At 67.6% G+C, this 56979-nt stretch carries 57 protein-coding genes (1 of these 57 only partly in view); 39 read left to right on the top strand and 18 right to left on the bottom strand.

The window, feature by feature from the left end; all coding sequences use genetic code 11:
- The 4 genes from ctpC to CYU59_RS01580 all read right to left on the bottom strand — a co-directional run.
- On the bottom strand, positions 1-1414 hold the 5' portion of the coding sequence (ctpC, locus tag CYU59_RS01595; RefSeq protein WP_292975306.1) for a manganese-exporting P-type ATPase CtpC. 695 nt of this gene lie to the left of the window's left edge; the window shows 1414 of its 2109 coding nt (coding positions 1-1414); the start codon lies at positions 1412-1414; its stop codon lies beyond the left edge, outside the window.
- A 109-nt stretch (positions 1415-1523) separates the two neighbouring features.
- Positions 1524-1808, bottom strand: coding sequence for a DUF1490 family protein (locus CYU59_RS01590; protein WP_292975099.1), 285 nt, complete (start codon positions 1806-1808; stop codon positions 1524-1526).
- Between the two features lie 189 nt (positions 1809-1997).
- Positions 1998-2714 (bottom strand): TIGR03089 family protein, encoded by a 717-nt coding sequence (locus CYU59_RS01585; protein WP_292975097.1) that lies wholly within the window; start codon positions 2712-2714, stop codon positions 1998-2000.
- Between the two features lie 71 nt (positions 2715-2785).
- A complete protein-coding gene (locus CYU59_RS01580; RefSeq protein ID WP_292975095.1) occupies positions 2786-4249 on the bottom strand; it encodes an LCP family protein in 1464 nt (487 codons plus the stop codon).
- A 69-nt stretch (positions 4250-4318) separates the two neighbouring features.
- On the opposite strand from CYU59_RS01580, the gene rfbD reads away from it, so the two are divergent.
- Genes rfbD through CYU59_RS01565 form a run of 3 tightly spaced genes read left to right on the top strand, consistent with a single transcriptional unit; the run spans position 4319 to position 7212 of the window.
- Positions 4319-5176: a dTDP-4-dehydrorhamnose reductase gene (gene rfbD, locus CYU59_RS01575; RefSeq protein WP_292975093.1), complete on the top strand. Its 858-nt coding sequence runs from the start codon at positions 4319-4321 to the stop codon at positions 5174-5176.
- Positions 5177-5229: 53 nt separating this feature from the next.
- Complete coding sequence (locus CYU59_RS01570) at positions 5230-6087, top strand: glycosyltransferase family 2 protein (RefSeq protein WP_292975304.1); 858 nt, start codon at positions 5230-5232, stop codon at positions 6085-6087.
- Between the two features lie 54 nt (positions 6088-6141).
- A complete protein-coding gene (locus CYU59_RS01565) occupies positions 6142-7212 on the top strand; it encodes an NDP-sugar synthase (protein ID WP_292975091.1) in 1071 nt (356 codons plus the stop codon).
- Positions 7213-7216: 4 nt separating this feature from the next.
- On the opposite strand, the gene CYU59_RS01560 is transcribed toward CYU59_RS01565, so the two are convergent.
- The 3 genes from CYU59_RS01560 to cofD are packed head-to-tail and all read right to left on the bottom strand — an operon-like array spanning position 7217 to position 10097.
- A complete protein-coding gene (locus CYU59_RS01560) occupies positions 7217-7762 on the bottom strand; it encodes an NUDIX hydrolase (RefSeq protein ID WP_292975089.1) in 546 nt (181 codons plus the stop codon).
- A complete protein-coding gene (locus CYU59_RS01555; RefSeq protein ID WP_292975087.1) occupies positions 7759-9108 on the bottom strand; it encodes a coenzyme F420-0:L-glutamate ligase in 1350 nt (449 codons plus the stop codon). The genes CYU59_RS01560 and CYU59_RS01555 overlap by 4 nt, the downstream gene beginning before the upstream one ends.
- On the bottom strand, positions 9105-10097 hold the full coding sequence (gene cofD, locus CYU59_RS01550; protein ID WP_292975085.1) for a 2-phospho-L-lactate transferase: 993 nt from the start codon (positions 10095-10097) through the stop codon (positions 9105-9107). The genes CYU59_RS01555 and cofD overlap by 4 nt, the downstream gene beginning before the upstream one ends.
- Positions 10098-10467: 370 nt before the next feature.
- On the opposite strand from cofD, the gene CYU59_RS01545 reads away from it, so the two are divergent.
- Positions 10468-10803 carry a WhiB family transcriptional regulator gene (locus tag CYU59_RS01545; protein ID WP_292975300.1) on the top strand — a complete coding sequence of 112 codons (336 nt, stop codon included), beginning with the start codon at positions 10468-10470 and terminating at the stop codon, positions 10801-10803.
- 67 nt (positions 10804-10870) lie between these two features.
- Here the strand turns inward: CYU59_RS01545 and CYU59_RS01540 are convergent, their stop codons facing one another.
- Positions 10871-11293, bottom strand: coding sequence for a metallopeptidase family protein (locus CYU59_RS01540; protein ID WP_292975297.1), 423 nt, complete (start codon positions 11291-11293; stop codon positions 10871-10873).
- A 161-nt stretch (positions 11294-11454) separates the two neighbouring features.
- Between CYU59_RS01540 and CYU59_RS01535 the strand changes: the two genes are divergently transcribed.
- The 4 genes from CYU59_RS01535 (at position 11455) to manA (ending at position 15915) form a co-directional block, all read left to right on the top strand.
- Positions 11455-11892 (top strand): DUF3499 domain-containing protein, encoded by a 438-nt coding sequence (locus CYU59_RS01535; RefSeq protein WP_292975083.1) that lies wholly within the window; start codon positions 11455-11457, stop codon positions 11890-11892.
- Between the two features lie 292 nt (positions 11893-12184).
- Positions 12185-13582 carry a phosphomannomutase/phosphoglucomutase gene (locus CYU59_RS01530; RefSeq protein WP_292975081.1) on the top strand — a complete coding sequence of 466 codons (1398 nt, stop codon included), beginning with the start codon at positions 12185-12187 and terminating at the stop codon, positions 13580-13582.
- Positions 13579-14667 carry a TobH protein gene (locus CYU59_RS01525; RefSeq protein ID WP_292975079.1) on the top strand — a complete coding sequence of 363 codons (1089 nt, stop codon included), beginning with the start codon at positions 13579-13581 and terminating at the stop codon, positions 14665-14667. The genes CYU59_RS01530 and CYU59_RS01525 overlap by 4 nt, the downstream gene beginning before the upstream one ends.
- A gap of 21 nt (positions 14668-14688) precedes the next feature.
- A complete protein-coding gene (gene manA, locus CYU59_RS01520) occupies positions 14689-15915 on the top strand; it encodes a mannose-6-phosphate isomerase, class I (protein WP_292975077.1) in 1227 nt (408 codons plus the stop codon).
- A 12-nt stretch (positions 15916-15927) separates the two neighbouring features.
- Here the strand turns inward: manA and CYU59_RS01515 are convergent, their stop codons facing one another.
- On the bottom strand, positions 15928-17331 hold the full coding sequence (locus CYU59_RS01515) for an oxidoreductase (RefSeq protein ID WP_292975075.1): 1404 nt from the start codon (positions 17329-17331) through the stop codon (positions 15928-15930).
- A 31-nt stretch (positions 17332-17362) separates the two neighbouring features.
- Here CYU59_RS01515 and CYU59_RS01510 point away from each other — a divergent pair, with 31 nt between their 5' ends.
- From CYU59_RS01510 to CYU59_RS01435, 16 genes are all read left to right on the top strand, one after another.
- Entirely contained in the window at positions 17363-18865 is a 1503-nt protein-coding gene (locus tag CYU59_RS01510; RefSeq protein ID WP_292975073.1) for an amino acid permease, read from the top strand.
- Between the two features lie 103 nt (positions 18866-18968).
- A complete protein-coding gene (locus CYU59_RS01505) occupies positions 18969-20192 on the top strand; it encodes an alkane 1-monooxygenase (RefSeq protein ID WP_292975071.1) in 1224 nt (407 codons plus the stop codon).
- A 209-nt stretch (positions 20193-20401) separates the two neighbouring features.
- The gene (locus CYU59_RS01500; protein ID WP_292975069.1) at positions 20402-21625 is read left to right on the top strand and encodes an alkane 1-monooxygenase; all 1224 of its coding nucleotides are present in this window, start codon (positions 20402-20404) and stop codon (positions 21623-21625) included.
- On the top strand, positions 21625-21801 hold the full coding sequence (locus CYU59_RS01495) for a rubredoxin (RefSeq protein WP_292975067.1): 177 nt from the start codon (positions 21625-21627) through the stop codon (positions 21799-21801). The genes CYU59_RS01500 and CYU59_RS01495 overlap by 1 nt, the downstream gene beginning before the upstream one ends.
- A complete protein-coding gene (locus CYU59_RS01490) occupies positions 21798-21980 on the top strand; it encodes a rubredoxin (RefSeq protein WP_292975065.1) in 183 nt (60 codons plus the stop codon). Before CYU59_RS01495 ends, CYU59_RS01490 begins: the two co-directional genes overlap by 4 nt.
- Before the next feature lie 68 nt (positions 21981-22048).
- Positions 22049-22708 carry a TetR family transcriptional regulator gene (locus CYU59_RS01485; protein WP_292975063.1) on the top strand — a complete coding sequence of 220 codons (660 nt, stop codon included), beginning with the start codon at positions 22049-22051 and terminating at the stop codon, positions 22706-22708.
- Between the two features lie 97 nt (positions 22709-22805).
- Positions 22806-24278: an adenosylhomocysteinase gene (gene ahcY / locus CYU59_RS01480; RefSeq protein WP_292975061.1), complete on the top strand. Its 1473-nt coding sequence runs from the start codon at positions 22806-22808 to the stop codon at positions 24276-24278.
- Between the two features lie 149 nt (positions 24279-24427).
- Positions 24428-25057 (top strand): dTMP kinase, encoded by a 630-nt coding sequence (locus tag CYU59_RS01475; RefSeq protein WP_292975059.1) that lies wholly within the window; start codon positions 24428-24430, stop codon positions 25055-25057.
- Between the two features lie 85 nt (positions 25058-25142).
- Positions 25143-25829: a two-component system response regulator MtrA gene (mtrA, locus tag CYU59_RS01470; RefSeq protein ID WP_292975057.1), complete on the top strand. Its 687-nt coding sequence runs from the start codon at positions 25143-25145 to the stop codon at positions 25827-25829.
- 196 nt (positions 25830-26025) lie between these two features.
- Entirely contained in the window at positions 26026-27684 is a 1659-nt protein-coding gene (gene mtrB, locus CYU59_RS01465) for an MtrAB system histidine kinase MtrB (protein ID WP_292975055.1), read from the top strand.
- Positions 27684-29444 carry an MtrAB system accessory lipoprotein LpqB gene (gene lpqB / locus CYU59_RS01460; RefSeq protein ID WP_292975053.1) on the top strand — a complete coding sequence of 587 codons (1761 nt, stop codon included), beginning with the start codon at positions 27684-27686 and terminating at the stop codon, positions 29442-29444. Before mtrB ends, lpqB begins: the two co-directional genes overlap by 1 nt.
- A 47-nt stretch (positions 29445-29491) precedes the next feature.
- Positions 29492-30127 (top strand): ComF family protein, encoded by a 636-nt coding sequence (locus CYU59_RS01455; protein ID WP_292975051.1) that lies wholly within the window; start codon positions 29492-29494, stop codon positions 30125-30127.
- Between the two features lie 332 nt (positions 30128-30459).
- The gene (raiA, locus tag CYU59_RS01450; protein ID WP_292975295.1) at positions 30460-31077 is read left to right on the top strand and encodes a ribosome-associated translation inhibitor RaiA; all 618 of its coding nucleotides are present in this window, start codon (positions 30460-30462) and stop codon (positions 31075-31077) included.
- Between the two features lie 133 nt (positions 31078-31210).
- Positions 31211-34009, top strand: coding sequence for a preprotein translocase subunit SecA (gene secA / locus CYU59_RS01445; protein ID WP_292975049.1), 2799 nt, complete (start codon positions 31211-31213; stop codon positions 34007-34009).
- Positions 34010-34013: 4 nt separating this feature from the next.
- A complete protein-coding gene (locus CYU59_RS01440; protein ID WP_292975047.1) occupies positions 34014-34496 on the top strand; it encodes a cation:proton antiporter regulatory subunit in 483 nt (160 codons plus the stop codon).
- Between the two features lie 4 nt (positions 34497-34500).
- Entirely contained in the window at positions 34501-35658 is a 1158-nt protein-coding gene (locus CYU59_RS01435; RefSeq protein WP_292975045.1) for a cation:proton antiporter, read from the top strand.
- A 73-nt stretch (positions 35659-35731) separates the two neighbouring features.
- On the opposite strand, the gene CYU59_RS01430 is transcribed toward CYU59_RS01435, so the two are convergent.
- A complete protein-coding gene (locus tag CYU59_RS01430) occupies positions 35732-36151 on the bottom strand; it encodes an Rv3235 family protein (protein WP_292975292.1) in 420 nt (139 codons plus the stop codon).
- A 260-nt stretch (positions 36152-36411) separates the two neighbouring features.
- On the opposite strand from CYU59_RS01430, the gene CYU59_RS01425 reads away from it, so the two are divergent.
- From CYU59_RS01425 to CYU59_RS01400, 6 genes are all read left to right on the top strand, one after another.
- Complete coding sequence (locus CYU59_RS01425) at positions 36412-37812, top strand: wax ester/triacylglycerol synthase family O-acyltransferase (protein WP_292975043.1); 1401 nt, start codon at positions 36412-36414, stop codon at positions 37810-37812.
- Positions 37813-37824: 12 nt separating this feature from the next.
- Positions 37825-38655: a polyphosphate kinase 2 gene (ppk2, locus tag CYU59_RS01420; protein ID WP_292975041.1), complete on the top strand. Its 831-nt coding sequence runs from the start codon at positions 37825-37827 to the stop codon at positions 38653-38655.
- Positions 38652-39173 (top strand): hypothetical protein, encoded by a 522-nt coding sequence (locus CYU59_RS01415; protein WP_292975290.1) that lies wholly within the window; start codon positions 38652-38654, stop codon positions 39171-39173. The genes ppk2 and CYU59_RS01415 overlap by 4 nt, the downstream gene beginning before the upstream one ends.
- 95 nt (positions 39174-39268) lie before the next feature.
- On the top strand, positions 39269-40420 hold the full coding sequence (locus tag CYU59_RS01410) for a ferredoxin reductase (RefSeq protein ID WP_292975039.1): 1152 nt from the start codon (positions 39269-39271) through the stop codon (positions 40418-40420).
- An 84-nt stretch (positions 40421-40504) separates the two neighbouring features.
- Positions 40505-41788, top strand: coding sequence for a fatty acid desaturase (locus CYU59_RS01405; protein WP_292975037.1), 1284 nt, complete (start codon positions 40505-40507; stop codon positions 41786-41788).
- A gap of 10 nt (positions 41789-41798) precedes the next feature.
- Complete coding sequence (locus CYU59_RS01400; RefSeq protein WP_292975035.1) at positions 41799-42323, top strand: hypothetical protein; 525 nt, start codon at positions 41799-41801, stop codon at positions 42321-42323.
- A 61-nt stretch (positions 42324-42384) separates the two neighbouring features.
- Here the strand turns inward: CYU59_RS01400 and CYU59_RS01395 are convergent, their stop codons facing one another.
- Positions 42385-43419: an LLM class flavin-dependent oxidoreductase gene (locus CYU59_RS01395; protein ID WP_292975033.1), complete on the bottom strand. Its 1035-nt coding sequence runs from the start codon at positions 43417-43419 to the stop codon at positions 42385-42387.
- Between CYU59_RS01395 and CYU59_RS01390 the strand changes: the two genes are divergently transcribed.
- Positions 43418-43930 carry an SRPBCC family protein gene (locus CYU59_RS01390; RefSeq protein ID WP_363113684.1) on the top strand — a complete coding sequence of 171 codons (513 nt, stop codon included), beginning with the start codon at positions 43418-43420 and terminating at the stop codon, positions 43928-43930. The genes CYU59_RS01395 and CYU59_RS01390 overlap by 2 nt on opposite strands.
- Here the strand turns inward: CYU59_RS01390 and rsgA are convergent.
- Together rsgA and aroA are read right to left on the bottom strand one after the other, a co-directional pair.
- Positions 43927-44907 carry a ribosome small subunit-dependent GTPase A gene (gene rsgA, locus CYU59_RS01385; RefSeq protein WP_292975031.1) on the bottom strand — a complete coding sequence of 327 codons (981 nt, stop codon included), beginning with the start codon at positions 44905-44907 and terminating at the stop codon, positions 43927-43929. The two genes, CYU59_RS01390 and rsgA, sit on opposite strands and share 4 nt — an antisense overlap.
- Positions 44904-46196, bottom strand: coding sequence for a 3-phosphoshikimate 1-carboxyvinyltransferase (gene aroA / locus CYU59_RS01380; protein ID WP_292975029.1), 1293 nt, complete (start codon positions 46194-46196; stop codon positions 44904-44906). The genes rsgA and aroA overlap by 4 nt, the downstream gene beginning before the upstream one ends.
- Positions 46197-46333: 137 nt before the next feature.
- Here aroA and CYU59_RS01375 point away from each other — a divergent pair, with 137 nt between their 5' ends.
- A complete protein-coding gene (locus CYU59_RS01375; protein ID WP_292975027.1) occupies positions 46334-47098 on the top strand; it encodes an SOS response-associated peptidase in 765 nt (254 codons plus the stop codon).
- Position 47099: 1 nt separating this feature from the next.
- Here CYU59_RS01375 and CYU59_RS01370 read toward each other — a convergent pair whose 3' ends face one another.
- The gene (locus CYU59_RS01370; protein ID WP_292975025.1) at positions 47100-48464 is read right to left on the bottom strand and encodes an HNH endonuclease signature motif containing protein; all 1365 of its coding nucleotides are present in this window, start codon (positions 48462-48464) and stop codon (positions 47100-47102) included.
- Between the two features lie 99 nt (positions 48465-48563).
- On the opposite strand from CYU59_RS01370, the gene CYU59_RS01365 reads away from it, so the two are divergent.
- On the top strand, positions 48564-49430 hold the full coding sequence (locus tag CYU59_RS01365) for a 3-hydroxyacyl-CoA dehydrogenase family protein (protein WP_292975023.1): 867 nt from the start codon (positions 48564-48566) through the stop codon (positions 49428-49430).
- Here CYU59_RS01365 and CYU59_RS01360 read toward each other — a convergent pair.
- Entirely contained in the window at positions 49399-50838 is a 1440-nt protein-coding gene (locus CYU59_RS01360; RefSeq protein WP_292975022.1) for an NAD(P)/FAD-dependent oxidoreductase, read from the bottom strand. The two genes, CYU59_RS01365 and CYU59_RS01360, sit on opposite strands and share 32 nt — an antisense overlap.
- Positions 50839-50947: 109 nt before the next feature.
- Here CYU59_RS01360 and CYU59_RS01355 point away from each other — a divergent pair, with 109 nt between their 5' ends.
- Positions 50948-51502: a TetR/AcrR family transcriptional regulator gene (locus tag CYU59_RS01355; protein WP_292975020.1), complete on the top strand. Its 555-nt coding sequence runs from the start codon at positions 50948-50950 to the stop codon at positions 51500-51502.
- A complete protein-coding gene (locus CYU59_RS01350) occupies positions 51495-52334 on the top strand; it encodes an enoyl-CoA hydratase/isomerase family protein (RefSeq protein ID WP_292975018.1) in 840 nt (279 codons plus the stop codon). Before CYU59_RS01355 ends, CYU59_RS01350 begins: the two co-directional genes overlap by 8 nt.
- On the opposite strand, the gene CYU59_RS01345 is transcribed toward CYU59_RS01350, so the two are convergent.
- Both CYU59_RS01345 and CYU59_RS01340 read right to left on the bottom strand, forming a co-directional pair.
- Complete coding sequence (locus tag CYU59_RS01345) at positions 52325-52807, bottom strand: aminoacyl-tRNA deacylase (RefSeq protein ID WP_292975016.1); 483 nt, start codon at positions 52805-52807, stop codon at positions 52325-52327. The two genes, CYU59_RS01350 and CYU59_RS01345, sit on opposite strands and share 10 nt — an antisense overlap.
- A gap of 4 nt (positions 52808-52811) precedes the next feature.
- Complete coding sequence (locus CYU59_RS01340) at positions 52812-53660, bottom strand: NAD(P)-dependent oxidoreductase (RefSeq protein WP_292975014.1); 849 nt, start codon at positions 53658-53660, stop codon at positions 52812-52814.
- Between the two features lie 131 nt (positions 53661-53791).
- Here CYU59_RS01340 and CYU59_RS01335 point away from each other — a divergent pair, with 131 nt between their 5' ends.
- Positions 53792-54583, top strand: a complete 792-nt coding sequence (locus CYU59_RS01335; protein ID WP_292975012.1) for a sigma-70 family RNA polymerase sigma factor — start codon at positions 53792-53794, stop codon at positions 54581-54583.
- Positions 54580-54846, top strand: coding sequence for a mycothiol system anti-sigma-R factor (gene rsrA, locus CYU59_RS01330; protein WP_292975010.1), 267 nt, complete (start codon positions 54580-54582; stop codon positions 54844-54846). The genes CYU59_RS01335 and rsrA overlap by 4 nt, the downstream gene beginning before the upstream one ends.
- Positions 54847-55063: 217 nt before the next feature.
- Here rsrA and CYU59_RS01325 read toward each other — a convergent pair whose 3' ends face one another.
- Entirely contained in the window at positions 55064-55774 is a 711-nt protein-coding gene (locus tag CYU59_RS01325) for a hypothetical protein (RefSeq protein ID WP_292975008.1), read from the bottom strand.
- 316 nt (positions 55775-56090) lie between these two features.
- On the opposite strand from CYU59_RS01325, the gene CYU59_RS01320 reads away from it, so the two are divergent.
- The gene (locus CYU59_RS01320; RefSeq protein WP_292975006.1) at positions 56091-56306 is read left to right on the top strand and encodes a biotin/lipoyl-binding carrier protein; all 216 of its coding nucleotides are present in this window, start codon (positions 56091-56093) and stop codon (positions 56304-56306) included.
- A gap of 29 nt (positions 56307-56335) precedes the next feature.
- On the top strand, positions 56336-56979 hold a 644-nt coding region (locus CYU59_RS01315; RefSeq protein ID WP_292975004.1), incomplete at its 3' end, for a histidine kinase N-terminal domain-containing protein.

The raw sequence follows: 56979 nt of genomic DNA, 5'->3' as shown, positions 1-56979 counted from the left end.
TCCGGCCGTCGGCCCAGGTCCGCATGCCCAGCCCGACCAGCACCTCGCACTCCTCGTGCGGCGGGATGGTGATGCGGCGCTCTTCGGTGGAGCGGATCACCGCCTCGGCCAGCGGGTGCCGGGAGTGCAGCTCTGAGCTTGCCGCGTAGGCCAATACTTGCTCGGGCTGCCAATCATCGTGCAGGGCAATGATGTTCGTGACGACAGGGCGGCCCACCGTCAGCGTCCCGGTCTTGTCGAAGACGATCGCGTCGACCCGGCCGGCCTGCTCGAGGTGCGAGCCACCTTTGATCAGGATGCCGCGGCGGGCGCCGTTACCGATCGCGGCGCTGATCACCGTCGGGGTGGACAGCCCGACCGCGCACGGGCAGGCGATCAGCAGCATGGTCATCGCGCGCCGGACATCCCCGGTGAGTGCGAGTGTCACCGCGGAGACGATGAAGGAGATCGGCACGAAGCGGCGGGAGAAGTTCTCCCCGACGGTCTGGATGGGCGCCCGGTCGTGCTGGGCCTCCTCGACACGGGAGATGATGCGCCCGATCGTCGTCTGGTTGCCCACCGCGCGGGCGCGGATGACCAGCCTCCCGCGCAGCACCACCGATCCGGCGTGCACGGCGGAGCCGGCGACGATGCTGACCGGCAGGGTCTCACCGGTGATCGCAGACTGGTCGACCACTGCCTCGCCGTCGACCACTTCGCCGTCGACCGGGATCGCGACGTGGTCGTACACCACGACGTCATCGCCGATCTGCAACGTGTCGACGGGTACCTGGACCTCGGTGCCCTGCTGTTCGCCGTCGGCGATCAGCACCCACGCTGTGTCCGCGGTGCCCCGCAACAGATCCGAGATGGCCCGCCGGGTCCGGCGCAGGGTCAGATCTTGCAGGTACTCACCGATGTTCAGCAGCCACAGCACGGTGAGGGCGACGACGTTCTCGCGCAGCACCAGGCTGGCGACGGTTGCGGCGGTCACCAGCGCATCGGTACCCGCGCGGCCCGACCGCAGCGAGCGCAGTGCGCCGCGCAGGAACGGGTAGCCCATGAACAGCGTCGCGCCGGTCGCGACCAGTTGGCCCGATGGGCCCAGCAGCGGGGGACGGTTGAAGGCGTAGCGGCGAATGCCCAGCAGGGCCAGCGCGGCGCCACCGATGACCATCCGCAGCACCTCGGTGTTGCGGATATCCGAGGAGCGCGGTGTCCGCGCCGGAATGAGTTCCGCGCCAACGTGTTCGGCCTCGGCGATGGCCGCCAACACGTCCTGGCGCTCGCAGCGCTTGGGCGAATACCAGACGACGACGGAGCCGGTGTGCGGATAGGCGTGCACGGCCCGGACGCCGTGCTGGCGGTCTACGGCCTCTTCGACCGCGACCGCGCGCCGCGTATTGCCGCGCACCCACGGCACTTTGACCCGCATGCGCCCGGCGGCGTCGGACACGATTTGTAGATCGGTCGTCAACTCCGCAGACGACGCAGACGGCACGGCGCGATGGGGAGAAGGCGGAGCATCGAGCACAGCGGGCCGATCAGTGGTCGTGGTCGTGATCGTGATCGCCGATGGCGGGAGGCTGGGCCTCTTCGCCGATGCGCTCGCGGGCCTCGGCCACCACGTCGGCCAGCTTCAGCCGGGCGGACTCGGCGGCTTCCTCGGCTCGTCGGGTGCCGCGCAGGCTCCACTCCGTCGCGGAGACGGCAGCTTCGTGCAGTGGGGCCTTGGCCAGGGCTTTACGCAGGAGTTCGTAGGCGCTCACGCCCACGACGCCGGTTACCACCGTCCCCGCTGCTTTTCCGAATAGGCCTGACACCACCATCGCGAACGTCCTCCCGTTGTTTTCAGAGCGTGAGTTTATGCCCTGCCGACGACCGTAGCATCGTCATATAGCGATATCAACATGTATCGGCGGCGTGGCGGGTGGGCCGCGGCCGGCCGCGGTTCCGAGTGCCCGGCCAGCCGGGCGCTAGGTGGTGGACGCCCGGCTGGACGGGCGCTCGAGGCACACCTAGAGACTCCGGGTGACCTTCTCGGTCTCGGTCTTGCGGGCCAGCGCCGCCGGGTCGGGGTTGGCGACGTAGACCAGCGATCCGCCGACCGACAGCACGGTGAGCAGCCCGTCGACCACGTCGTCGGGCGTCTCCCAGGACGCCGTCGACAGCACCCGATCGCTGCCCGTCAAACCCTGTGCGGCCACGGCCTTTTGGCAGGCATCCAGCACCTGGTCGGCCGATCTGCCGTCGAACGCCGGCCCCGGGTTCGGCTCGGGGATGATCTGATCGCCGTGCACCCGTACCGCGGTCGCGTAGTCGGTCACGCCGATCGGCAGATCAGGCACCGATCGGCCGAAGGCGTCGAGCGACAGCACTGCGACCTCGCCGGCGCCGGTGGTGTCGGCCTCGTCGAGTCGGTCGGCGGTGCACAACGCGATATCGGCCTCGACGGCCGAGCCGAGCAGCACTTCCGCACCGATCCACCACGCCCCGAACAGCACCGCCGCCGTCTGCCAGTGCGCCGGCAGCAGCACCGCCACGCGACTCGACGGACCGGCGCCGAACTCGTCGCGCAACAGGTTGCCGGTCTTGGCCGCCCAGTTGAACAGCGTGACGGCGGACAACTCGATGCGCTCGCCGGTGGCGTCGTCGTAGTAGGTGATCCGCGGGCCGACCGGGTCGGCGCGCATCAACGGATCCAGGATCGCTGCGCTGAGGTTGGTGGATGGCACACCTCAGTACATCAGCTAGGTGCCACTCCTCCTCATCGCGCTGCGCGCTCTCCATCGTCGCCGGCACGAGATCAGTTGACGCACTCCGGGTGATCGGAACCGGCCGTCAGGATCGGCGACGGCGGGGGAGTGTCGGACCCCGCGGAGTCGGGGTGCGATGCCGCCGCCAGCTTGGGGCCGCCGTCGCTGAGGCCCGAACCCGGGCCGGTGTAGTCGCTGCTGAGCACCACCCGGACCGACCCCTGCGGGACCGAGGTGTTCGCGACGACGGGCAGACCGCCGAGTTCCTTCGCGATGGCCTGGGCGCCCATGTCATCGGCGCTCGCGGCCTGCACCTGGGTGTTCTTCACGTGTGCGGCGTCGTTGTTGCCGACCTTGCCGGTGCCGAAACCCTTGGTGCTCAACACTTGTGACACCGAGGAGGCGAGGCCGTTGATGTCGGTGTCGTTCAGCACGCTGGCGCTGGTCTTGTCCGGGGCGTAGGTGAGCTGCTCGGTCTTGCCCTTGGCCTGACCTTCCAGAAGTCCGGCGACCCAGCTCTGCACCTGATGCGGGTCGACCCGCACCACGCTGTGCATGCCGTCGTCACTCCAACCGGATTCGTCGAGCACCGGGATGGTGGCGAACGCGATCCGGCCGGCGGCCAGCTTCTGCAGCTGGTTCACGAAATCCATGATGTCCCAGCCGGAGGAGAGCACCACCGAGCGCTGGATGGCGGCCTGCAGCCGATTCATCGTCGCCGGGCTGGACAGCGTCTTACCGGAGATCACCTGGTGGGCCAGAGACGACATCACCACCTGCTGACGCACCACCCGGTCGAGATCGCCGCGGGGGAGTTCGTGACGCTGCCGGACGAAGCTCAGCGCCTGGGGGCCGTTGAGTTTCTGCGGGCCGGCCGGAAAGTCGGCCCCCGACATCGGTTCGAAGACAGGCTCTTTGAGGCAGACGTTGACGCCGCCGAGGGCGTCGGTGATCAGCGAGAAGCCGAGCAACCCGATCTCTGCGTAGTGGTCGACGGTGACGCCGGTGAGGTCGGCAACGGTCTTGATCAGGGCTTCGCGGCCCGCCTCGGTCCCTTCGCGTTCGGCCTCGTCCGGCGCGGCGCCCGATTCGACCAGGCTGACCCGCTTCTCTTCTTTGGTCTGGCCGTAGACGCCGTTGATCTTGGTCTTGCCCAGGCTGGGTGCGGAGACGTAGGTGTCGCGCGGAATCGAGATCGCAGTCGCGGACTTCCCGTTGTCGGGGATGCGGATCAGGATGATCGTGTCGGTGTTGCTGGCCACCTCGTCGCCCGCGCGCAGCGATGCGAGTTCCTCTTGGCTGAGCGGGTTGCCGTGGGCGTCGGTACGGCTGTCCATGCCGACCAGCAGGATGTCGAGCGCGCCGTCGTCGCCGCCGTGGCCCAGCGAGGGTGCGAAGACGTGGTAGATCCCGTCCTCGAAGGAGCGGACTTTGCTCCACGCCACCCCCGTCACGAGCACGACCAACACGGCCGTCACGGTCGCAATCACACGGGTCACCCGTTGCTCAGGCATCACAACAGATTACTTGCGTAACAGCCGTAACTCGGGTAGCCGGACGTCGGCGTGCCAGACTCGTAGCTCGTGGGGAACAGAATTGTGATCGCCGGCGCCGGAGGTCAGGTCGGGACCTTCCTGGCGGCCGAAGCGACCCGGCAGGGACGCGAGGTTCTGGCGCTGACGTCGTCGCAGTGGGATATCACCGATCCACAGCGCCCCGGCAAGATCGTGCAGGCCGGCGACGTGGTGATCAACTGTGCGGCGTACACCGCCGTCGACGACGCCGAACGCGACCCGGACCGGGCCTATGCGATCAACGCGGCCGGCCCCGGATATATCGCGCAAGCCTGCGACCGGGCCGGAGCTCAGCTGGTGCACATCTCTACCGACTACGTCTTCGACGGCTCGGCGTCACGCCCCTACGAGCCGGACGATGCGACCCGGCCGCTGAGTGTCTACGGGCAGACCAAGTTGTCGGGCGAACGGGCCGTGCTCGACGCGCTGCCGGGAGCCTTCGTGGTCCGCACCGCGTGGGTGTACACCGGCGGTGACGGCAAGGACTTCGTCGCCGCGATGCGCCGGCTGGCGGTTGGTGACGGCGTGGTCGACATGGTCGACGACCAGACCGGCTCGCCCACCTACACCGGAGACCTGGTCGGCGCGTTGCTCGAGGTGGCCGACGGGCGGGTGGACGCCCCCAACGGCATCGTCCACGCCGCCAATCAGGGTGAGGTGACCCGCTACGGGCAGGCCCGGGCGGTGTTCGAGATCCTCGGCGCCGACCCCGAGCGGGTGCGGCCGGTGAGCAGCGACCACAACCCCCGACCGGCGCCGCGGCCGGTGTATTCGGCGCTGTCCGGTCGGCAGTCGCACGACGCCGGCCTGTCGGCGCTGCGGCCGTGGCGGGATGCGCTCGCCCACGCGCTCTCCGTTCCCTCCTGAAGAGCCTGCCCAACCTCGACCGTTACCCTCAACCCGTGAGTGACGTCCTGCCCGTGGTCACGGTGACCTATTCGCCGGGCGTGCACCTGGACCGTTTCCTGGCCTCGCTGTCGCACGCGACCGAGCGGCCTGTCAGCGTCCTGATGGCCGACAACGGGTCCACCGACGGGACACCCCAGGCCGCAGTGGAGCGTTACCCGGGGGTGCGGCTGTACTCCACCGGCTCCAACTTGGGCTACGGCACCGCGGTCAATCGCGCGATCGCGCTGCTCGACGAGCACGAGGGAGTCGCCGACGAGTGGATCATCGTGGCCAACCCGGACGTGCAGTGGGGCCCGGGCAGCATCGACGCGCTGCTTGCCGCCGCGGCCCGCTGGCCCCGCGCGGGCGCTCTTGGCCCGCTGATCCACGACCCCGACGGGTCGGTTTACCCGTCGGCGCGCCAGCTGCCCAGCCTGATCCGCGGCGGAATGCACGCGGTCCTGGGCCAGCTGTGGAAGAAGAACCCCTGGTCGGTGGCCTACCGGCAGGAAAGGCTGGAGCCCAGCGAGCGACCGGTCGGTTGGCTCTCCGGGTCATGCCTGCTGGTGCGACGTGCCGCTTTCGAGCAGATCGGCGGCTTCGACGAGCGCTACTTCATGTACATGGAAGACGTCGACCTCGGCGACCGACTGAGCCGCGCCGGTTGGCTGAACGTCTACGTGCCGACCGCCGAGGTGCTGCACCACAAGGGACACGCGACCGCGCGCGAGTCGTCGCGCAATCTGGCCGCGCATCACAAAAGCACCTATATCTACCTCGCCGACCGGCATTCTGGACCGTGGCGAGCGCCGCTGCGTTGGGGCTTTCGGGCCGGCCTGGCGGTGCGGTCGCGGTTGATGGTGCGTAACTCGGCGGATCGGCGGCGATGATGAGCAAAGCGCCGGCGACGATGCAGAGCGCGGCGATGAGGAGGAGCGGCGCCGATGAGTAAGCAGGTTGACGCGGTCGTCCTGGTCGGCGGCAAAGGCACCCGGCTGCGCCCGCTGACATTGTCCGCGCCCAAGCCGATGCTGCCGACCGCCGGGCTGCCGTTCCTCACCCATCTGCTGTCGAGGATCGCCGCGGCCGGCATCGAGCACGTGATACTCGGAACATCGTACAAACCAACAGTTTTCGAGGCAGAGTTCGGCGACGGATCGAAACTCGGACTGCAAATCGACTACGTGACCGAGCAGAGCCCGCTGGGCACCGGCGGCGGAATCGCCAATGTCGTAGACCGCTTGCGGCATGACACGGTGATGGTGTTCAACGGTGACGTGTTGTCCGGGGCCGATCTGGGCCAGATGCTGGATTACCACCACGAGCAGCAGGCCGACCTGACGCTGCACCTGGTCCGGGTCGGCGACCCGCGGGCGTTCGGGTGCGTCCCGACCGAAAATGGCCGCGTCACAGCATTTTTGGAGAAGACGGCGGATCCGCCGACCGATCAGATCAACGCCGGTTGTTACGTGTTCTCCCGCGAGACGATCGACCGGATCCCGCGCGGGCGCGAGGTGTCGGTCGAGCGGGAGGTGTTTCCCGCGCTGCTGGCCGACGGGGTCAACGTGTGCGGCTACGTCGACACCAGCTATTGGCGTGACATGGGCACCCCGGAGGACTTTGTCCGCGGCTCGGCCGACTTGGTGCGCGGCATCGCGCCGTCGCCGGCGCTGGGCGGACATCGTGGTGAGCAGCTGGTGCACGACGGCGCCGCGGTTTCACCGGGTGCGCTGCTGATCGGCGGCACTGTCGTCGGGCGTGGTGCCGAGATCGGCCCTGGCGCAAGGCTTGACGGCGCGGTCGTCTTCGACGGCGTGCGGATCGAGGCGGGCAGCGTGATCGAGCGGTCGATCATCGGGTTCGGTGCGCGCATCGGCCCGCGAGCGTTGATACGCGACGGTGTGATCGGCGACGGCGCCGATATCGGAGCGCGCTGCGAACTGTTGCGTGGGGCGCGGGTATGGCCCGGCGTCCAGATCCCCGACGGTGGGATCCGCTACTCCAGCGACGTCTGAACCGCTAGCCCCGGCTTCGGCCGGCGGCCCGCTGCACCAGGTAGCCCAGACCTTCGTCGACGCCCTCGGGCAACGCGCCGATCGGCCACCACCGCAGATCATCGGACTCCTCGCTGATCTCGATCTGCGCTCCGGCAGGGGCGTGGGCCACGAACTGCAGGTCGAGGTGTCGGGTGGGCACCCCCAGCGAGCAGGTGAGCGCGTGGACATTGATGGCGACCAGGTCGGGGGAGAGTCGCAGATCGTCCACGCCGGATTCCTCGGTGGCCTCGCGCATCGCCGCAGCGAAGATGTCGGCGTCGTAATCCTCGCAATGCCCGCCCAATTGGACCCAACGGCCAAGCCGGGGATGCAACGTCAGCAAGACACGGCCACCGGTGTCGTCGAGCACCAGCGTCGACGCGGTGATGTGCCCGGGTACGCAGTCCCGCCGGCACGCGTCTTCGCGGGCGTCCAGAAACGCCAGCACCGCGTTGCGCAACGAATCCTGTGAGCGATCCGGTGGCTGCCACCCGGACAGCAATGAAATCGCCGACGTACGAACGCTCACTTGCGTACCAGCAGATCGCTGGCCGGCACCGGGTCGCGCGGCTCCGATTGCTCGAGCGGGTAGCCGATCGCGATGGCGCCCAACGGTTCCCAGTCCGCAGGCAGATCCAGTTCGGCGCGAACCAGATCCGCGACGAAGATCGTCGATCCGATCCAGCAGCTGCCCACCTCGCGGACCGCGAGCGCCACGAGCAGCGCCTGCACGGCGGCGCCGACGGCCACGGTGAACATGGTGTGCTCGGCGTCGGTCCGCGCCGCGTCCGGATAGCTGTGCGCGCCATCAGGCACCAGAAACGGGATCACGACTTCGGGTGCGTCGTAGAGGATCTGGCCGCGCGCCACGCGACGCTCCACCGCGTCGGCCGGCTTGCCGTCGCCGGTCAGATCCGCACGCCACTTGTCCCGCATCCGCTCGAGCAGACGGTCACGGATGGCCCGGGTCTGCAGCCAGACGAAGCGCACGGGACGGGTGTGGTGCGGTGCGGGCGCGGTGAGGGCCTCGGCGACCGCCTCCTGGACGAGCTGGGGTGGCACCGGCTCGTCGGCGAACTGTCGCACCGAACGGCGCAACAACTGGGCCTGCCGGCGGCCCAGCTCCAGGGCCTCCGCGGTGCCCAGCCAGAACAGATCGTCGGTGCCCGATCGGACGAGATGCCTTGCGGTGGCCTCGGTCTCGGTCACCACGCCGGAGGGCAGCCCGCGCACCACGGCCACCGGGATCGAGGTCAGCTTGCCCTTGACCAGGTCGGCCGCCGCGGCGATCTCGTCGGCGACGGCGACCTCGGTGACCAACAGTTCGTTGCCGTGACGGTCGACCGCGCCGGCGTAGCCGTGCAGCACCGAGACGCCGGCCGAGCCCACCGCGGCATCGGTCTGGCCGTTGCGCCAGGCCCGGCCCATCGTGTCGGTGATGACGACGCCGACGGTGACGCCGAGGCTCTCCCGCAAGCCGGCTCGCAGGGCTGCGGCACTGCCGTCGGGATCGACTGGCAGCAAAGCCAACTCGTCGGTGCCGATGTTGGAGCCGTCGACGCCGGAGGCGGCCTGTACGACGCCCAGCCCGTTCTCGGTGATCAGCGTCCTGCCCTTGCGGGCCAGCACCCGCACGGATTCTGCGTCGACCAGCTTTCGGCGCAACGTGTCGCGCTCTTCGGGATCCAGCGGCGCGGGCACCAGCCGGCCTTCGCATTTGGACAGCACCTTGCTGGTGACGACCAGCACGTCGCCGTCGCGCAGCCAGGGTGCGGCCGTCGCCAGTGCGGCGCCGAGGTCGTCACCCGGCCGGAATTCGGGAAGCCCCGTGACCGGCAGGATCTCGATCGGCGACGCGGTGCCGTGTTCGGTCATGCGACCACCCCCGCCAGATCCAGCCCGGCCCTGACCATCGCTGCCGTCGTCGGGGGGTCGGTCATCAGCAACGGCACCGATCGCACCGCGATGCCGTCGATGTCGGCGTGGTCGCCGTCGTGAATCAACCAGCAGTCCAGGATGCCGGTTCCCGCCCGTGCACCGTGATACCGGCCGACCGCCTCCGCGGTGGAATCCACACCGATGACCTTCAGGCACTCATCGGCCATCCCGCGCAACGGCTTTCCGTCGATGATCGGGGAGTAGCCGACCACCGGTGCGCCGGTCGACCGCAGTGCCGAGCGGATCCCGGGTACCGCCAGGATGGCCCCGACACTGACCACCGGATTCGACGGCGCGATCAAGACGACGTCGGCGTCGGCAATGGCATCGGTGGCTTCGGTTGTGGCATTTGCCTTTTCGGCACCCACGAAGGCGAAGCTGTGGGTGGGCAGTTGCGCGCGGTAGCGTACCCACCACTCCTGGAAATGTATGGCGCGTCGACTGCCGTCGTCGGGATCGGTGATCACAACGTGTGTTTCGCAGCGGTCGTCGCTGGCGGGTAGCAGCCGGGCACCGGGTTGCCACCGATCACACAACGCCGCGGTCACCTGCGACAGTGGGTAACCGGCGCGCAGCATCTGGCTGCGCACCAGGTGGGTGGCCAGGTCCCGATCGCCGAGCTGAAACCAGTCCGGCTGTACGCCGTAGGCCGTGAGTTCTTCTTTGGCGTGCCAGGTTTCACCCCGATGGCCCCAGCCGCGCTCGGGATCCACTCCGCCGCCCAGGGTGTACATACAGGTGTCCAGGTCGGGACAGATGCGCACGCCGTGCATCCAGGCGTCGTCGCCGATGTTGACGACTGCCGTCAACTCGTGATCACCGTCATTCGCAGAGCGGGAGGCGAATTGGCCGAGACCGAGTAGCTGCTGCACGCCGAGCAGGAAGCGCGCGCCGCCCACCCCGCCGACCAAAACCGTCACCTTCACACCGCACGACAGTACGCGCGGCCGGTGGCTGGACGCCCAGACGAGTCGGTGGGCCGACACGCGGGCATGGTGCCGGAATGCCTTGTGTGACTGGTGTGACCGACTCGCCACGCCCCATAGGCCTCAGTGCCGCAAAAAATTGGTCACGAGATGATATGGAAATCTGCCCAATCGCTTGCGAATCGACTCTTACCCGTGTGTAATCACAGCAGTGTCATTTCGGTTGGCCGGCCGGATTCGGTGTCGCAGACCGAGATTCGATCAAATGTTCGAATCGGGATGACCGACATCAAAACAGTGGTGACATTCGTGTGATCTACGAAACCAGGTGAGGAGGCGGAGCATGTCCTATGAACACCTTCGGGGGCTAATGGGAGGAACACCGCACACCGCTCCCGGTCTGCCGTTGACAGGGGTATCCCAAAGGCCCCATTTGAGTTTGGTTCCCGACGCTTTCGAAGACGAATTCGAGGCAATCGAGGAAGCAACCGATCAGTGGCAAGACCGTGCGTTGTGCGCTCAAACAGATCCGGAAGCGTTCTTCCCCGAGAAGGGCGGCTCCACTCGAGAGGCCAAGAAGATCTGCCTTGGCTGCGAGGTACGGAGTGAATGCCTGGAGTACGCGTTGGGCCATGACGAGCGTTTCGGTATCTGGGGTGGGCTTTCCGAGCGTGAGCGTCGTCGCCTCAAGCGCGGAATCGTCTGACATACAGGGGTTGTCGAATAGCGGATGACCCGCTGAGCCCGGCTTCGGCTGAGTTCGCGGTCGTCCGCTATTCGTCTTCTATCGTCGGATCGATCACCGACGGTTCGACGTCCAGGTAAGTGGCCACTTGGGCCACCAGGATTTCATGCAGCAATTCAGCCAGTTCGACGGTGTCTTTGGCTCGTCGCTCGATCGGCTTGCGAAACAACACAACTCGCGCACGGGTGGCGCTGCCGCGCACGTCGACGCCCGCGGCGATCAAACGGGCCAGCGCGATCGGCCCGTCGGCGACCACCTCCGGCGGCCACTGCACGTTGCCCGGATCCTTGGCCGAGATGCGGGGGATCTCGTCTACGGCGACGTCGAGTCCGGACAGCCGCTCCTGCCAGCGCCGCTCGATCGGCTCATAGGCCTCCAGGACGGCCATGTCGAAACGCTCGGCGCGGCTGCGCCAGCCCGGCACCGTCGGCGGCAGCAGGGGTCCGCGCATGTCGCGGCCGCGGCGCGAGACCCTTTTGCCCGCCGGGCGGCGGCCGCGCGGGGAGCTGCGCGAATCGCTCACTCGGCGATGGTAACGGTTGGGCATCCTGCCCCCATGGAATGCGCGTGTCCGCCGCCGCGTGACCGTTTTCGCACGATAACCTCTCGATCGTGAACGTTCCTCGTCGCTGCTGCCGGCCAGGGTGTCCGCATTATGCCGTCGCGACGTTGACCTTCGTGTACTCGGACTCCACCGCGGTCGTGGGCCCGCTGGCCATCGCCAGCGAACCCCACTCCTGGGACCTGTGCGTCAGCCACGCCGGACGCATCACCGCCCCGCGCGGGTGGGAGCTGGTCCGGCACGCCGGCCCGTTGGCCACCAACCCCGACGAAGACGACTTGATCGCGCTGGCCGAAGCCGTGCGCGAGGGACGCGACGTCGCCGCAGTTGGCGGCACAGTCAACGGGTTCCACGAGGCCGCGGGTCAGTTGACCGGCGCACCGGCCGAGGCGCCGGCCGCCGGAGTGATGACGTCCGCCGCACCCCGCCCGGCCACCAACGGCCGCCGACGAGGGCACCTTCGGGTGCTGCCCGACCCGTCGGAGTAGCTATCGGCGTTGCGCGACGAGCGTGCGCGGTTGCCGAGCTCCTCAGCGGACCGTGCCGGTCCGCCTCGTCGCCCGGCGGGCGCAGATTTGCCGAGCTCCTCAACGGACCGTGCCGGTCCGCCTCGTCGCCCGGCGGGCGCAGATTTGCCGAGCTCCTCAGCGGACCGTGCCGGTCCGCCTCGTCGCCCGGAGGGCGCAGATTTGCCGAGCTCCTCAACGGACCGTGCCAGTCCGCCTCGTCGCCCGGCTAGGCTTGACCTGCTACGTGTCCCCGTCGTCAGGAGCCCTCTCGATGTCTCGGCCCGCCGCGGCTGTTCACCGTGTGATCAAGGCGTATGACGTGCGAGGTCTGGTCGGCAGCGAGATCGACGAGGCGTTCGTTCACGACGTCGGCGCCGCGTTCGCCCGGCTGATGCGCAGCGAAGGCGCCCGCCGAGTCGTCATCGGCTACGACATGCGCGACAGCTCGCCGTCGTTGGCCGCCGCCTTCGGCGACGGTATCACCGGTCAGGGTCTGGACGTGGTCCGGATCGGGCTGGCGTCGACCGACCAGCTCTACTTCGCCTCCGGCCGGCTCGACTGCCCCGGCGCGATGTTCACCGCGAGCCACAACCCGGCCGCCTACAACGGAATCAAGCTCTGCCGGGCCGGCGCCAAGCCCGTCGGCGCCGACACCGGACTGGCCACCATCAGCGACGACCTGATCGCCGGGGTCGCCACGCACACCGGCTCCGCGGGCACCGTCACCGACCAGGACCTGCTGGCCGAATACGGCGAATTCCTGCGCTCGCTGGTCGACACCGGCGGGCTGCGCCCGCTGCGGGTGGCCGTCGACGCGGGCAACGGTATGGCGGGCCACACCGCTCCCGCGGTGCTGGGCGCGATCGACTCGCTCACCCTGCTGCCGCTGTACTTCGACCTCGACGGTTCCTTCCCCAATCACGAGGCCAACCCGCTGGACCCGGCCAACCTCGTCGACCTGCAGAAGTTTGTCGTCGAGAACGGCGCCGACATCGGGCTGGCCTTCGACGGCGACGCCGACCGGTGCTTCGTCATCGACGAGCGCGGCCTGGCGGTTTCCCCGTCGACGGTGACGGCGCTGGTCGCCTCCCGCGAACTGGGCCGCGAGATCGGTGCGACCGTGATCCACAACCTCATCACGTCGAAGGCCGTGCCGGAGTTGGTCATCGAGCGCGGCGGCACGCCGGTGCGCTCGCGGGTCGGGCATTCCTACATCAAGGCGCTGATGGCTGAGACCGGCGCGATCTTCGGCGGCGAGCACTCGGCGCACTACTACTTTCGCGACTTCTGGGGTGCCGACTCGGGCATGCTGGCCGCGCTGTATGTGCTGGCCGCGCTCGGCAACCAGGACCGGCCACTGTCCGAGCTGACCGCCGACTACCAGCGCTACGAGTCGTCCGGCGAAATCAACTTCACCGTCGAAGATTCCGCCTCATGCGTGGAAGCGGTGCTCAAGGCGTTCGGCAACCGGATTCATTCGCTCGACCACCTCGACGGGGTCACCGTCGACCTCGGCGAAGGCAGCTGGTTCAACCTGCGCACCTCCAACACCGAGCCGCTGCTGCGCCTGAACGTCGAAGGCCGGAGCGCCGAGGACGTGGACGCGGTCGTCGAGCAGGTGGCCGCGGAAATCCGTGCGCAGGTCGGCCAGCCGGAGGCCGTGACGTGAACGCGGCCCAGGCCGCGATCGACCTCGACGACATCGACGGCCTGCTCGAGGCCGACCGTGACGGACTGCTGCGGGCGGCATCGTCGTCGGGTGCGCACGTGCGCGCGGTCGCGGCGGCGGTCGACGAAGGTGCTCTCGATTCCGTGCGCGACGCCCAGGACCGTCCGCGCACGCTGATCTGGGTGGCCGGGCGTGGCGCCGCCGAGATGGCAGGCACCATGCTCGCCGCGACGGTCGGGGGTTCGGCGCCCGCGCCGATCGTGGTCGCCGCCGAGGCCCCGCCATGGATCGGACCGCTCGACGTGTTGATCGTCGCGGGCGATGACCCCGCAGATCCAGCTCTGGTGGGAGCCGTCGCCAGCGGAGTGCGCCGCGGTGCGCGCGTCGTGGTCGCCGTGCCGTACGAGGGCCCGCTGCGCGACATCAGCGCGGGCCGCGTCGCGGTGCTCGAGCCCCGGTTGCCGGTCGTGCCCGAGTTCGCGCTCTGCCGCTATCTGGCCGTGGGCCTGGCCGTGCTGGAAAGCGTCGATCCCCGGTTGCGGGTGGACCTGGCCGCGCTGGCCGACGAGCTGGACGCGGAAGCGTTGCGTAACAGCGCCAGTCGCGAACTCTTCACCAATCCGGCCAAGGCGCTGGCCGAGCGCACGACACGGCGGCGTTTGGTGCTGGCCGGCGACGGGGCGGCGACGCTGGCGCTGGCCCGCCACGGGTCGGCTGTGCTGCTGCGGGTCGCGCAGGAGGTGACCGCGGCCAGCGGGATGGCGGACGCGTTGACCGCGCTGCGAGCCGGGCTGGGACCGGCGTTCGTCGACCCGGCGGAATCGCTGTTCCACGACGAAGAGATCGACGGGCCGATCGCCGACCGGCTGCGGGTGCTGGTGTTGACGCTGGACGCCGAGCGGCCGGTGCTGGCCGCTCGGGTGGCCGACATGCTCGACGTCGACCTGGTCGGTGCCGAGGATGTCCCGGACCCGCTCGACAGCCTCGCGCCGCGGCCCGGTGCCCAGCGGGCCGAGCAGCAGCTGGCGATATTGTCTGTCCGGCTGGAGATGGCGGCGGTTTATTTGCGGCTGGTGCGGGGATAACTGGTTCTGAGGTAATGGCAAGTGCAGTTGCTACGCGGCGCGATACGGACATACGCGTGGGGGTCACGGACCGCCATCGCGGAATTCACTGGTCGCCCGGTACCGGCCGCGCACCCCGAAGCTGAGCTGTGGCTGGGCGCCAACCCGGGCGATCCGTCCTGGTTGAAAGAACCCGACGGCGAAGTCTCGCTGCTGCAGGCAGTGGCCGCCGATCCCGACGGCCAACTCGGCGCCGCGGCCCGCGCCGAGTTCGGCGATACGCTGCCGTTTCTGGTCAAAGTGCTCGCCGCCGACGAACCACTATCACTGCAGGCGCATCCCAGCGCAGACCAGGCTGCCGAGGGTTACCAGCGCGAGGAGCGGCTGGGCATCCCGGCGAACTCGCCGGTGCGCAACTACCGTGACGCCAGCCACAAGCCCGAGCTGCTGGTAGCGCTGGAGCAATTCGAGGCGCTGGCCGGATTCCGTCCCGTCGCCCAGACCATCGAACTGTTGCGGGCTCTGGCGGTTTCCGATCTGGACCCCTACATCGACCTGTTGAACGACCAGTCCGACGCCGACGGGCTGCGGGCATTGTTCACCACCTGGATCACCGCGCCGCAGCCCCATGTCGACACGCTGGTGACGGCTATCCTGGACGGCGCCATCATCTACCTGAGCTCTGGCGCAACGCAATTCGCCGCCGAGGCCAAGACAGTGTTGGAGCTGGGCGAACGCTATCCCGGCGATGCGGGGGTGCTGGCCGCGTTGCTGCTCAACCGGATCACGCTCGGCCCGGGGGAGGGCATCTACCTGTCGGCGGGAAACCTGCACGCCTATCTGCGCGGCGTGGGCCTGGAAGTGATGGCCAACTCCGACAACGTCTTACGAGGCGGGCTGACCCCCAAGCACGTCGATGTCCCCGAGCTGCTGCGGGTCCTGGACTTCACCCCGACCACCGAGCAGCGGTTGCGCGCGCACACCCATTCCGACGGGTTGGCCTCGTTCTACGACACCCCCACCACCGAGTTCGCGGCGTCGATGCTCACGCTCGGCGACGACCAGATCGGTCACGAGGTGGATGCGCCGTCACGCCATGACGGTCCGCAGATCCTGCTCTGCGTCGAGGGGGAGACGGCAGTGCACGGCAAAGCCGAGAAGCTGACGCTGACCCGCGGTGCGGCCGCGTGGGTGGCCGCCGACGACGGCCCGATCCGACTGGTCGCGCAGGAGCCGACGAAGATCTTCCGGGCTACCGTCGGCTTGTAGCGAGCCCTGGGCTCAGCGCTTGGCGGTGCTGCCGACCAGCGCGCCGTTGCGGTCCTGTTTCCCCGCGCGGCGCTCGCCCAGCCACAGCCGCATGTTGTGCCGGATGGTCCGCCCGACCAGCTTGGCCGACGGAACCATGTAGAGGCTGTCCAGCAGCGAGAAGCGCCGTAAGAACCATTCGGCCAGAACGGGATCCGTCTCGGCCGCGCCGAGGAACTGATCGAACAAGCTGCCCACCGGCCCGAACCACCACGGCTTCTCGCCGGTGGCGTGGTGGAAGGTGTGATCGCCGATCGCCGTCATCATCCACACCGGGAAGGTGCTTTTGGCGGTGGCCCGGTTCACCGACCGCGCCAGGTCCGGCGAGCCGTCGGCCAGCGCACGGCGCAGGTGGCCGGCCTGAATCGACGTCATCGTCATGCCCTGCCCGTAGGTGGGGTCGAAGCTGACCACCGCGTCGCCGAGCGGCAGGATCCCGGCCGGAAAACGGTCGAGTTCGTGATAGCGCCGCCACCGGCTGGCGGGGTACTTGTGAAACGCAACGTCGCCAACCGGCTCGGCCTGTCGCAGCGCACCGGCAATCCGCTCGGGCAGCATCTTGTCGGCCAGCAGCATCATCTCCGAAAACGTATGCGGCGGTTCGACTTTGCCGACACCGAAGGTGGTCAGCGTCCAGGTGCCGTCCTCGTAGCCCAGCAGGCCCAGCCCGACCGGCTGTTCGCGCGACGCGCCGGCGACGACCACCCGCTCACGGATCGCCCCGTCCGGCAGCCGAAACTGTTGCGACGCATAGCCGATGCCTACGTCGACCGTCTTCTCCGGCGGACGCTGATAGCCCCACTGCTCCAGCCAGACCGGCAGCCGGGTGCCGCGGCCGGCGGCGTCGACGACCAGGTCGGCGGCCACGAAGTCGGGCTCGTCGGTGTCACTGTCCAGCAGCACCCCGGTCACCCGCTGGGCGTCGACGTCGAAGCTCGGTTGGGCCACCGAGCGCCGCTGGATCTCGACGTTGGGAATCTGGAGCACCCGGCGCCGGATCTGCCATTCCAGTTGCGGGCGGCTGGGCACGTAGGCGGTGAATTCGTCCTGCAGCGTATGCGCGGTGCCGAGAACGTGACCGGCCGCGCCGAAGTAGATGCAGTCCGGTCGGTTCTCCAGGATCGGCACACCGGAGGCCACCATGTCGTCGAGCAGCCCCGGGAACAGCCCGTCGAACTCCATCGCACCCCGGGCCATCAGCAGATGGACGTGACGGCCCTGCGGAACGGCGGTGCGGTTGCCCGGCCCGCTCGGCAGTTCGTCGCGTTCGAACACCGTGACCCGGTCGTAGAACTCCGACAGCACTTTCGCCGCACACAGCCCGCCGATGCTGGCGCCGATGACAATCGCGTGACCCCGAGCGCTTCCCCCACTCATTCCGCCACCGTACTAGGTACTGTCCGGGTCCATGGCGGATCGTTGGCGCACCAAGTCGATCGAGCAGTCGATCGCCGACACCGACGATCCCGACACCCAGCTCCGCAAGGACCTGAGCTGGTGGCACCTCTGCGTCTTCGGGGTGTCGGTGGTGATCGGCGCGGGCATCTTCACCGTCACCGCGTCCACCGCGGGCGACATCACCGGGCCGGCGATCTGGATCTCCTTCTTGATCGCCGCCACCACCTGCGGGCTGGCCGCGCTGTGCTACGCGGAATTCGCGTCGATGCTGCCGGTGGCCGGTAGCGCGTACACCTTCTCCTACGCGACGTTCGGTGAATTCGTCGCCTGGATCATCGGCTGGAACCTGGTGCTGGAACTGGCGATCGGCGGCGCCGTTGTCGCCAAAGGGTGGTCCAGCTATCTGCAGACGGTGTTCGGGTTCGCCAGTCAGACAGTCGCTCTGGGTCCGGTCAAGGTCGACTGGGGGGCGCTGCTGATCGTCGCGCTGGTGGCCACGCTGCTGGCGCTGGGGACCAAGTTGTCGTCGCACTTCTCCACCGTGGTGACGGCGGTCAAAGTCGCGGTGGTGCTGCTGGTGATCGTCGTCGGCGCCTTCTACATCAAGACCGCGAACTATTCGCCGTTCATCCCGCCGCCCGAGGCCGGACGATCCGGCACCGGTGTCGACCAGTCGCTGCTGTCGTTGCTCACCGGCGCACACAGCAGCCACTACGGCTGGTACGGGGTGCTGGCCGGGGCCTCGATCGTGTTCTTCGCGTTCATCGGATTCGACATCGTCGCGACGATGGCCGAGGAGACCAAGAACCCGCAGCGCGACGTCCCGCGCGGCATTCTGGCCACGCTCGGCATCGTGACCGTGCTCTACGTGGCGGTGTCGGTGGTGCTGTCCGGAATGGTGTCCTACACCCAGCTCAAGACCACCCCCGACGGTCACCACGCCAACCTGGCCACCGCATTCGCGGCCAACGGCGTGCACTGGGCGTCGGGAATCATCTCCGTCGGCGCGCTCGCCGGCCTGACCACCGTGGTGATGGTGCTGCTGCTCGGGGGTTGCCGGGTGTTGTTCGCGATGGCGCGCGACGGCCTGTTGCCGCGCCGGCTGGCCAAGACCGGCCCGCGCGGCACCCCGGTCCGCATCACCGTGCTGGTCGCCGTCATGGTGGCGGTCACGGCATCGGCGTTTCCGACCGACAAGCTGGAGGAGATGGTCAATGTGGGAACGCTGTTCGCGTTCCTCCTGGTGTCGGCCGGGGTGATTGTGCTGCGCCGTTCCCGACCCGACCTGCCCCGCGGGTTCCGCGCGCCGCTGGTGCCGATGCTGCCGATCGCCTCGGTCGGCGCGTGTGTCTGGCTGATGGTCAACCTCACCGTCATCACCTGGGTGCGGTTCGGAATCTGGATGGTTGTCGGAATCGTCATCTACCTGGCGTACGGTCGGCGACACTCGGTGCTCGCCAGGCGGAATGCCGAGGTCAACGGCGGTGTGCAACTGGGTACGCCCTCCGTTTGAAAGGCGCGGCTCCTCCCTTTACGATCGCTGATTCAAGATCAACGCGGGGTGCCTTGCGCCTCATTGCGTCTCGGGGGGAACGAGTCGCCCGGAGGTCAGCGATATGGCAGCAGGATCTACCGACTACACGATGGAGTGGCAGGACCGTAAGCGCCGGCTCTGGATGATGGGCCTGGTCTTCCCGACGCTGACGATCACCGTTACGCCGTTCATCTGGGTAATGAATCAGCTGGGCTGGTACCCCGCGTCGCAGGTGCTGTTCTGGATCGGCCCGATCCTGCTGTACGTCGTGATGCCCGCGCTCGATGTGCATTTCGGAGCGGACGGGCAGAACCCCCCCGACGAAGTCGCGCAGCGACTCGAGGAGGACAAGTATTACCGGGCCTGCACGTACGCGTTCGTGCCACTGCAGTACCTCAGCTTGTTCATGGCGGCCGGAGTGTTCACCGCGCCGAATTTGAGCTGGTTGGGTCAGGAGGGGCCGCTCGGCTGGCCGGCCAAGATCGGCCTGGCGCTGTCGATCGGCGCGCTGGGCGGAGTCGGCATCAACACCGCCCACGAGATGGGGCACAAGAAGGCTTCCCTGGAGCGCTGGATGTCCAAGATCTCCCTGGCTCAGACCGGCTACGGCCACTTCTACATCGAGCACAACCGAGGCCACCACGTCCGCGTCGCCACACCGGAAGACCCGTCGTCGGCCCGCTTCGGCGAGACGTACTGGGAGTTCCTGCCACGCAGCGTTTTTGGAAGTGTGCGCTCGGCGTTGCGGCTGGAAGCCAAACGGATCCGCCAGAAGGTCGGCAACCCGTGGAATCCGAGAACCTACCTGTCCAATGACGCCCTCAACGCGTGGCTGATGACCGTCGTGTTGTGGGCCGTGCTGATCGCGCTGTGCGGCTGGGCGCTGCTGCCGTTCCTACTCATCCAGGCGGCCTTCGGCGTCAGCCTGCTGGAGGCGGTCAACTACCTCGAGCATTACGGCCTGCTGCGGCAGAAAAGGGCCAACGGGCGATACGAGCGGTGCACCCCGGAGCACAGTTGGAACTCCGATCACATCGTCACCAACCTGCTGCTGTATCACCTGCAGCGGCACAGCGATCACCACGCCAACCCCACCCGGCGTTACCAGTCGCTGCGCAGTATGGACGGGTCGCCGAGTCTGCCGTGCGGTTACGGGGCGCTGATCGGGGTGACTTACCTCCCGCCGCTGTGGCGCCGGCTGATGGACCATCGGGTGCTGGAGCACTACGGCGGCGACATCACCAAGGTCAACCTGCAGCCGCGATTGCGCGCCAAGGCCCTTGCCCGCTACGGCGCTGCCGCCTGATCGCAGCCTGACGGCGACGAAGCCACCGCGCGCCCGCGCCGAGCGTCTAACGACGGCGGCGTATCTGCCGTTTTCGCACTTCAATGCCCATTCCGGATTCTGCATGCGCCCATCTCGTTTACAAAACATGCCTCCGTGTCTAGACAAGGGACGCCGAACGCGCTAATGTCCAATCTCAAGGTGTTATGGCTCACAAGGAGGTTGGCGATATGACCGCCGGATCAACCGAAGACACGACGATGTGGCAGGACCGGAAGCGCGGCCTGTGGCTGATGGGACTGATCGTCCCGACGCTGCTGCTGGCGGTGCTGCCGATTGTCTGGGCGATGAACCAGCTCGGCTGGCAGACGGCGTCCCAGGTGTGGTTCTGGATCGGCCCGATCCTGCTGTACATCGTGCTGCCCGCCCTGGATCTGCGCTTCGGTGCGGACGGCCAGAACCCGCCCGACGAGGCGATGAAATGGCTGGAGAACGACAAGTACTACCGCTACTGCACCTACGCCTTCATCCCGTTCCAATACCTCAGCTTGGCTCTCGGCGCTTATTTGTTCACTGCGTCGAACCTGAGCTGGCTGGGCTTCGAGGGGTCGCTCAGCTGGCCGGCCAAGATCGGTCTGGCGCTGTCCGTCGGGACACTGGGCGGCGTCGGCATCAACACCGCGCACGAGATGGGGCACAAGAAGGAGTTGCTGGAGCGCTGGTTGTCCAAGATCACCCTGGCGCAGACCGGCTACGGCCACTTCTACATCGAACACAACCGCGGCCACCACGTCCGGGTAGCGACGCCGGAGGACCCCGCGTCGGCTCGGTTCGGCGAGACGTTCTGGGAGTTCTTGCCGCGCAGCGTCTTCGGTAGCCTCCGGTCGGCGTTGCGGCTGGAGTCCCAGCGGATCCGCCGGCAGGGCGCCAGCCCGTGGAACCCCAAGACCTACCTGTCCAACGACGTGCTCAACGCGTGGCTGATGACGGCCGTGCTGTGGGCCGCGCTGCTGGCGGTGTTCGGCCCGGCGCTGATCCCGTTCCTGATCGTCCAGGCCGTCTTCGGCTTCAGCCTGCTCGAGTCGGTCAACTACCTCGAGCACTACGGTCTGCTGCGGACCAAGAACGAGAACGGCCGCTACGAGCGCTGCACGCCGGAGCACAGCTGGAACTCCGATCACATCGTGACGAACCTGTTCCTCTACCACTTGCAGCGGCACAGCGACCATCACGCCAACCCGACCCGGCGCTACCAGACGCTGCGCAGCATGGACGGTGCGCCGAACCTGCCGAGCGGCTACGCCGCGCTGATCGGCGTGACCTACATTCCGCCGCTGTGGCGCAAGCTGATGGATCACCGGGTGATCGAGCACTACGACGGCGACATCAGCCGGATCAACGTCCAACCGCGCCTGCGCGAGAAGGTGCAGGCCCGCTACGGCGCCGCGGCGTGATGGCGACCTACCGTTGCCCGGGCTGCGACTACGTCTACGACGAGTCCAAAGGCGCTGAGCGGGAAGGGTTTCCAGCGGGAACCCGGTGGGAAGACATCCCCGACGACTGGTGCTGCCCGGACTGCGCAGTCCTCGAGAAGACCGACTTCGAACAATCAACGGAGGTATCGAGATGAGCGACTTCAAACTCTTCGTCTGCGTGCAGTGCGGCTTCGAATACGACGAAGCCAAGGGTTGGCCGGAGGACGGCATCGAGCCCGGAACCCGCTGGGACGACATCCCCGAGGACTGGAGCTGCCCGGACTGCGGCGCCGCCAAGACCGACTTCGAGATGGTGGAAGTCGTCCGCCCGTGACGAACACCGCGCCGGCGCCGGCCTCGTCGATACGCAGGGGCGGCCACGGAGCGGTTAGGGTCGCGCGTATGCGAAGGGTCCCGTACGCCGAGGCGTCGCGGGCTCTACTGCGCGACTCGGTGCTCGATGCGATGCGTGAGCTGCTGGGCACCCGTGACTGGTCGTCGATCACCCTGGCCGACGTGGCCCGCGCCGCCGGTATCAGCCGGCAGACCATCTACAACGAGTTCGGCTCGCGCCAGGGCTTGGCGCAGGGCTATGCGCTCCGCCTGGCCGACCGGCTGGTGGACGCGGTCGAGGACGCCATTTATGCCAACGTCGGCGACGTCTACGCGGCCTTCCTGCAAGGCTTCCGGGCGTTTTTCGCCGATTCGGCAGCCGACCCGCTGGTGATCTCGCTGCTCACCGGTGCGGCGAAACCCGATCTGCTGCAGATCATCACCACCGACAGCGGACCGATCATCTCGCACTGCTCGGCCCGTCTGACGTCGTCGTTCATGGACAGCTGGATGCGCGCCAGCGAAGCCGATTCCGGGATGATCGCACGCGCAATCGTCCGGCTGGCGATGAGCTATGTGTCGATGCCGCCGGAAGCCGACCACGACGTAGCCGCTGACCTGGCACGACTCATGACGCCGGCCGCCGAGCGCTACGGTGAGCTGCAGACCGACGTGGGCCAGTGGGCTGCGGGTGGTCCCACCGGCGCGGGCTCGGAGCCCAGCGAATAGGCTTGTCGGCACTGACTGACCTCAGATCGCGGCCGAGAAAATGTCGCGTCTAATATGTAACCAAGCTAATTAGTTGACCCGGAGGAATGAGTAGTAGATGACGACGACCGAACAGCAGTTGACCGCCGACGTGGTGAACGGGCTCGACTTCAAGGTGGCCGACCTGTCGCTGGCCGAGTACGGCCGCCGCGACATCGAGCTCTCCGAGCAGGAAATGCCGGGCCTGATGTCGCTGCGTCGTGAATACCACGACGTCCAGCCGCTCAAGGGTGCCCGTATCTCGGGCTCGCTGCACATGACCGTGCAGACCGCGGTGCTGATCGAGACCCTCACCGCGCTGGGCGCCGAGGTTCGCTGGGCCTCCTGCAACATCTTCTCGACCCAGGACCACGCCGCCGCCGCGGTGGTCGTCGGACCGCACGGAACCCCGGAAAAGCCGCAGGGTGTGCCGGTGTTCGCGTGGAAAGGCGAGACCCTCGAAGAGTACTGGTGGGCCGCCGAGCAGATCCTGACCTGGCCGAACGAGCCGGCCAACATGATTCTCGACGACGGTGGCGACGCCACCATGCTGGTGCTGCGCGGCGCGCAGTACGAGAAGGCCGGCGTCGTGCCCCCGGACGACGAAGACGACTCCGACGAGCACCGCGTGTTCTTGAGCCTGCTGCGCAAGCGCTTCGAGACCGACAAGGACAAGTGGGGCAAGATCGCGGCGTCGATCAAGGGTGTCTCCGAGGAGACCACCACCGGTGTGCTGCGGCTCTACCAGTTCGCTGCCGCAGGAGAGCTGTCCTTCCCGGCGATCAACGTCAACGACTCGGTGACCAAGTCGAAGTTCGACAACAAGTACGGCTGCCGTCACTCGCTGATCGACGGCATCAACCGCGGCACCGACGTGCTGATCGGTGGCAAGAAGGTGCTGATCTGCGGCTACGGCGACGTGGGCAAGGGCTCGGTGGACTCGCTGGCCGGCCAGGGTGCCCGCGTGACCGTCACCGAGATCGACCCGATCAACGCCCTGCAGGCGCTGATGGAGGGCTACGACGTCAAGCGCGTGGAAGACGTGATCGGCGAGGCCGACATCATCATCACCACCACGGGCAACAAGGACATCATCACCCTCGAGCACATCAAGGCGATGAAGGACAAGGCGATCCTGGGCAACATCGGCCACTTCGACAACGAGATCCAGGTGTCCCGCCTGGAGAAGTCGGGTGCGACCAAGGTCAACATCCGCCCGCAGGTCGACCTGTGGACCTTCCCGGACACCGGCAAGTCGATCATCCTGCTGTCTGAGGGCCGACTGCTGAACCTGGGTAACGCGACGGGCCACCCGTCGTTCGTGATGAGCAACAGCTTCTCCAACCAGGTGATCGCGCAGATCGAGCTGTGGACCAAGAACGACGAGTACGACAACGAGGTCTACCGGCTGCCCAAGCACCTGGACGAGAAGGTCGCCAAGATCCACGTCGAGGCGCTCGGTGGCGAGCTGACCAAGCTCACCAAGGAGCAGGCCGAGTACATCGGTGTCGACGTGGACGGCCCCTACAAGCCGGACCACTACCGCTACTGAGTTATCGCTCGACGGCTGAGCGCCCCGCAGGAGGGGCGTTCAGTGTCGAGCGCCCGGACAGCCGGGCATCAGCACGGCGCAGCTAGGCTCGCGTTGAGGGCCTCCCTCCTCCTCAGGCCGTCACGGCCTGCATCGTCGGAAGGCGCGCCGTGCTGATTGCTATCGAGGGTGTCGACGGCGCCGGCAAGCGGACGCTCACCGACGGTCTGCGGGCCGCGTGGCAGGCCGCCGGGAAATCGGTGGCGACGCTGGCGTTCCCGCGCTACGGGCAATCGGTGACCGCCGACGTGGCGGCCGAAGCCCTGCACGGCAAGCACGGTGACCTTGCCTCGTCGGTGTATGCGATGGCGATGCTGTTCGCTTTGGATCGCGCGGATGCGCGGGCGGAGATAGAGACGCTACGCGGTGCGCATGACCTGGTGATTCTGGACCGCTACGTGGCATCCAACGCCGCCTACAGTGCTGCCCGCCTGCACCAATCCGCCGACGGCGAAGCGGTCGGCTGGGTGCGCGACATCGAGTTCGGCCGACTGGGTCTGCCGGAGCCGGACTGGCAGGTATACCTCGGGGTGTCGGCGGAACTCGCCGACCAGCGGGCCCGCCACCGCGCCAGCGTCGACGCCAGCCGGGAACGCGACGCCTACGAACGCGACGCCGGGCTGCAGCAGCGGACCGGCGCGGTGTACGCCGAGTTGGCGGCGGCGAGCTGGGGCGGACGCTGGCTGGTGGTCGACGAAACCGTCGATCCGGGTCGCTTGGCGGCTCAGTTACTGGCTTAGTTGCCGTCAGCGATGGGGCAGTTGTGGTAATAGGTGCCCGAAACACGCGCGTGCTAGCGGTGTTTTATCAAGATCTGGTGACACCATGGACGCCATGAGGCAAAGGATTCTCGTGGTTGACGACGACGCGTCGCTGGCCGAGATGCTGACCATCGTGCTGCGGGGAGAAGGGTTCGACACCGCGGTCATCGGTGACGGCACTCAAGCGCTGACGGCCGTGCGCGAGCTGCGGCCCGATCTGGTGTTGCTGGACTTGATGCTGCCGGGCATGAACGGCATCGACGTATGCCGAGTGTTGCGCGCGGACTCGGGAGTCCCGATCGTGATGCTCACGGCCAAGACCGACACCGTCGACGTGGTGCTCGGACTCGAGTCGGGCGCCGACGACTACATCATGAAGCCGTTCAAGCCCAAGGAACTGGTAGCCCGGGTGCGGGCACGGTTGCGGCGCAACGAAGACGAGCCGGCCGAGATGCTCTCGATCGCCGACGTGGACATCGACGTGCCCGCGCACAAGGTGACGCGCAACGGCGAGCAGATCTCGCTGACGCCGCTGGAGTTCGACCTTCTCGTGGCGTTGGCGCGTAAACCGCGTCAGGTGTTTACTCGTGATGTGCTGCTCGAACAGGTGTGGGGCTACCGCCACCCCGCGGACACCCGTTTGGTGAACGTGCACGTCCAGCGTCTGCGGGCCAAGGTCGAAAAAGACCCGGAAAACCCGACCGTTGTGCTGACCGTTCGAGGAGTGGGTTACAAGGCCGGACCTCCGTGATCCGTGCCCGCCGGCGACGATGCAGAGCGCTAGCGATGCGGAGGAGCGGCGAAAACGGTCCGGGCCGACGACGATGCAGAGCGCTAGCGATGCGGAGGAGCGGCGAATACGGTCTGGCGCGGCGACGATGCAGAGCGTCAGCGATGCGGAAGAGCGGCGAATACGGTCCGGCGCGTGATTCGCAGGAGCGGCGTCGTTGATTTGGGCATCGAGACCGCGATTCCGTGGTCGTTCGGGCCGTTCCGGTCCGGTCGTGCGTGGCATGGGAACGTTGACCCGCGCCTTCGGCGTGGCCTGGCGGCGCTCGCTGCAACTGCGGGTGCTCGCTCTGACCCTGGGCATGTCGCTGGCGGTGATCCTGGCCTTGGGTTTCGTGCTGACCAGCCAGGTCACCAACCGGGTCCTCGACGTGAAGCTGCGCGCGGCCACCGAGCAGATCGAGCGCGCCCGCAGCACCGTCAGCGGAATCGTCAGCGGCGAAGAGGCGCGCTCGCTGGACAGCAGCCTGCAGTTGGCCCGCAATACGCTGACGTCGAAGACTGACCCGACCTCCGGCGCCGGTATGGCCGGCGCATTCGATGCCGCACTGATAGTGCCGGGGCAAGGTCCCCGGCCGGCCGCGTCGGCGGGCCCGGTCGACCAATTGCCGGATTCGCTACGCGATTTCGTGAAGGCCGGGCAGGTGGCCTACCAGTACGCGACGGTGCACACCGAGGGCTTCTCGGGCCCGGCGCTGGTGATCGGGACCCCGACGATGTCGCGGGTGAACAATCTCGAGCTGTATCTGATCTTCCCGCTCGGCAACGAGCAGAGCACGATCGCGCTCGTCCGGGGAACCATGGCGACCGGCGGCCTGGTGCTGATGGTGTTGCTGGCCGGGATCGCCTGGATGGTGACCCGGCAGGTGGTCGTCCCGGTGCGCGCGGCCGCCCGGACCGCCGAGCGATTCGCCGATGGCCATCTGTCCGAGCGGATTCCGATCCGCGGTGAAGACGACATGGCCCGGCTCGCGGTGTCGTTCAACGACATGGCCGAGAGCCTGTCGCGCCAGATCGCCCAACTCGAGGAGTTCGGCAACCTGCAGCGCCGATTCACCTCCGACGTCAGCCACGAGCTGCGCACCCCGCTGACCACCGTGCGGATGGCCGCGGACCTGATTCACGACCACATGGAGGACCTCGAGCCGGCGCTGCAGCGGTCCACCGAGCTGATGGTCAACGAGCTGGACCGGTTCGAGTCGCTGCTCAGCGACTTGCTGGAGATCTCCCGCCACGACGCGGGTGTCGCCGAATTGTCGGTCGAGGCAGTCGATTTGCGCACCACTGTCAACAGTGCGCTCGGCAATGTCGGGCACCTGGCCGAAGACGCCGGCGTGCAGATGATCGTCGACATGCCGGAGGAGGACGTCATCGCCGAGGTCGATCCGCGTCGGGTCGAGCGCATTCTGCGCAACTTGATCGCGAACGCGATCGACCATGCCGAGCACAAGCCGGTCCGGATCAGGATGGGCTACGACGAGGACACCGTCGCGGTCACCGTTCGCGACTACGGCGTCGGGTTGCGGCCCGGTGAGGAGAAGCTGGTGTTCAGCCGGTTCTGGCGCTCGGACCCGTCGCGGGTGCGACGCTCCGGCGGCACCGGTCTCGGGCTGGCGATCAGCGTCGAGGACGCGCGGCTGCACCAGGGCCGGCTGGAGGCCTGGGGTGAGCCCGGCAACGGCGCCTGTTTCCGGATGACGCTTCCGCTGGTCCGCGGACACAAGGTCACCACCAGTCCGTTGCCGATGAAACCGGTTGCCCCGGAACGTAAAGAGCGTTCGTCGCGGCAACGCGAGCACGCCGAGCGGGTTTTGTGATGCAGAGGCTGACCGCCCTGCTGTTCACCCTGGCCGTCGTTCTGACCGGCTGCGCGGGGGTGCCGAACGGGTCCGCCCCGCAGGCCATCGGCACCGTCGACCGGCCGGCTCCGGCCAACCTGCCCAAGCCCGCACCCGGTATGGACCCCGACGTCCTGCTGCGCGAATTCCTCAAAGCCACAGCCGATCCCGCCAACCGGCATCTGGCGGCGCGGCAATTCCTGACCCAATCTGCGTCCAACTCGTGGGACGACGCCGGCAGCGCGCTCCTGATCGACCACGTGGTATTCGTCGAAACCCATAGCGCCGAACGGGTTTCGGTCGTGATGGGGGCAGACATCCTGGGTTCGCTGTCGGACATCGGCGTGTTCGAGACTGCCGGCGGGAAGCTGCCCGACCCCGGTCCGATCGAACTGGTCAAGACGCCCGCCGGATGGCGCATCGACAAGCTGCCCGACGGCGTGTTCCTGGACTGGCAGCAATTCCAGGCCACCTACAAACGCAACACGCTGTACTTCTCCGACCCGACCGGCAGGACGATGGTGCCGGACCCGCGTTACGTCGCGGTGTCCGACCGCGATCAGCTGGCCACCGAGCTGGTGTCCAAGTTGATCGCCGGCCCGCGCCCGGAGATGGCGAAAAGCGTGCACAACATGCTGACCGCGCCGGTGCGGCTGCGCGGTCCGGTGACGCGTGCCGACGGCGGCAAAGGCGGTGTCGGCCGCGGCTACGGCGGCGCCCGCATCGACCTGGAACTCCTCACCGTCGCCGACCCGCGCAGCAGACAATTGGTTGCGGCGCAGATCATTTGGACGCTGGCCCGAGCGGATATCAAGGGACCGTACGTGATCAAGGCCGACGGCGCCTCGCTGGACGACCGCTTCGCCGACGGCTGGAACACCACCGACGTCGCGGCCACCGACCCGGGGGTGGCCGAGGGTGCGGCGGCCGGCGTGCACGCGCTGATCGGCGGACGGGTGGTGGCGCTGGACGGACAGCGCTCCGACCCGGTGCCTGGAGCATTCGGGCGCACGACCGATCAGACCTCCGCCGCACTGTCCCGTAATGGCCATCAGGCGGCCTCGGTCGTCACGCTGCGTCCGGGCGCCCCGGACATGGCGTCGTCGCTGTGGATCGGCGACCTCGGTGGCGAAGCCGCCGAAGCCGCTGACGGACATACACTTTCACGACCTACCTGGTCGCTCGACGACTCGGTCTGGGTGGTCGCTGACGGCACCGCCGTGTTGCGCGCCATCCAGGAAACCGCCTCCGGCCAGCCGGCGCGACTGCCGGTCGACTCCGCCGCGGTGTCCAGCCGCTTCCCCGGGGTGATCGCCGAGCTGCAGTTGTCCCGGGACGGCACCCGGGCGGCGATGGTGATCAACGGGCAGGTGATCTGCGCCAGCGTCGAGCAGACCCAGGCCGGCCAGTTCACTCTGGCCTACCCGCGACGACTCGGCTTCGGGCTGGGTTCGTCGGTGGTGTCGCTGGCCTGGCGCACCGACGAAGACATCGCGGTAAGCCGCAACGACGCCGAGCACCCGGTGTCCTACGTCAACATCGACGGGGTCAACTCGGATGCGCCGAACGGCAACCTGCAGCAGCCGGTCGGCGTGATCACCGCCAACCCGTCGACGGTCTACGTCGCCGACCCGCGCGGAGTGATGCAGCTGTCGATCTCCGGCGCCGAGGGCGTGCAGGGCTGGCTGGACGTCCCGCCTTTCATGGCGGGCGGAGCGATGCCGGTGATGCCCGGCTGATGTCGGATGCCCCGGCTGATGTCGGTGCGAGAAGCCACAATCGTCGTGTGCTGGATCTGGTTCTCCCGCTGGAATGCGGTGGCTGCGGAGCTCCGTCGACCCGATGGTGTCCGGCCTGCGCCGACGAGCTGGTCGTGGGCCCCGACGTGCCGCGGGTGGTCACGCCGCGGATCGACCCGCTGGTCCCGGTTTTCGCGCTCGGCCGCTACGCCGGGGCGCGGCGGCGCGCGATTGTGGCGATGAAAGACCGCGGGCGCTCCGATCTGCTGGCGCCGCTGTCGCATTCGCTTGCGCTCGGTGTCCGCCGCCTGCTGCAGTGGGGTCTGCTCGACGAGCCGTTGACCGTCGTCGCGGCCCCGACCCGTCGCTGGTCGGCCCGGCAGCGCGGGGGAGACCCGGTCACCCGGATCGCGAGGCTGGCGACCGCCGGCCATCCCGGCATCACGGTGGTGCAGGCGCTGCGAATGAAGGCCTCGGCCCGCGACTCGGCCGGGCTGGGCAGCGCCGCGCGGGAACGCAACATCGCCGGACGGGTAGTGCTGCGTGGGCGCCCCCCGGCCGGGCGGGAGGTGTTACTGGTCGACGACATCGTCACCACGGGGGCAACGGCCCGCGAGTCGGTCCGTGTGCTGCAAGCGGCGGGGGCACGGGTGACGGCTGTGCTGGCGATAGCTGCGGCGTGAGCGTTTGTGAAGAACTCGCAACAGGTCCGGCGAAATGCTGGCCCGCCACCCGTCGACGGTCTACCGTCGAGCCCAAGCACCACAACGCCTCAGGGCAGCGCATCTGATCGCAGCCCGCGGCGCCACCGTCACGGTAGGGGGTGAATTCTTCGACACCTTGCACCGGCGGGCGGCCACTCTTCGGACAACCTCGTCGGCGCGAAGACCCGATACCCGGCGCGCTTCGTCGCGTGCAATGCGAGAGAAACGAGTTGTCACGTATGTCAAGACAAACCGTAGATTCCGGACAGCTACTGGCTGAACCTCCGATCGACACCGACGAACACGAACCGATGGCGAACGCCGAGGTCGTCGTCAAGGGTCGCAACGTCGAAATTCCCGACCACTTCCGCGTCTATGTCTCGCAGAAACTCGCCCGCCTGGAGCGGTTCGACCGCACCGTCTACCTCTTCGACGTCGAGCTCGACCACGAGCGCAACCGTCGCCAGCGCAAGTCCTGCCAGCACGTCGAGATCACCGCCCGCGGGCGCGGACCCGTCGTCCGCGGTGAAGCCTGCGCGGACAGTTTCTACGCCGCACTCGAGGCCGCGGTCGCCAAGCTCGAAGGCCGGCTCCGCCGCGTCAAGGACCGTCGCAAGGTCCACTACGGCGACAAGACCCCGGTTTCGCTGGCCGCCGCCACCGCCGTGCTGCCCGATCCCGAACCTGCCTTCGACGACATCGAGACGCCGCATTTCGGCGACCCGGAGGCCGCCACCAACGGGCATCAGCCCGGCCGGGTGGTGCGCACCAAGGAGCACGAGGCCAAGCCGATGTCGGTCGACGACGCGCTCTACGAGATGGAGCTGGTCGGCCACGACTTCTTCCTGTTCTACGACAGCCAGACCGAACGACCGTCGGTGGTCTATCGACGGCACGCGTATGACTACGGTCTGATTCGACTGTCCTGACGGCTGAGGTAGAAGGTCCGAGCCTGCTCGTCACCTAGGATGGGGGACGCTGAAGAGGTCGATCCCGCCCGGTGACGATGCAGAGCGCGTAGCGCGATGAGGAGGAGCCGGGCTAAATCTAGGGGACAAAGCTGTGCTGAGTAGGTTGCTGCGCGTTGGTGAAGGTCGCATGGTCAAGCGCCTCAAGCGGGTGGCCGAGTACGTCAACACCTTGTCCGACGACATCGAGAAGCTCACCGACGCCGAGTTGCGGGCCAAGACGACCGAGTTCAAGAAGCGGCACGCCGACGGCGAGAGTCTCGACGACCTGCTTCCCGAAGCCTTCGCGGTGGCCCGCGAGGCGGCCTGGCGGGTGCTCGACCAGCGGCCCTTCGACGTCCAGCTGATGGGTGCGGCGGCACTGCACTTCGGCAACGTCGCAGAGATGAAGACCGGTGAGGGCAAGACCCTGACCTCGGTGATGCCGGCCTACCTCAACGGCATCGGCGGCAAGGGCGTCCACATCGTCACGGTCAACGACTACCTGGCCAAACGTGACAGCGAGTGGATGGGCCGCGTCCACCGGTTCCTCGGGCTCGAGGTCGGCGTGATCCTGGCCCACATGACGCCCGACGAGCGGCGCGTCGCCTACGCCGCCGACATCACCTACGGCACCAACAACGAATTCGGCTTCGACTACCTGCGCGACAACATGGCCCACTCGCTGGACGACTGTGTGCAGCGCGGCCACAACTTCGCGGTGGTCGACGAGGTCGACTCGATCCTGATCGACGAGGCCCGCACGCCGCTGATCATCTCCGGGCCCGCCGACGGCGCGTCGAACTGGTACACCGAGTTCGCCCGCATCGCCCCGCTGATGGAGAAGGACACCCACTACGAGGTCGACATCCGCAAGCGCACCATCGGCGTGCACGAACTCGGCGTCGAGTTCGTCGAAGACCAGCTCGGCATCGACAACCTCTACGAGGCCGCCAACTCGCCGTTGGTCAGCTACCTCAACAACGCGCTGAAGGCCAAGGAGCTGTTCTCCCGCGACAAGGACTACATCGTCCGCGACGGCGAGGTGATCATCGTCGACGAGTTCACCGGCCGCACGTTGGTCGGGCGGCGCTACAACGAGGGCATGCACCAGGCGATCGAGGCCAAGGAGCGGGTCGAGATCAAGGCCGAGAACCAGACCCTGGCGACCATCACCCTGCAGAACTACTTCCGGCTCTACGACAAGCTCTCCGGGATGACCGGTACGGCCGAGACCGAGGCCGCCGAGCTGCACGAGATCTACAAGCTGGGTGTGGTCGCGATACCGACCAACCGGGAAATGGTCCGCGCCGACCAGACCGACCTGATCTACAAGACCGAGGAAGCCAAGTACATCGCGGTCGTCGACGACGTCAGCGAGCGCTACGAAAAGGGCCAGCCGGTGTTGATCGGTACCACCAGCGTGGAGCGCTCGGAATACCTGTCGCGCCAGTTCCAGAAGCGACGCATCCCGCACAACGTGCTGAACGCCAAGTACCACGAGCAGGAGGCCGGCATCATCGCCGAGGCCGGCCGCCGCGGTGCGATCACCGTCGCCACCAACATGGCCGGCCGCGGTACCGACATCGTGCTCGGCGGCAACGTCGACTTCCTGACCGACCTGCGGTTGCGGGCCCGCGGACTCGACCCCGTCGAGACCGCCGACGAGTACGACGCGGCGTGGCACGAAGAGCTGCCGGTCGTCAAAGACGAGGCCGCCGCCGAAGCCAAAGAGGTGATCGACGCCGGCGGGCTCTACGTCTTGGGCACCGAGCGGCACGAGTCGCGCCGCATCGACAACCAGCTGCGCGGCCGCTCGGGACGTCAGGGTGACCCGGGTGAATCCCGCTTCTACCTGTCGCTGGGCGACGAGTTGATGCGCCGCTTCAACGGCGCCGCGCTGGAATCGCTGCTGACCCGGCTCAACCTGCCCGACGACGTGCCGATCGAGGCCAAGATGGTGACCCGGGCGATCAAGAGCGCCCAGACCCAGGTCGAGCAGCAGAACTTCGAGGTGCGCAAGAACGTCCTCAAGTACGACGAGGTGATGAACCAGCAGCGCAAGGTCATCTACGCCGAGCGTCGCCGCATCCTGGAAGGCGAGAACCTCCAGCAGCAGGCCCACGACATGCTGGTCGCGGTGATCACCGCCTACGTCGACGGCGCCACCGCCGCCGGCTTCGCCGAGGACTGGGACCTGGAAAAGCTCTGGGAAGCACTGAAGACGCTGTACCCGGTCGGCATCGACCACCACACGCTGATCGACTCCGACGCGGTCGGGGAGCCGGGCGAGCTGACTCGCGAGGAACTGCTCGACGCGCTCGTCGAGGATGCCGAAAAGGCCTACGCCGCAAGGGAAGCCGAACTGGAGAAGCTGGCCGGCGAAGGCGCGATGCGCCAACTCGAGCGCAACGTGTTGCTCAACGTGATCGACCGCAAGTGGCGCGAGCACCTCTACGAGATGGATTACCTCAAGGAGGGCATCGGCCTGCGGGCGATGGCGCAACGCGATCCGCTGGTCGAATACCAGCGCGAGGGATTCGACATGTTCACCGGGATGCTGGAAGGCCTCAAGGAAGAGTCGGTCGGCTTCTTGTTCAACGTCGCCGTCGAGGCGGTGCCGGCCCAGCAGGTCGGCCCGGTGGACGAGCCGGAAGGCTTGGCCGAGTTCGCCAGCGCGGCCGCGACCGGCGCCCAGCAGCAGACCGGTGCGGCACGTGAGCCGGCACCGGCCCTGCGTGCCAAGGGAATTGACAACGAGGCGCCACCACTGACCTACACCGGTCCCGCGGAGGACGGCTCGGCGCAGGTGCAGGGCAACGGGGGTTCCTCGCAGGCCGGCGGCGGGAGCCGCCGCGAGCGGCGTGAGGCGGCCCGTCGTCAGGGTAGGCACGCGAAGGCCAAACGGAGGTAGCGCCGTGGACGTCAAAGAGGTCCTGCTGCCCAGCATCGGCGTGCGCTACGAGTTCGCCAGCACCCACGGTGAGCGGATCGGGATCATCGCGCGACGCGGCGGCCACTTCGAGGTGGTGCTCTACGACCGCGACGATCCCGACGAGGCCCGCCCGGTGTTCCGTCTGACCGACGAGGAGGCCGACGCCGTCGCACAGATCCTCGGGGCACCGCGGATAGCCGAACGGTTCACCGAATTGACCAAGGAGATTCCGGGATTGGAGGCCGGCCAGGTGCACATCCTGCCCGGTGGCATCTTCGTGGATCGTCCGCTGGGTGACACCCAGGCCCGCACCCGGACCGGCGCGTCGATCGTGGCGATCGTGCGCAACGACGAGGTGCTGGCCTCGCCGGCGCCGTCGGAAATACTGCGCGCCGCAGATGTTTTGATCGTCGTCGGCACCGAGGCCGGCATCAGCGCCGTGCAGCAGATCGTCCAAAAAGGCTGATCCTGTGCAGATTTCCGCGCCGCTGCTCCTGCAACTCGGCGCGGTTTTCACTGCGCTCGCATTGCTGGGCGCGCTCGCCCGCCGCTTCGCGCTGTCGCCGATCCCGCTGTATCTGCTGGTCGGACTGTGGCTGGGCATCGGCGGTATCCAGCCGGTGACCGAAGCCAGCGTCTTCGTCAAGACCGGGGCGCCGATCGGTGTGGTGCTGCTGCTGCTGACTCTGGGTCTGGAGTTCTCCAGCGCCGAGTTCGCCAGCAGCATGAAGCAACACGTGCCCTCGGCGCTGGTGGACGTCGTGCTGAACGCGACGCCGGGAGCGATCGCGGGCTGGTTGCTGGGGTTTCCGGGCATCGGGATCCTCGCGTTGGCGGGGGTGACGTATGTGTCGTCGTCCGGTCTGATCGCGCGACTGCTCGACGACCTCGACCGGATCGGCAACCGTGAGACGCCGGCGATCCTGGCGGTGCTGGTGCTCGAGGACTTCGCGATGGCGGCCTATCTGCCGGTGTTCGCGGTGCTGGCCAGTGGCGGCACCTGGCTGAAAGCCTTGCTGGGCATGGTGATCGGGGTCGGGTCGTTCTGGATCGCGTTCGTCATCTCACACCGCTGGGGCCACCTTTTCGGCCGGCTGGTCGGCGCCCAGGACTCCGAGCAGTTGCTCTTGCGCGTGCTCGGGGTGACGCTGATCGTCGCCGCCCTCGCGGAGGAGGTGCACGCGTCGGCCGCTGTCGGGGCGTTCCTGGTAGGCCTGACGCTCACCGGTGACACCGCGAACCGGGCTCGGATGGTGTTGGGGCCGTTGCGGGATCTGTTCGCCGCGGTGTTCTTCCTGGGCGTGGGCATCGCGGTCGACCCGCGTGCGCTGGCACCCGTGCTGCCGGTGGCGATCGGCCTCGCGGTGGTGACCGGGGCAGCGAAGGTGGCCACCGGGATGTACGCCGCGCGACGGGACGGGGTGGCGCGCCGCGGGCAGTTGCGTGCCGGCACGGCGTTGATCGCCCGCGCCGAGTTCTCGCTGATCATCATCGGTCTGGCCGGGACGTCGATCCACGGCCTGGCACCGGTGGCGATGTCGTACGTGTTCGTCGTCGCGGTACTCGGGCCGGTGCTGGCCCGGTTCAGCGGCGGCCCGCTGCCTGCCCGCGCGCCCGGCTGGGTTTGACGGCCAGGCTCCTCCTCATCGCGCTGCGCGCTCTGCATCGTCGCCCGGCTGGGCTTGACGGCCAGGCCGCGCCCTAACCGATGTGCAGGGCAACCACCTGCCAGCGCCCGCCGCCAGTACGAGCCGCGGACTCGATGCGGCAAGCGATGGCATGCATCCGCGGACCGCGGCTGTAGCTGCCGAACACCTCTGCCGCGGTCGGGCCGGCCGGCTGCAGCCGCACCCGGCGCAGCACCGCCACGCCGGACGGGTTGCCGGACAAACGATTGGCGCACAGCACCGAGTCGACGAGCCCAGGAGTCAGCAACCCGTTCAGCTGAGCGATCGGACGGCGACGGTCGATGACTTCGAGCACCCGGCGTAGCGCGGCGTCGGCGAAGCTCGCCGCCTGCCGCATCGGCGGCGACAAGGCCGGTGGTGTCGAATGGCGTTGTGGCGCATGCGTATTGCGCCTGCGCAGCGTGGTCGGCGAGGGGGGCGGGCATTGCCGCATGTCGCGGGCCGGCGGCTCGCAATCGACGACGGGGGTGACCGCCAAGGCGGATGCATCCGATGGGTTGGTCGACACAGAACTCTCCCGCACGATGTGATGGGCCATGCTGGCCTGCTGGAGAGTGGCAGACGAGTGCGAGGATCATCGCACAATCGGCGGGAGGGCGTATTCGCGCTGTGCGCTGCGCCACGGCGCGCGGTGAGCGTTTACGGCATATTGGTCGAGGGACCGGTTCGGCGACGACGAGGGGGAGGGGCGACGTGACCCGTTTGTCCGCATCGGACGCCTCCTTCTACGAGCTGGAGAACTCGGCGACCCCGTTGTACGTCGGGTCGCTGTCGATCCTGCGTGCGCCGCGTTCCGGGCTGAGCTACGAGACTCTGCTGGCCGCCGTCGAGCGACAGCTGCCCCACGTCCCGAGGTACCGGCAGAAGGTCCGCGAGGTGACGATGCGGCTGGCCCGGCCGGTCTGGGTCGACGACCGCGACTTCGACATCACCTACCACGTCCGGCGCTCCGCGCTCCCGTCGCCGGGCAGCGACGAGCAACTCCACGAGCTGATCGGCCGCCTGGCCGCGCGACCGCTCGACCGGTCCCGGCCGCTGTGGGAGATGTACCTGGTCGAGGGCCTGGCCAAGAACCGGTTGGCGCTCTACACGAAATCGCATCAGGCCTTGATCAACGGCATGGGCGCCGCCGAAATCAGCCACGTCATCGCCGACCGCAACCGCCGTCCGCCGCCGTTCGTCGAGGACATCTGGGTGCCGGCCCGCGAGCCCGGCGCCATGCAGCTGCTGCTGGGGGCCGTCGGCGACTGGGCCACCCGGCCCCAGGCCCAGATGAGGGCCGTCCACAGCGGAATCGTGGACCTGGTGACCAACTCCAGCAAGGTGGTCGACGCCGGCCGGCGGATGTTCGACGTCGCCCGGACGTTGGCCCGGGGCAACGCCCCGCGCAGCCCGTTGAACTCCACGGTGTCGCGCAACCGGCGCTACACGGTGGCGGTCGGACGACTCGACGACTACCGGACCATCCGCACCCGGTACAACTGCGACGTCCATGACGTGGTGCTGGCGGTGGTCACCGGTGCGTTGCGCAACTGGCTGCTGTCGCGAGGCGAATCCGCCGCGCACACCGAGACGGTGCGGGCGATGGCCCCATTGCCGGTGTACGAGGCCTTTGACACCTCGAACCTGGGTCAGGCGATCAGCCAGGTGGCGCCTTTTCTGGTCGACCTACCGGTCGGCGAGGGCAACACGGTGGTGAGGCTTTCGCAGATCGCCCACGCCACCGAGACGAATCCGACAGCGGCCAGCCTGGTCGACGCCCGCACCATCGCGACGCTGTCGGGCTTTGCGCCACCGACGTTGCACGCCATGGGAATTCGTGTCGCAACGAGTTTGTCGCCGCGGCTGTTCAACCTGTTGATCACCAATGCGCCGGGGGCACAGTCGCAGATGTACATCGCGGGCGCGAAGCTGCTGGAGACCTACGCGGTGCCGCCGCTGCTGAGCAATCAGGCGTTGGCCATCGGGGTGACGTCGTACAACGGCATGTTGTATTTCGGCATCAACGCCGACCGCGATGCGATGAGCGACGTCGACGTGTTTCCGTCATTGCTGGCCGAATCGCTCGATGAACTGCTGGAAGCCGCTCAGTAGAACTAGGATTCGATGGTGAGCAAGTCGCAGAAGACGCAACCCAAATTGCCCAAGAAGGTCTACAAGGCCGAATTACTGCGACTGCAAACCGAATTGGTGAAGATGCAGGAATGGGTGCGCGCGAGTGGCGCCCGCGTGGTGGTGATCTTCGAGGGTCGCGACGGAGCGGGCAAGGGCGGCACCATCAAACGGATCACCGAATACCTCAACCCGCGGTTCGCCCGGATCGCGGCGTTGCCGGCGCCGACCGATCGCGAGAGTGGGCAGTGGTATTACCAGCGCTACGTCGCGCAATTGCCCACCAAGGGCGAGATCGTGCTGTTCGACCGCTCCTGGTACAACCGCGCCGGCGTCGAGAAAGTCATGGGATTCTGCACGCCGCAAGAGCATGCGCTGTTCCTGCAGCAGACACCGACCTTCGAGCAGATGCTGATCGACGACGGGATCTTGGTGCGTAAGTACTGGTTCTCGGTGTCCGAGGACGAGCAGCTGCGCAGATTCCAGGCGCGTCGCAACGATCCGCTGCGGCAGTGGAAGCTCAGCCCGATGGACCTGGAGTCGTTGTACAAGTGGGAAGACTATTCGCGGGCCCGCGACGAGATGATGGCCTACACCGACAAGCCCTCCAGCCCATGGTATTTGGTGGAGTCGGACCTCAAGAAGCACGCCCGGTTGAACATGATCGCGCATTTGTTGTCGACCATCGACTACAAACCGGTGAAGCTGGCCAAGGTCAAATTGCCCGCCCATCCGATCAGGACCGGCAACTATCAGCGTCCGCCGCGCGAGTTGTCGACCTACGTCGACGACCATGTCGCGACCCTGCTGGGGTCGAAAGACTGATGCGGATCTACATCCCCGTGACGCTGGCCATGCTGCAGCAACTGGTTACCGACGGCGCGCTGCGGCCGGTGAACGGCACGGCCTTCGCGGTGACCCCCAAGCTGCGCGAGTCGTACGCCGAGGGCGACGACGACGAACTCGGCGAGGTCGCGCTGCGTGAGGCCGCGATGGCGTCGCTGCGACTGATGGCCGGTGCCGCGGACGAGGGCACCGGTGAGCACGACGGGGCGCTACCGCCGCGACGGGCGGTGTTGGTTGCCGATGTCGGAGACGTCACACTGCGCCCGGATCTCGACGACGCCGTGGTGCGAATAGGAGCGCCTGTGCCGCTGAATGAGGTGGTCGCCGCGTTCGTCGACAACGCCGCCGCGGAAGCCCAGGTCAGTGCCGCGATCGAGGTGATCGACGCGGCCGATCTGGGCGACGAGGACGCCGAGCTGACGGTCGGTGACGCCCAGGATCACGACCTCGCCTGGTATGCCGTGCAGGAGCTGCCCTTCCTGCTCGAGTTGCTCTAACTCACAGCCAGCCTTTAGCTACGCAACCGTAAGTTACGGTACCGTAGGTTCCATCCCGGGCGAGAGCCGCGATCCTTGGATGGACAGGAACCTCAATGGACCGAAAGATCTCTCGAGCCGCGGCCGACGTCATCGAGACGCGGCCCATTACGCTGGCCGGAGTGGAATCCCACGCCGGCTGGCATGCATTGCGAAAAATCGCCCACCGCATCACCACGCCGCTGCTACCAGACGACTACACCCGCCTCGCCAACCCGCTGTGGTCGGCGCGGGAACTGCGCGGCCGGGTCCTGGAAGTGCGGCAGGAGACCCACGATTCGGCGACTTTGGTCATCAAGCCGGGCTGGGGCTTCAGCTTCGACTACGAGCCTGGTCAGTACCTCGGCATCGGCCTGTTGATGGACGGCCGCTGGCGTTGGCGGTCCTATTCGCTGACGTCCAGCCCGGTGACCACCGGCCCGCGCCGCAGCGCGCGCACCGTGACGATCACGGTCAAGGCGATGCCGGAAGGCTTCCTGTCAGCGCATCTGGTCGACGGCGTCACGCCCGGGACGATCGTTCGACTGGCCGCCCCGCAGGGCAACTTCGTGCTGCCCGATCCGGCGCCGCCCGCCGTGCTGTTCCTCACCGCCGGCTCGGGCATCACGCCGGTGATGTCGATGCTGCGCACGCTGGTCCGTCGCGACCAGATCACCGATGTGCTCCACCTGCATTCAGCGCCCACCGCCGACGACGTCATGTTCGGCGCCGAACTCGAGCAGTTGGCCCGCGAGAACCCGGGCTATCGGCTGCAGCTGCGCGCCACGCGCAGCGAGGGGCGGCTGGATCTGTCCCAGCTCGACACCGAGGTGCCGGATTGGCGCGCCCGCCAGACGTGGGCCTGCGGGCCGGCGGCGATGCTCGACTCCGCCGAGCAGGTCTGGTCGGCTGCCGGTATGGCCGACCGCCTGCACCTCGAGCGATTCGCGGTCTCGAAGGCGGCGCCGGCCGGTGCCGGCGGCACGGTCACGTTCGCCAAGAGCGGCAAGAGCACCGCGGCGGACGCAGCGACGTCGCTGATGGACGCCGGCGAGCAGCAGGGTGTACAGATGCCGTTCGGTTGCCGGATGGGGATCTGCCAGTCCTGCGTCGTCAGCCTGGTCGAAGGCCATGTACGCGACCTGCGGACCGGCGAAGAGCGTGAGCCGGGCACCCGCGTTCAGACGTGCGTGTCGGCCGCTTCGGGCGATTGCACACTCGACGTCTAAGAGTTACCGGCTAGTAACCTACGCTTTCGTAGGTTACGATAGCGTAGGTCAGGAACTGCAATCTGCAGGAAGGCAAACTCAACGATGGCGATCACCGACCTCGATGTTTTCACGCATCTGACGGACGCTGACATCGAGAACCTGGGCGTCGAACTCGACGCCATCCGTCAGGACATTGAAGACTCCCGCGGCGAGCGCGACGCTCGCTACATCCACCGCACCATCGCAGCGCAGCGCGCGCTGGAAGTGGCCGGACGGGTGATGCTGGCGTTCAGCAAGCGCCGCTCCGCCTGGTGGGCCGGTACCGCGACGCTCGGCGTGGCCAAGATCATCGAGAACATGGAGATCGGCCACAACGTCATGCACGGCCAGTGGGACTGGATGAACGACCCCGAGATCCATTCCTCGTCGTGGGAGTGGGACATGATGGGGTCGTCCAAGCATTGGCGCTTCACCCACAATTACGTGCACCACAAGTACACCAACATCCTCGGCATGGACGACGACGTGGGCTACGGGTTGCTGCGCGTGACCCGCGACCACCCGTGGAAGCGCTTCAACCTGCTCAACGTGTTCTACAACGCGATGCTCGCACTCGGCTTCGAGTGGGGCGTCGGGCTCCAGCACGTCGAGATCGGCAAGATCGTGATGAAGCGGATGGAAAACGACGACGCCCGCGAACGCGTCGAAGAATTCATGGACAAAGCCGGCCACCAGGTGCTCAAGGACTACGTGGCGTTCCCGGCGTTGACGGCACTGTCGCCCGGCGCGTCGTTCAAATCGACGCTGAAGGCCAACATCCTGGCCAACATCATCCGCAACGTCTGGGCCAACGCCATCATCTTCTGCGGCCACTTCCCCGATGGCGCAGAGAAATTCACGAAAACCGATATGATCGGCGAGTCGAAGGGGCACTGGTACCTACGCCAGATGCTGGGCAGTGCCAACATCAACGCCGGCCCGGCCATGCGTTTCATGAGCGGCAGCCTGTCCCACCAGATCGAGCACCACCTGTTCCCGGATCTGCCGAGCAACCGGTACCCCGAGATTGCAGTGCGCGTGCGACAAATCTGCGAGAAGTACGACTTGCCTTACACCACAGGCCCTTTCCTGGTGCAGTACGGCAAGACGTGGCGGACGATCGCCAAGTTGTCGTTGCCGGACAAGTACTTACGCGCCACCGCCGACGACGCCCCGGAGACCCGTAGCGAGTCGATGTTCGCCGAACTGGGGCCGGGTTTCGCCGGCACGGATCCTTCGACGGGACGTCGCCGTGGCCTGAAGTCGGCGATCGCGGCCGTGCGCGGATGGCGGCGCAACAAGCGGGCCGTCGTTGAGGTGCAGACACCGGACGATCTGGCCGCCTAGACTCTGGGCGGTGGACGTTGTCACCGCGCACCCGATCGTCGACGCGGTATTGGATCGGCACAGCGACGCGTTAGGCGACTACCGCTCGGCGTACGCCAACCACGTCTATCGCTGCATCACCTACCACCAACTCCTGCTTGGCTTTTCGGTGCCCGATGTCGCGGCGCTGGCGTGGGCGACCCACGACCTGGGCATCTGGACAGCCAGCACCTGGGACTACCTGGGGCCGTCCGCCGACCTCGCCGAAGCGTATGCCGAGGAATTCGGCGTCACCGACATCGGTCAACTGCGGGCACTGGTCACCGAACACCACCGCCTGCGTCCCTTGCGCGACGCCACGGTGACGGAGACCTTTCGCCAGGCCGACCTGATCGACGTCAGCCACGGAGTGCTGCGCCAAGGTGTCGCGCGGCCGGCAGTGAAGGCGGCGGTCAAGGCATTGCCGTACAACGGTTTTCATGCGTTCTTGGCGAGAGGTCTCAGCGGTCACGCGGTGCGTCACCCGCTGCGCCCACTGCCGATGATGCGGCTGTAGACACCCGCGAGACAGCAGCTACGGTCGTGGACCGCGCGGATTCACAGCCCGGGCTTCTGCCTCACGCGTTGCTCGCAAGGGTGACCAACCGCTGCAGGGTAGCCAGCTGCTGTTGAGGTTCGCCCTCCAGCTTCGCCAGTAGCGTGGTGATGCCGACTGCACGGTAGCGTTCGATGCGCTCGGCGATGATGTCTTCGGTGCCAAGCAGATTCGTCAGCCGCCCGAGATCCAGCGGCACCGCGGCACGGGCCTCGTCGCGCTCGCCGGCCTGCCACAGCGCGGCGACCGTCGCCACTTCGTCGGCGTAACCGAGGCGGCTGAACGCGTCGTTGTAGAAGTTCTGTCCGCTCGAACCGCCCGCGCCCATCGCGCCAATGGTGAACGCATAGCCTTCGGCATGCCGGCGGGCGGCCGCGTCACCGGACGCCTGGTCATCGTGGAATTCCACCGCCACCGGTGCCACCAGGTCGAGTTCATCCAGGCTGCGTCCGGCCCGCTGCGCCCCGTCCCGCAATGGTCCGAGGAACACCTCGGCCGCCTCCGGAATGAACGCGTTGCCCAGCCAGCCGTCGGCCGTCTCGCCGGTCAACTCCAGGTTCCGCGGTCCCATCGCCGCCACGTAGACCGGGACGTGCCGGGGGCTGACCAGCGGCTTGATCGCCGCGCCGCGACTGTTCGGCAGCGGCAGCGGATAAATCTCGCCGTCGTGCTCGAGGCGCTCGCCGCGGCTCACCATCCGGACGATCTCGATGGTCTCCCGGGTGGTCTGCACCGGCTTGCGGAACCGGACGCCGTGCCAACCCTCCATGACCCGCGGACCGGACGTGCCGACTCCCAGCAGGAACCGGCCCGCCGACAGCTCCTGCAAGCTCAGCGCCGACGTCGCCAACAGCGCCGGACTACGCGAACCCAGCTGCACCACGAAGGTTCCCAGCTGAATCGTCGACGTCTTGGCGGCCAGATAGGCCAGCCCGGTCAGCGCGTCGTACCCCCAGACTTCGGGGACCCACAGCGACGTGACGCCGATCTGTTCGGCGGCCACCGCGAACTCTGCGGCGCCCGGCATTCGCGGTTCCACCATCGCGGCGACCTTCATGGCTGGCATGCTAGCCATCATGCGCTATCGCGATCTACCCACAGTCGAAGTGACTCAGCGCGTTCGGTGCGACCTGCCCACGGCCTGGGCGCTGGTCACCGACATCGATCTGCCGACCCGGTGCTCCGCGGAGCTGCAGGGCGTCGATTGGCTCGACGGCGCCACCGGCGTCGAGGTCGGCGCGCGGTTCTGCGGACGCAGCAGCCACCAGGCGTTCGGCGACTGGTCGACGGTGTGCCAAGTGGTCGAAGTCGAGGAGCAACGCCGCTGGGTGTACGACGTGGTGGGGCCCGACGGCGCCAGCGCGACATGGGGATTCGAGGTCGAGCCGACCAGCGACGGCGTACTCATCCGGCAGTGGGGCCGGATGGGTCCCGGCCCGTCGGGCCTGACCCCGGCGATCGAGGCGATGCCGGAGAAGGAGGCCAGGATCGTGTCCAATCGACTGGCCGAGTGGCAGCAGAACATGCAGGCCAACCTTGAGTGGGTCCGGTCGCGGGCCGAGTCTTAGCTTTCGCGCAACGCCGCCAGCAGCCGGCGCGCGGCCGCCACCCGTCGCACCGCAGGGCCGGTCAACTCGTCGAGCGCACATTCGGGATCGGCCGGCGGGCCGAGGTGCCCGCACCCGCGCGGGCAGTTCTCGATTGCCTCCGCCAGGTCGGAGAACGCCAGCGCCACATCGTCGGGTTTGATGTGAGCCAGCCCGAACGAGCGGATTCCGGGGGTGTCGATCACCCAGCCGCCGGGGTCGTAGGGCAGCGCCACCGACTGGGTGGACGTGTGCCGGCCCCGGCCGATGTCGGTGACGACGCCGACAGCTCGATGTGCTTCGGGGACAAGGCGATTCACCAGCGTCGACTTGCCGACGCCGGAATGGCCCAGCAGCACCGTGATCTTGTCGACCAACAGATGCGATACCGCCTCCAGCGGGTCGTCGCGGCCTGCGGTGATCACGTCGAGGTCGAGGTCGGCGAACTGCTCGGCGAACGGCTCAGCCGGCGCGAGATCGGTTTTGGTCAGACACAGAATAGGGACGAGTCCGCCCGCGTACGCCGCGATCAGAGTCCGGTCGACCAGACCTGTCCGCGGCGGTGGATCGGCCAGCGCCACGACGATCAGCAGCTGATCCGCGTTGGCCACCACCACGCGTTCGGTCGGGTCGGTGTCATCGGCGGTGCGCCGCAACAGCGTTCGCCTCGGGCCGCGGCGCACGATACGGGCCAGCGTGTCCGTTCGGCCGGACAGATCCCCGACGATGTCGACCTCGTCGCCGACGACGATCGGGGTGCGGCCCAATTCCCTTGCGCGCATTGCCGTGACGCGCTGGTCAATGTCGCCGCCGAGCACGCATCCCCAGCGGCCGCGGTCGACGCTGACCACCATCGCGGGTTTGGCGTCGGCGTGCTCGGGGCGGGTTTTGGTCCGCGGCCGGGAGCCTTTCCCGGAGCGGATTTTGACGTCGGACTCGTCGTAGTCCTCCGGCTTCAACCGCCGGACTCCTGCGCCAGCATGTCGCCCCACATCGACGGGAAGTTCGGCAGCGTCTTGGCGGTGGTCTCGATGTCCTCGACGTGCACGCCGTCGACCCGCAGACCGACGATGGCCCCGGCCGTCGCCATCCGGTGGTCGGCGTAGGACTGCCAGGTGCCGGCGCGCATCGGGGTCGCGGTGATCTCCAGCCCGTCGGCGGTCTCGCGGCAGTCGCCGCCGAGCCGGTTGATCTCGGTGCTCAGCGCGGCCAGCCGGTCGGTCTCGTGGCCGCGCAGGTGGGCGATGCCGGACAACCGCGATGTCGAACCGGGTGCGGCCAGTGCGGCGAGCACCGCCACCGACGGGGTCAACTCGCCGACGTCGCGCAGGTTGACGTCGAATCCGGAATACGATTGCGGCCCCTGCACTTCGAGGTACGAATCATCCCGCTTCACAGTGCAATTCAATTGGGCAAGGATGCCGAGGATGGTGTCGGCGGGTTGAATGCTGGCGGTCGGCCAGCCGGTGATCCGGACCGTTCCGGCGCTGACCACCGCCGCGGCGATGAACGGGACGGCGTTCGACAGGTCCGGTTCGATGTGCCAGTGCCGGGCCGCGACGGGACCCGGCCGGATGTCCCAGCGGTTGGCGGTGGTGTCGTCGACGTGCACGCCGGCCTGGCGCAGCATCGCCACCGTCATCGCGATGTGCGGCGCTGACGGCAGCGACGGGCCGACGTGGCGCACGGCCAGGCCGTCGGCGAACGACGAACCGGCGAGCAGCAGGCCGGAGACGAACTGCGACGAGGCCGAGGCGTCGATCTCCACCGCGCCACCGGCGACCTTTCCCGCGCCGCGAACCCGGAACGGAAGCCCGTCGCCGTCGATGTCGACGCCCAGACCGCGCAGCGCGTTCAGCAGGGGAGTGATCGGGCGAGCCCGGGCCTGCTCGTCGCCGTCGAAGGTGACGGTCTCCAGCCCAAGGGCCGCCAGCGACGGGACGAACCGCAGCACCGTGCCGGCCAGCCCGCAGTCGATGCGGGCGTCCGCGGGTGGGGCGATCGTCCCGCTGACTTCCAGTTCGTCGGCCGGTCCGTCGACCTGCAGGCCGAGGGCGACCAGCGCGCCGATCATCAGGTCGGTGTCACGACTGCGCAGCGCGCCACTGATGGTCGAGGAGCCGTTGGCGGCGGCCAGCGCCGCCAGCACCAGCGCGCGGTTGGTCTGCGATTTCGAGCCCGGCACCGTCACCGTGGCGTGTACCGGCCGCGAGGTGAAGGGGGCGGGCCAGGTATCCACGTGCTCCATTGTGGCCCACAGGCGATCGCAAGCGCGGCGAAGCCGGGTGCAGCGGGTCGCCGCCGGATGACACAGGCGATCGCAAGCGCGGCGAAGCCGGGTGCAGCGGGTCGCCGCCAGTGAACCGAGCGGGCAACAATGGAGACATGTGCGGACGATTCGCAGTGACAACCGACCCGGCTCTGCTGGCCGAGAAGATCGAGGCGATCAACGAGGCACGCGCGGCGGAGTCAGCCGCCCCGAACTACAACGTGGCGCCCACCACCACCGTCACCACCGTGGTTCGCCGGCATTCCGACCCCGAGGACCCCGACGACGAGGCCACCCGGCGGGTGCGGTCGATGCGCTGGGGGTTGATCCCACCGTGGGCCAAGGCCGATTCAGACGGCAAACCGGAAACCAAGGGTCCGCTGCTGATCAACGCCCGCGCCGAGAAGGTCACGTCCTCACCGGCCTTTCGGTCCAGTGCCAAGTCCAAGCGCTGTCTGGTGCCGATGGACGGCTACTACGAGTGGCGTGCCAACCCCGCCGACACCGGCAAGAAGGCGCGCAAGACACCGTTCTTCATGCACCGCGCCGACGGCGACATGCTGTTCATGGCGGGGCTGTGGTCGGTCTGGAAGCCGGCCAAAGACGGCGATCCGTTGCTGAGTTGCACGATCATCACCACCGACGCGGTCGGCGAGCTGGCCGGCATCCATGACCGGATGCCGCTGATCGTGCCCGAGGGGGAGTGGGATCGCTGGCTGGATCCCGATGCGCCGGCCGACCTTGACTTCCTTGCCGCACCGCCGAACATCGACGGCATCGAAATGCGCGAGATCTCCACGCTGGTCAACAACATTCGCAACAACGGCCCTGAACTCTTGCGACCGGCCGAGCCGCAGCCTCAACAGGCGACGCTGCTGTAGTTCACGCCGCGTCCGGTTCTTCGTCGGGCGCGAGCATCTTCTCGGGGTGGTGGAAGGTGTTGACCCGCGGTTGCCCGCGGTCCAGGTGCGGCGGGGGTATCCACTCGACCTCGCCCCGGGCGTTGATTCTGGTCGTCCAACCCTTCTCGGCGAGTCGGTTGTCGGGCCCGCAGGCCAGCGCCATCTCGGCGGCGTCGGTTCGACGAGTCGCCGCCCAGCCCTTGGTGTGGTGCGCCTGAGTCCAATATCCGGGCGCGGTGCAGCCCGGCTTCGTGCAGCCGCGATCCCTGGCGTGCAACATGATTCGTTGCGCCGGAGAGGCCAGCCGCTTGCCGTGGTAGAGGGCCAGCGGTTTGCCCTCGTCGAAGATGGCGAGGTAGTGATGAGCGTGACCGGCCAGCCGGACGAGGTCGCTCATGGGCAACCAGCTTCCGCCCGCGACACGTCCGTGCCCGGCCGCGGACGCCAACTCTTTCAACGTGGTCGTCACCACGATGGTGGTGGGCAGTCCGTTGTGCTGGCCGAGCTTCCCGGACATCAACAGACCGCGCAATCCTGCGAGCAGAGCGTCGTGATTGCGCTGGGCCTCTGATCGGGTGTCGCGTCGGCGGGCGCTGTCGGACGGGTCGTCGTCGACGACGGGAGTGGCGTCGTCGGGGTTGCACATCCCGGGCGCGGCCAGCTTGGCCAGCACCGCGTCGAACGTGGCCCGCAACTCGGGATTCAGGTAGCCCCTGATGCGCGACATGCCATCGGCTTCCTGCCGGCCGACGACGACGCCGCGACGTCGGGCGCGATCCGCGTCGGTGAAGTTGCCGTCCGGGTTCAGGCAATCCATCAAGACCTGCGCGTACTTCGCCACCTCATCGGGGCGATACTCGCTGGCCTTGTCCGCCAAGTCGGCCTCGGCGGCCTGCTGCGTCAACGGGTCTACGCCATCGGGCAGGCGACGGAAGAAGCTGCGAATCACCGCGACGTGTTCGTCGCCGATGCGTCCCTGGCGTTGCGCTTCGGCTGTCGCGGTCAGCCGCGGTGACAGCGATTCGCCGGTCAACGCGCGGCGTTCGCCCAGATCGGCGGCCTCGCCGATGCGCCGGGTCGCCTCGCTGCGGGAGATGCGCAGCTGGTTGGCCAGGGCGTCCGCCAGTCGGCCGCCCAGTTCCTCGTCGCCTGCCTGCTCGGCGAGCTGAGTGACCAGCGCATGTCCGGGGACTCGGAGGCGCCTCGCGGTTGCCTCCAACCGCTCCAGCACGCGGAGCCGTTCTGGTGTGGTCAGTATGTCGAAGGACAAGGCGCACACGCGGTCCAGGCCGGCATCGAGCGCGTCGAGGCTCTCGACGACCTCTTCACGCGTGCTCGACGACATGCCCCAATTTTAGAAACGGGGTCCGACAGAAATCGGCATCCTGTGACCATTGAAATCAAAGTGGCACAAGTGGTTTGCGCGCAACGCTAACGTATCGATATGACGAGTCGCTACACCTACACATTCGACGACATCCGGAACCGGCCGGTCGCGGTGATCGGCGCGGGGACGTTGGGCCGGCGGATCGCGTTGATGTTCGCCAGTCGCGGCGGGTCGGTGCGGATCTACGCTCGCCGCGACGAACAACTGGCCGATGCGACACAGTATGTGGCGGCGAACCTTTCGAGAGTGATCGAAAGCCGAGGCTTCGGCGAGCCGGGCGAGGCGACGGGGACGACATCGCTCACCGAGGCGCTGGACGGCGCCTGGCTGGCGGTGGAGTCGGCGCCGGAAAAGCTCGAGATCAAGATTCCGCTATGGGGCGAGATTGACGAAGCCGCGCCGGCCGACACCATTTTCGCGACCAACTCGTCGTCGTATCCGTCGCGGTTGATGGCCGAAAACATCAGGGACAAAACGCGTTTCTGTAACACGCACTTCTACATGCCGCCCGATGTCACCGGGCTCGACCTGATGTCCGACGGCCAGACTGACCGGGGTCTGCTCGACACGCTGCTCGCGGTGCTGCCCGAATTCGGTGTCTACCCGTTCGAGGCGCGCAAGGAGTGCACCGGCTTCATCTTCAATCGGGTGTGGGCGGCCATCAAGCGAGAGTCGCTGGCCGTGGTGGCCGAGGGTGTGGCCCGCCCCGAAGACGTCGACGGCATGTACAAGCTCAACCTCGGCGCTCCCGCTGGACCGTTTCAATTGATGGACCTGGTCGGACTGGACGTCGCCCTGGACATCGAAAACCATTACGTCGACGAATTTCCCCAACTGCCAACGGGTCCCAGGGACCTGCTGCGGTCGTATGTCGACGAAGGCAAGCTCGGTCTCAAGACCGGTGAGGGCTTCTACCGCTATTGAGTTCGGTGATCGCGGCTTGCGCGGCATTGGCCCCGCACATGCCGTGCGCTCCGGGTCCGGGTGGCGTGGCGGCCGAGCAGATGTACATGCCGGGCACCCCGATCGAGTACGGCGACAACGTCGCTCGCGCACCGAACGCCAACTGGCGGATGTTCTTGGCGCCGGTCATGATGTCACCGCCGACGTAGTTCGCGTTCGAGGACTCGAATTCAGCGGGGGTTCGCACCAACTGCCCGACGATCCGCTCCCGGAAGCCGGGGGCGAACCGTTCGATCTGAGCGATGATCGCCGGCGTCGCGTCGCCGGAAAACCCGTTCGGCACATGCGCATACGTCCACACGGGATGAACGTCGCCGACCGATCGCTGCGGATCGGCCAGATACTGCTGACCGATGAGGACGAACGGCCGCTCGGGCATCCGCCCGGCATTCACGTCGCGCTCGGTGGCGGCCATCTCGGCGAAGTCACCCGCCACGTGCACGGTGCCGGCCCGATGCGCCTCCGGGCTGGTCCAGGGCACCCCGCCCTCGACGGCGAAGTCGACCTTGAAAGCGGCTGGGCCGTGGCGGAATCGGCGGTAGGCGCGGGACACGCGGTCCGGCAACCGGTTGCCCAGAATCCTGGCGATCGCACCCGGCGCAAGATCGAAGATCGTCACGTCAGCCGCCGGCAACTGGGCCGCATGGTTAATCCGGGCGCCGGTCTCGATCGTGCCGCCCGACTCGGTGAGCACCGACGCCAGGGCGCGGGAGATGGAGTGTGAGCCACCGGCCGCGACGGGCCAGCCGTGCCGATGCCCGGCGGTCAGGATCCCCAACCCGATCGCCGACGACATCGGATGGTGCAACGGCCGAAACGAATGCGCGGCAGCGCCGCCGAACAATGCCCGCGCTTGCGGCGTCCGGAACACCCGCGCCAAGACCGACCCTGGTAGCACGGTGGGTGCGCCGAAACGGGCCAGCGCCAGCGGATGATGCGGCCAGCGCAACAGCGGGCCCATGATGTCGTCGGCCAGCGTGTCGAAGTTCGCCGACGGCCAACCGAAGAGTCGTTGCCACCGCGGGCCGTCGACGCCCAACCCGTCCGCGGTGGTCTGCACCGAGCGGTACAGCACCCCGGCGGTCCCGTCGTCGAGGGGATGGACGCAATCGATCTCGGGCCAGCGCCACCGCAGGCCGTAGCGCTCGAGGTCGAGACCATCGAGGAACGTCGAACCCACGGCCATCGGGTGGATCGCCGAGCAATGGTCGTGCAGCAGACCCGGGAGGATGGCCTCGCCGCTGCGGGTGCCGCCGCCGATCTCGTCCGCGGCCTCGAACACCGTGACCGCCAGGCCGTGCTGGGCCAGCGTCACAGCGGCAGCGAGCCCGTTGGGGCCACTGCCGACCACGACCGCGTTAGGTGTCATGACCAAACCCTATGTCGAGGCCATCGCAAATTGGCAATACCGAGTAATCCTCTGTTGAGTTAGAGTAATCCTCGTGCCGAGAACAGCTGTCGACGCGCGAGGCCGACTGATGCGGTCAGCCCGTGTCCGGTTCGCCTCCGACGGCGCCCTCGCCGCGACGCTGGACGAGATCCGCCGCGACGCCCAGGTCAGCGTCGGCGCGCTCTACCACCACTTCCCGGACAAGCCGGCGCTGGCGGCCGCGGTCTACGCCCAGGTGATGAGCGAATACCAGGCCGGGTTCGTGACGATGTTGCGCCGCCACGACTCCGCCGAAGAGGGAATCCGCGGCGGCGTCGCACACCATCTGCGCTGGGTCGTCGCCAATCGCGCCGAGGCGACATTGCTGCTGGGGGACCGGCTCGACAGCCCGGAACTGCGAGAGTCCAACCGGGCTTTCTTCGCCGACGTGCGCGACTGGTGGCGGCCGCACCACAGCTACGGCGCCCTCCGCCCGATGCAGGGCGGAGTCACCGCCGCACTGTGGTTCGGACCCGCGCAGGAATTCAGCCGGTACTGGATCGCCGGCGACGAATCCCGGATGCCGCGCGGCGTGATCAAGACCTTCGCCGACGCGGCGTGGAAGGCATTGCGGGCCAACGCTATCGAGGAGAGAGATGACTGATTCGCTGTATCAGAGACTGGTCGCCGAAGGAGACGCCCCGGACGCGCCCCGCCGAGTGCATGTCGATCACCGCGGCGACCGTGCGGTGGTGACCCTCGACGAGCCCGACCGCCTCAACGTGCTGTCGGCGCCGCTGGTGCGCCAATTGCGTTGCGCGCTGGAAGGACTCGTAGTCGACCGCGATATCCGCAGCGTCGTCCTGACCGGTCGCGATCCGGGTTTCAGCGCGGGTGGTGACTTGAAGATGATGCAGATGGCCACCGAAAACCTGAGACGACCCGAGGGCGTCGCCGATGTGTGGCGGTGGATCCGCCGCGAATTCGGTGGCATCGCACGGCTCATCGCCGGGTCGGACACGATCTTCGTCGCCGCCGTCAACGGCCCGGCCGCGGGCGTCGGGCTGGCCTGGGCGCTGTCCTGCGACATCGCCGTCGCCAGTGAACGCGCGGTGATCGTGCCGGCCTTCGGCAAGCTCGGGCTGATACCCGAGGTCGGCACCAGCTGGGCGCTGACCCGTCGACTAGGATACCAAGCGGCGCTTGCCTATTACCTGCGCGGTGAGCACATTGATGCCCGCGAGGCGCATCGGCTCGGTCTCGTCCAGCAGGTCGTCGACCACGCCGGCCTGCTCGACGCCGCCGACGAGTGGTGTGCACGGGTCGCGGCCATGCCGCGGCACGCCGTCGCGATGACCAAGCCGCTGCTGCGGGCCACCGCCGATGCCGGCTGGCACGAGGCGCTGACCATGGAGGAGTTCGCCGAACCGACCTGCTTCACCACCGCGGCTTTCGCCGACAGCGTGCACGCGATGCTGGCCAGGTCTCAGGCCTGAATCTCGGCGGTCACCGCGTCGGTCAGCCGGATCAGGTCCTCGGGCGCCAGCGCGACGTCCCAACCGCGGCGACCCGCACTGACGTACATCCGCTCCCAGCCGAGCGCGCCGGCGTCGACGACGGTCGGCAGTCGGGTGCGTTGCCCCAGCGGCGAAATGGCCCCCAGCACATAGCCGGTGGCCCGCTCTGCGGCGCGCTGGTCGGCCATGGTGGCCTTGGCCGCGCCCAGCGCCGCCGCAGCCGACTTCAACGACAGCTTCGCCAACGCCGGAATGATCGCGACGGCCGGGCCGTCGGGGACCGCGATGATCAGGGTCTTGTAGATCTGTCCGGGTTCGACGGTGCCGCGCAGGGCCCGGACCGCTTCGCCGCCGAAGGAGTGTTCGCGCGGATCATGGTCGAACTTGACCACCTCGTGCGGGACGCCGGCGTCGGTCAATACCGCCAGCGCCCGAGTGGCCGCAGCTGGCAAAGTGTCAGGGGCCGGTGTAGCCCGGCGGGTTCACGCCGTCGACCCAGAAGTCGACGCCGAGAGTGCCGTCCTTGACGCAGTTGTAGACCGACAGGTCCGTCACCCCGGACTCCAGCAGCACGTCTTCGCACAGCAGGGTGTTGCCGGTGTATTCCTTGGACGACTTGTTCAGGATCACGTAGGCCGCATCGGAGTAGATGTCCGGCGTGCGCGCCCGGCCCATCGCCTCGTCGCCGCCGAGCAGGTTCTGCACCGCGGCGGTGGCCACCAGGGTGCGCGGCCACAGCGTGTTGGAGGCGATGCCCTCTTCGCGTAGTTCTTCGGCAATTCCCAACGCGCACAGCGTCATACCGAATTTGGCCATCATGTACGCGGTCGGCTTCAGCCATTCCTTGCCGAGCAGCACCGGCGGCGACAAGGTCAGGATGTGCGGGTTCTCCCGGCCCTTCATGTGGGGGATACACGCCTGCGAGACGGCGTAGGTGCCGCGCACCTGGATGCCGTTCATCAGGTCGAAGCGCTTCATCGGCACTTCACTGATCGTGCCGAGGTTGATCGCCGAGGCGTTGTTCACCACGATGTCGATGCCGCCGAACTGCTCGACGGTCTTGGCCACCGCGGCCTCGACCGAGTCCGGGTCGCGGACGTCGCCGACGATCGGCAGCGCCTGGCCGCCCGCTTCCTCGAGTTCCTTGGCGGCGGTGTACACCGTGCCCGGCAGCTTCGGGTGCGGCTCAGCCGTCTTGGCGATCAGCGCGATGTTGGCACCGTCCTGGGCGGCCCGCTTCGCGATGGCCAGGCCGATTCCGCGGCTGGCACCCGAAATGAACATGGTTTTGGCTTTCAGCGACATGAGCGTCACAGTAACGCTGCTCACAATTGCGCCGGACCAGCGGTCCGGAAATACCGTGGCGGTTGTGGCTGTTGAGCCAGGCAAAGCAGACAGTGTCAGACGCAGCCTTTAGATTGGGAAAGGGGAATCGCGTGTCAACGGCGACCAGCCTCCGAGGCGAACAGCAGTTGGCCGGGTACCAGACGGGTCCGGTCTTGATGGACCTGTTCACCGGTATCGCGACAGAAGGGACTGCGTTACTCACCATGGCTGACACCGACAGCGCGACGGAGCCCGAGGTCGCGGTGGACACCGCGGTTTCCGATGGGAGCTCGCGGACCCGATCAGACGAGACCGATGCACAGCTGACCGCGCGGTTCGAGCGCGACGCGATCCCGCTACTCGACCAGCTCTACGGCGGCGCGCTGCGGATGACCCGCAACCCCGCCGATGCCGAAGACCTGCTGCAGGAAACCATGGTCAAGGCCTACGCCGGGTTCCGGTCGTTCAGGGAGGGCACCAATCTCAAGGCTTGGCTCTACCGCATCCTCACCAACACCTACATCAACAGCTACCGCAAGAAGCAGCGTCAGCCCGCGCAGTACCCGACCGACGAGATCACCGACTGGCAGCTGGCCGCCAGCGCCGAGCACACGTCGACCGGCTTGCGGTCCGCCGAGGTCGAAGCTCTCGAGGCTCTGCCCGACACCGAGATCAAGAAAGCGCTGCAGGCCTTGCCGGAGGAGTTCCGGATGGCGGTCTACTACGCCGACGTCGAGGGTTTCCCCTACAAGGAGATCGCGGAGATCATGGACACCCCGATCGGGACGGTGATGTCACGACTGCACCGCGGCCGGCGTCAACTGCGTGAACTGTTGAGCGACGTGGCCAAGGAACGTGGCTTCATCCGCGGCGACCAGACACCCGAGGAGGTGTCGTCATGAGCGACAAGCCGGTGATCAAAGCCGAATGCGCCGAGGTACTCGCCGAGGTCTGGACTCTGCTGGACGGGGAGTGCAGTCCGGAGACCCAGGACAAGCTCCGGCAGCATCTCGAAGATTGCCCGCCCTGCTTCCAGGCCTACGGTCTCGAAGAGCGCATCAAGGGGCTGATCTCCACCAAGTGTCGCGGCGAGCGAGCTCCGGAGAGCCTGCGGGCCCGCCTGCGACTGGAGATCAGTCAGACGACGATCATCCGGGGCGGTTGAGCCGGCACCAGACGAACAACAAAGACGCGGGCCGCCTGTCGGACGGTCCGCGTCTTTGTCGTTTCGAACGGTTGGTTAAGCGTTGGGCCGCTTGCCGTGATTGGCCTTGCTGTGCTTGCGGTCGCGCTTCTTCCGGCCTCGCTTGGCCATGACTGATCCTCCTCGCGGTTCTACCTGCCGATCAGTCTGTCACGCCACCCGCCCTGCAGGCCAACTGCTAGACGACCGGCACGTGCACCAGGGTGCCGCCGCTGGCGCTCGCCGATGCCACCGGGCCTTGCTGGCCAGCGGGCTGGCCGGCCAGAGGAGCCTGGGCCGGGGCAAACGGACCGCCCGCACCGGGGCCCTGAGCGGGCGACAAGGGAGCGGGTCCGCCGGGAACCGTGCTACCCGGGTAACCACCCAGTCCCGGCGTCTGCCCCGGAAGCGTCTGCCCCGGCAACGTCTGTCCCGGTAGGCCGCCCGGCGCCTGACCCGTGAGGCCACCCGGGTAACCACCCAGTCCCGGCGTCTGCCCCGGGAGCGTCTGACCGGCCAGGCCACCCGGCAGGCCACCGGGGATTCCGCCTGGCAGGCCGCCGCCTCCACCGAGGCCGCCCAGCCCGCCGGGCAGACCGCCGGGCAGGCCGCCGCCTCCGCCGAGCGCACCGGTGGCGGGCATCAAGAGGTCGCCGGCACCGGGAATGACGTTGTTCATCAGCCCGCTCAGCGAGCCGAACAGCGAGTTGGCGATGTTCACCGCGCCGCCGGCGCCACCCGGCAGACCCGGGATCGGGTCGTCGGCGGCGAAAGGTTGCTGGGGAGCGGCCGCCGCGGCACCCGCGGTGAGCCCGATCGTGGCGAATGCGGCCAGCGCCACCCCGAATCCAGTGGCCGCTCGGGTCACCGATTTACGACCTGCCGAATGCTCAAACATGTTGTCGGACAACGTAATTCTCCTCGGTTTCGACGCTTTCACTTCAAGATCTTCTGGCACTCCATTCACTTGGGACACTCTGCTTGCCAAATGTCACAGTTCGAGCACGACACTGTCACAGAAGCGGCTCTATAGGTTCTCTTAGTGATCTTGGAGTTTGCTTATCGATATCTCCGAGACATCAATCGTGACCTTTCAGCAGCACAAACCGGCTGTCGACGCGCCTCGCCGGCACCGACGACTGCTCGGAGTACAACTGGGTAAATCGATTGTGGTTCGATAAAGCAACGCAAACGCCGAAAACGGCTGGCTGACGAACGGGGTAGTGATGGCCGAGGACGTCCGGGCAGAAATTGTGGCCAGCGTGCTCGAGGTCGTGGTCCATGAGGGCGACCAGATCGGCGAGGGCGACACCGTGGTGTTACTGGAATCGATGAAGATGGAAATCCCGGTTCTTGCCGAGGTCGCCGGAACGATCAGCAAGGTCAGCGTGGCGGTTGGCGATGTCATCCAAGCCGGCGATCTCATCGCCGTGATCAGCTAGCCGCCCGATCCTCACCACGGAAAACGCCGATGTCCACTCTCGGTGACCTGCTCGCCGAACACACGGTCCTGCCGGGCAGCGCGGTCGACCATCTGCACGCCGTAGTGGGCGAGTGGCAGCTGATCGCGGACCTTTCGTTCGCCGACTACCTGATGTGGGTTCGGCGAGAAGACGATTCCCTGGTCTGCGTTGCGCAGTGCCGGCCGAACACCGCTCCCACCGTGCTACTGCGCGACGCCGTCGGGACCGTGGTCGCCGCCGACCGCATGCAGCCGATCACCTCCGCTTTCGAGTCGGGTGCGATCCGCTTGGAAAGCGGTGCGGGACAGAATTATTCGTGGCAACAGACCGGTGTGAACGTCGAGGCGGTGCCGGTGCGATACGGCGACGCGGTGGTCGCCGTGTTGACGCATCAGACCGGCGTCAACGACGCGCCGAAGTCCAGTCAATTGGAGACGGCCTACCTCGACTGTGCCGGCGATCTGCTGCACATGCTCTCGCAGGGCACCTTTCCCAACGTGGGGGACCTGGCGATGTCGCGGTCGAGCCCGCGGGTGGGTGACGGCTTCATCCGTCTCGACGTAGGCGGGCTGGTGTCCTATGCCAGTCCCAACGCGCTGTCGGCATACCACCGGATGGGCCTCACCTCAGAGCTGGAGGGGCACAACCTGAT

The organism is Mycobacterium sp. (assembly GCF_002863225.1).
In the GTDB taxonomy this organism is placed as follows: domain Bacteria; phylum Actinomycetota; class Actinomycetes; order Mycobacteriales; family Mycobacteriaceae; genus Mycobacterium.
This window is presented reverse-complemented; position numbering and strand designations above follow the sequence as displayed.

What these genes read in the sequence shown, in the direction of transcription:
- ahcY (WP_292975061.1), top strand. Translation starts at nt 22,806, where the DNA reads ATGACGACGACCGAACAGCAGTTGACCGCCGACGTGGTGAACGGGCTC.
- CYU59_RS01580 (WP_292975095.1), bottom strand. Translation starts at nt 4,249, where the DNA reads ATGCCTGAGCAACGGGTGACCCGTGTGATTGCGACCGTGACGGCCGTG.
- CYU59_RS01590 (WP_292975099.1), bottom strand. Translation starts at nt 1,808, where the DNA reads ATGGTGGTGTCAGGCCTATTCGGAAAAGCAGCGGGGACGGTGGTAACC.
- CYU59_RS01500 (WP_292975069.1), top strand. Translation starts at nt 20,402, where the DNA reads ATGACCGCCGGATCAACCGAAGACACGACGATGTGGCAGGACCGGAAG.
- CYU59_RS01540 (WP_292975297.1), bottom strand. Translation starts at nt 11,293, where the DNA reads ATGCGCGGACCCCTGCTGCCGCCGACGGTGCCGGGCTGGCGCAGCCGC.
- CYU59_RS01495 (WP_292975067.1), top strand. Translation starts at nt 21,625, where the DNA reads ATGGCGACCTACCGTTGCCCGGGCTGCGACTACGTCTACGACGAGTCC.
- CYU59_RS01515 (WP_292975075.1), bottom strand. Translation starts at nt 17,331, where the DNA reads ATGAGTGGGGGAAGCGCTCGGGGTCACGCGATTGTCATCGGCGCCAGC.
- CYU59_RS01555 (WP_292975087.1), bottom strand. Translation starts at nt 9,108, where the DNA reads ATGACCGAACACGGCACCGCGTCGCCGATCGAGATCCTGCCGGTCACG.
- CYU59_RS01350 (WP_292975018.1), top strand. Translation starts at nt 51,495, where the DNA reads ATGACTGATTCGCTGTATCAGAGACTGGTCGCCGAAGGAGACGCCCCG.
- CYU59_RS01530 (WP_292975081.1), top strand. Translation starts at nt 12,185, where the DNA reads ATGTCTCGGCCCGCCGCGGCTGTTCACCGTGTGATCAAGGCGTATGAC.
- ppk2 (WP_292975041.1), top strand. Translation starts at nt 37,825, where the DNA reads ATGGTGAGCAAGTCGCAGAAGACGCAACCCAAATTGCCCAAGAAGGTC.
- CYU59_RS01390 (WP_363113684.1), top strand. Translation starts at nt 43,418, where the DNA reads ATGGCTGGCATGCTAGCCATCATGCGCTATCGCGATCTACCCACAGTC.
- CYU59_RS01320 (WP_292975006.1), top strand. Translation starts at nt 56,091, where the DNA reads ATGGCCGAGGACGTCCGGGCAGAAATTGTGGCCAGCGTGCTCGAGGTC.
- CYU59_RS01355 (WP_292975020.1), top strand. Translation starts at nt 50,948, where the DNA reads ATGCGGTCAGCCCGTGTCCGGTTCGCCTCCGACGGCGCCCTCGCCGCG.
- CYU59_RS01365 (WP_292975023.1), top strand. Translation starts at nt 48,564, where the DNA reads ATGACGAGTCGCTACACCTACACATTCGACGACATCCGGAACCGGCCG.
- CYU59_RS01340 (WP_292975014.1), bottom strand. Translation starts at nt 53,660, where the DNA reads ATGTCGCTGAAAGCCAAAACCATGTTCATTTCGGGTGCCAGCCGCGGA.
- CYU59_RS01430 (WP_292975292.1), bottom strand. Translation starts at nt 36,151, where the DNA reads ATGCGGCAATGCCCGCCCCCCTCGCCGACCACGCTGCGCAGGCGCAAT.
- CYU59_RS01395 (WP_292975033.1), bottom strand. Translation starts at nt 43,419, where the DNA reads ATGAAGGTCGCCGCGATGGTGGAACCGCGAATGCCGGGCGCCGCAGAG.
- CYU59_RS01510 (WP_292975073.1), top strand. Translation starts at nt 17,363, where the DNA reads ATGGCGGATCGTTGGCGCACCAAGTCGATCGAGCAGTCGATCGCCGAC.
- CYU59_RS01505 (WP_292975071.1), top strand. Translation starts at nt 18,969, where the DNA reads ATGGCAGCAGGATCTACCGACTACACGATGGAGTGGCAGGACCGTAAG.
- CYU59_RS01545 (WP_292975300.1), top strand. Translation starts at nt 10,468, where the DNA reads ATGGGAGGAACACCGCACACCGCTCCCGGTCTGCCGTTGACAGGGGTA.
- raiA (WP_292975295.1), top strand. Translation starts at nt 30,460, where the DNA reads ATGGCGAACGCCGAGGTCGTCGTCAAGGGTCGCAACGTCGAAATTCCC.
- mtrA (WP_292975057.1), top strand. Translation starts at nt 25,143, where the DNA reads ATGGACGCCATGAGGCAAAGGATTCTCGTGGTTGACGACGACGCGTCG.
- CYU59_RS01490 (WP_292975065.1), top strand. Translation starts at nt 21,798, where the DNA reads ATGAGCGACTTCAAACTCTTCGTCTGCGTGCAGTGCGGCTTCGAATAC.
- CYU59_RS01565 (WP_292975091.1), top strand. Translation starts at nt 6,142, where the DNA reads ATGAGTAAGCAGGTTGACGCGGTCGTCCTGGTCGGCGGCAAAGGCACC.
- aroA (WP_292975029.1), bottom strand. Translation starts at nt 46,196, where the DNA reads ATGGAGCACGTGGATACCTGGCCCGCCCCCTTCACCTCGCGGCCGGTA.
- CYU59_RS01485 (WP_292975063.1), top strand. Translation starts at nt 22,049, where the DNA reads ATGCGAAGGGTCCCGTACGCCGAGGCGTCGCGGGCTCTACTGCGCGAC.
- CYU59_RS01375 (WP_292975027.1), top strand. Translation starts at nt 46,334, where the DNA reads ATGTGCGGACGATTCGCAGTGACAACCGACCCGGCTCTGCTGGCCGAG.
- CYU59_RS01370 (WP_292975025.1), bottom strand. Translation starts at nt 48,464, where the DNA reads ATGTCGTCGAGCACGCGTGAAGAGGTCGTCGAGAGCCTCGACGCGCTC.
- lpqB (WP_292975053.1), top strand. Translation starts at nt 27,684, where the DNA reads ATGCAGAGGCTGACCGCCCTGCTGTTCACCCTGGCCGTCGTTCTGACC.
- CYU59_RS01360 (WP_292975022.1), bottom strand. Translation starts at nt 50,838, where the DNA reads ATGACACCTAACGCGGTCGTGGTCGGCAGTGGCCCCAACGGGCTCGCT.
- CYU59_RS01410 (WP_292975039.1), top strand. Translation starts at nt 39,269, where the DNA reads ATGGACCGAAAGATCTCTCGAGCCGCGGCCGACGTCATCGAGACGCGG.
- CYU59_RS01405 (WP_292975037.1), top strand. Translation starts at nt 40,505, where the DNA reads ATGGCGATCACCGACCTCGATGTTTTCACGCATCTGACGGACGCTGAC.
- rsrA (WP_292975010.1), top strand. Translation starts at nt 54,580, where the DNA reads ATGAGCGACAAGCCGGTGATCAAAGCCGAATGCGCCGAGGTACTCGCC.